The following is a 56919-nucleotide window of genomic DNA, read 5'->3' as shown; positions in this document are numbered from 1 at the left end:
TTAAGCCTTTTTGTAGGAGCGAGCTTGCTCGCGAAGAACTTGAGAGCGCCGCGTTTACCTAGCAAACACGCGTTATCGTTGACGTCCTTCGCGAGCAAGCTCGCTCCTACAGAAAGCAGAATCCGCTTAACTGACTGGCATTAGGGCAATCCCGCTCCCACAATTTGACTTGTGAATACATTCAAATGTGGGAGCGGGCTTGCCCGCGATGGCGTCCGAAAGACCATCCCATTAATGTGTCGTTAACCCGCCCCTGTCTAAGATCCCGCTGCCTACTGCTAAATTTTCACCTCCTGCGTGTAAACTTGCGGCCATTGGCACAACCATCATTAGGCAAAGGGAAACGGGGATGATTGACGAAATGCGGTTGGGGCGCGAGCGGCGCTTCCTGGTGTTGCTGGGGATCATCTGCCTGGCGCTGATCGGTGGCGCGCTCTATATGCAGATAGTGTTGGGCGAAGCGCCATGCCCACTGTGCATCCTGCAGCGCTATGCCTTGTTGCTGATTGCGCTCTTTGCCTTTATCGGCGCGGCCATGCGCACCCAGCGCAGTGTCACGGTCTTTGAAGTGCTGGTGGTGCTCAGCGCCCTCGGGGGCGTCGCGGCCGCCGGGCATCATGTGTATACCCAGTTCTATCCGGCCATCAGCTGTGGCATCGACGTGCTGCAGCCGATTGTCGATGACCTGCCCCTGGCCAAGATCTTCCCCCTGGGCTTTCAGGTCGATGGTTTCTGCAGCACGCCCTACCCGCCGGTGCTGGGCTTGTCCCTGGCCCAGTGGGCGCTGGTGGCGTTCGTCTTGACGGTGATCCTGGTGCCGCTGGGCATTTACCGCAATCGCAAGCACAACGCTTAAATCGTTCGACAAGACGCCCCGGCCCTGCGGATGCAGGCCGGGGCGTTTTTGTGTGTGGGCATTTTATAAAGCGGCCGTGACGCTGGACAAGAATGGTTGCGCGCAACGTGCGACACGTTGTCACACTGAAGGTGCCGCAGGACATTTCCCACCTCGCGCCACGACGCTTAATCGACCAGTGGCCAGGCACTTTTAGCTGTCACTTTCCACCCTGGCCGACCCCGCAGACGGCGTGCCCTACAGAACATCCAGTGATCTGTGAATGCCTTGTTTTCAGTGGGCTTGCCTGGGGTTTGGCGACCCTGGCGAGGGCCCCCGGGTGCGACATAATGGGCAATAACACGGCATTTTTTGTGGTTTTTGTTGAGAATCAAACGCGATACGATCCCGAACCTTTGCAACAATGGCGCAGGATTATTGCTGGAATCGATAAAAATTATTTCTTTATAAGTCATGGTTTATACATCGCTAGCTAACTACAATCGCCCGCACTGAGTGTCCGGTGCTGCTCAACCCTGAGCAAATAGGGCGGTCGAGAGGCGGAAACATTGCTTCATGCGACCCCAGGTGCCGGCAGCCTTTCAACTATCCGCACCAAATGGAATTGGTCTGTAACAAGGCCTTTGACCAACGAAATCGAATAAGAATTCACCGCCAGACCTGGACGTGTCGATCAGCGCATGAAGCGCCGGGCAGGCCCTTATTCAATCGAAGAGAAATGCCAACCCTTGGCAGGGTGAAGTGTTGGCGATCAAAACCCAACTGCATTGCGCAAGCTGCTTTAGAGGTCGTGAGATGAGTAAAAACAGGTACACCCGATTACTAGGCATAGTGCCGCTTTTCGGCATGTTATTGCTGGGAGGCTGCAACTGGACGCTGCTCGACCCTGTGGGTCAGGTCGGCGTGGAGCAACGTAACCTGATCATCACCGCCACCTTGCTGATGCTGTTGGTCGTGGTGCCGGTGATCGTGATGACCTTCGCGTTCGCCTGGAAATACCGCGCGTCCAACACCAAGGCGACCTACGCGCCGAAGTGGTCGCACTCCACCAAGATCGAGATCGCGGTGTGGCTGGTCCCTGTACTCATCATCATCGCCCTGGGTTACATCACCTATAAGTCGACCCACGAGCTGGACCCTTACCGTCCGCTGGAATCCGACGTGGCGCCTATCACTATCGAAGTGGTCGCGCTGGACTGGAAGTGGCTGTTCATCTATCCCGAGCAAGGGATCGCCACCGTCAACAAGATCGTGTTCCCGGCCAACACCCCGATCAACTTCAAAGTGACCTCGGACGCGGTGATGAACTCGTTCTTCATCCCGGGCCTGGGTGGCCAGATCTACGCGATGGCGGGCATGCAGACCAAGCTGCACCTGATTGCCAACCAGAACGCCGAGCTCGACGGTATCTCCGCCAACTACAGTGGCGCGGGCTTTACCGGCATGAAATTCAAAGCAATCGCCACCACCCAGGAAGACTTCAACGCCTGGGTACAAGAAGCCAAGAGCTCACCAAAACAGCTTGAAAAAGCTGAATACGAAGCCCTTGCCAAGCCAAGCCAGAACAACCCTGTAGAGCTGTACTCCTCGTACACGCCGGACCTGTTTCAGAAAATCATCGATAAGTATGAAGGGATGAAGCCAGGCAAGCCGGTCAAGCACGAGAAGAAAGAAGTGGCTGCTGTGGAAGGGACGGACGCAAATTCGCATTCAGCTGCCGGGGCAGAGGAGTAAACGATGTTTGGTAAATTAAGTTGGGACGCGGTCCCATTCCACGAGCCGATCGTGATGGTGACCATCGCCATGATCGCGCTGGGTGGTCTGGCACTGTTTGCGGCAATCACCTACTTCAAGAAGTGGACCTACTTGTGGACCGAGTGGCTGACGTCGGTCGACCACAAGAAAATCGGCGTGATGTACATCATCGTCGCCATGGTCATGCTGCTGCGTGGTTTTGCCGACGCCATCATGATGCGGACCCAGTTGGCCATGGCCACCGAGGGCTCGCCTGGCTACCTGCCGCCTGAACACTATGACCAGATCTTCACCGCCCACGGTGTGATCATGATCATCTTCATGGCGATGCCTTTCTTCACCGGCCTGATGAACCTGGCAGTGCCGCTGCAGATCGGTGCGCGTGACGTTGCGTTCCCGTTCCTCAACTCCCTGAGCTTCTGGCTGCTGGTTTCCGGCGTGGTGCTGATCAACCTGTCCCTGGGCGTCGGCGAATTCGCCAAGACCGGTTGGGTGGCCTATCCGCCGTTGTCGGGGCTGCAATACAGTCCGGGCGTGGGGATGGATTACTACATCTGGGCGCTACAGCTATCCGGGCTAGGTACGACGCTGACGGGGGTCAACTTCCTGGCCACCGTGCTGAAAATGCGTACCCCAGGCATGAAACTGATGGACATGCCGATCTTCACCTGGACCTGCACCTGGGCCAACGTCCTGATCGTGGCTTCGTTCCCGATCCTGACCGCGACCCTGGCCCTGCTGACGCTTGACCGCTACATGGATTTCCACATTTTCACCAATGAACTTGGTGGCAATCCAATGATGTACGTGAACCTGTTCTGGGCATGGGGTCACCCTGAGGTGTACATCCTGATCCTGCCAGCGTTCGGTATCTTCTCCGAAGTGATCTCGACCTTTACCGGCAAGCGCCTGTTCGGTCACCACTCGATGGTCTACGCCTCGGGCGCGATCTCCGTACTGGGCTTCATGGTCTGGCTGCACCACTTCTTCACCATGGGGTCGGGGGCCAGCGTCAACGCCTTCTTCGGCCTGGCGACGATGCTGATTTCGATCCCGACGGGGGTGAAGCTATTCAACTGGCTGTTCACCATCTACCACGGCCGCCTGCGCTTCACCAGCCAGGTCCTGTGGACCCTGGGCTTTATGGTGACCTTCGCCATCGGCGGCATGACCGGCGTACTGCTGGCCATCCCGGGTGCTGACTTCGTGCTGCACAACAGCCTGTTCGTGATCGCGCACTTCCATAACGTGATCATCGGTGGTGCGGTATTCGGCTACATCGCCGGCTTCAGCTTCTACTTCCCGAAAGCGTTCGGCTTCAAGCTGCACGAAGGCTGGGGCAAGGCGGCATTCTGGTTCTGGATCACCGGCTTCTTCGTCGCGTTCATGCCGCTCTATGCACTGGGCTTCATGGGCATGACCCGTCGTCTGAACGCCACCACCAACCCTGAGTGGGTGCCGTACCTGTACGTCGCCATGTTCGGTGCGGTGATGATCGCGTTCGGTATCGCCTGCCAGTTGATCCAGCTGTACGTGAGTATCCGTGACCGCAAGCAAAACGCCTGCGACTCCGGCGACCCATGGAATGCGCACACCCTGGAATGGTCGACCTCGTCGCCACCACCGTTCTACAACTTCGCCGTGCTGCCGAAGGCCGAGACCATCGACCCGTTCACCGAAGCCAAGGAAAACGGTACGGCGTACCAGCGTCCTGTGCGCTACTCGCCGATCCACATGCCGAACAACACCGCCACTGGCGTGGTGATGGGCGCGCTGTTGACGGTCTTCGGTTTCGCGATGATCTGGCACATCTGGTGGCTGGCCATCGCTAGCCTGGCGGGCACCGTGATCTATTTCGTGATCCACGCGGCGCGGGATGATCAGGGCTACATGGTGCCGGTCGATGTGATCGAGCGCATCGAAGCCGAGCAGCACGCTCGCCTGGTAGCCGAGAAGAAGATTCCGGCCAACCGTGTTGAAACCTCGTTGGAACAGGCTTAAACCATGTCGAACTTAGTGACCAATGCTGGACACGCCCATGTCGATGACCATGGGCACGATGACCACCACGACGCGGGCGAGATGACCGTATACGGTTTCTGGCTCTACCTGATGACCGACTGCATCCTGTTTGCGTCGATCTTCGCGGTGTACGCGGTACTGGTAAACAACGTAGCGGGTGGCCCGTCGGGCCACGACATCTTCGAGCTGAATTATGTGCTGGGCGAAACCGCCTTGCTGCTGTTCAGTTCGATCACCTACGGCTTCGCCATGCTGGCGTTCTTCCGTGGCAACAAGGCGGGCGTGCTCAAGTGGCTGGGCCTGACCTTCCTGCTCGGCCTTGGCTTTATCGCCATGGAGATCAACGAGTTCCACGTGCTGATCTCCGAAGGCTACGGGCCTAGCCGCAGCGGCTTCCTGTCGGCGTTCTTCACCCTGGTCGGCACCCACGGCCTGCACGTTACCGCCGGTCTGATCTGGATGGCGATCATGATGTACCAGGTCAACAAGCATGGCCTGACGTCGACCAACAAGACCCGCCTGAGCTGCCTGAGCCTGTTCTGGCACTTCCTGGACGTGGTCTGGATCTGCGTCTTCACCGTTGTCTACTTGATGGGGACTCTGTAATGGCTAATGCACACTCCCATGACAGCCATGATGCAAGCCATGGCAGCGTAAAGTCTTACGCGATCGGCTTCATCCTGTCGGTGATCCTGACGGTCATCCCGTTCGGCCTGGTGATGTACCCCACCCTGCCGAAGGCCACCACATTGGCCATCGTGCTGTTGTTCGCGGTGATCCAGGTGGTTGTCCACCTGTATTACTTCCTGCACCTGGACCGCTCCCAGGCCCAGCGTAACAACGTGGTGGCGTTTGTGTTCACGGCCATTGTGATCCTGCTGCTGGTCGGCCTGTCGTTGTGGATCATGTTCAGCATCCACACCTACATGATGGCGAAGTGAGGTAAGACCCGATGTCGCTTAAGCACTTTATCCAAATCACCAAACCGGGGATCATTTTCGGTAACGTGCTTTCTGTGGCAGGCGGTTTCTTCCTGGCCTCCAAGGGGCATGTCGATCTGGCCATCTTCCTGGCGGCAATGATCGGCACTTCCCTGGTGGTGGCATCCGGTTGCGTGTTCAACAACTGCATTGACCGTGACATCGATATCAAGATGGAGCGCACCAAGAACCGCGTGCTGGTCCAGGGCCTTATCTCCCTGAAACTGGCGCTGATCTTTGCGACCGTCCTCGGTGTTGCCGGCGTGGCGTTGCTGTACACGGTGGCCAATCCGCTGGCGGCGTTGTTTGCCGTGATCGGCTTTGTCATCTACGTCGGCCTCTACAGCCTGTACCTCAAGCGCAAGTCGGTGCACGGCACGCTGGTGGGCAGCCTGTCGGGGGCGATGCCGCCGGTGATTGGTTATGTGGCGGTGACCAATAGCTTCGACATGGCGGCGCTGGTGCTGCTGGTGATGTTCAGCCTGTGGCAGATGCCGCACTCCTATGCCATCGCGATCTTCCGTTTCAACGACTACCTGGCGGCTTCGATTCCGGTATTGCCGGTCAAGCGCGGCATCCAGGTGGCGAAGAAACACATCCTGCTCTACATCCTGGCCTTCCTCGTGGCGACCTTGATGTTGACCTTCAGTGGCTATGCCGGCATGAGCTACCTTGCCGTCGCCGCCGCCATGGGCATGTACTGGTTGTACATGGCCTGGACCGGCTACAAGGCGGTGGATGACACCGTCTGGGCGCGCAAGTTGTTCGTCTTCTCGATCTTCACCATCACCGCCTTGAGCGTGATGATGTCCCTGGATTTCCAGGTGCCGAAAGAGTTGTTGCTGACTTACGCCCACTGAGTTGGGATGCAATAAAAAGCCCCGCCTTCGAGAGAAGAGCGGGGCTTTTTTGTGCGGCCTCAAAACACCACAGCCCCCCATGTGGGAGCGGGCTTGCCCGCGATAGCAATGAATCAGTCGATACATGTGTTGGCTGACCCACCGCTATCGCGAGCAAGCCCGCTCCCACATTTAGAGTGGGGGTAGGGCTTATTGCTGGGCGATGCTGTAACCGTCAAACGCAGTCTGCTGTTGCAGTGCGGTGACGATGCTCTTACGTGTCAAAGGCTGCTCGGCACCGGAGTTATCCACAAAGCTCTCGCTCTCAAGCTCTGCCTCATCTCCTTCACCTACAAAGTTGAAACCGAGGAACTCCAGCGCCTCGCGGTCAACATTGAGTTTGGAGCGCGGTGTGCGCAATGGCAGGGTGACGCTGATGCCATCCTTGCTGATCACAAACACTTCCGCTTCCTTCTTCGCCCGCGCAGCCTTGCCCTTGCCGGCACTTGGGTTGCTGATGGCCTGGTGGGTCTGGTTCAGCACCTTGAGCGCCAGGCCGTAGACCAGCTCCTGGAACTCTGGGTCGTCCTTGAAGCTGGAAAGGATACGGTTGATCGAGAACTTGCTGCTCAGGTCTTCGAGGGCGGCGTTGTCGGCGGCTTCGGCGTCCTTGAGCTGCTTGAGCTGGCCCATCAGTTCATAGGCCTGGTCATCGTCGAAGGCGTCGTGGGCCTGGCGGATGGCCACGCGCAATTGGCGGATCTGCTCGCTTTCCTTGGAGGTATGGAATGCGTCCAGCACCATTTCACTGATGTTCTTGGCCGCTGGCACATGCTGTGAAAGATTGATGGCGTTTTCGTATTCAGCTTTGGCTTGCAAGGTGACTACGGATTCTTCGGTACGGGAATCGGACATTGAAATTTCACTACTTCTGTAAGCGGGGAGACGGGAAAAGCGTCGGGCATTTTCAAGGGCCAGGGTAGCAAGGTCAAGGCGGCACTCTGCCTTCATCGTCATCCGCGGCTACAGGCCCTGCATCTCCTGCAATTGCGTCTCCAGCCGTTCCCGCAGGCCACTGCCACGTCGGGCGATAAACACCAGTTGCGCGCAATCTTGCGCATGCTCGCCGCCGGCCAAGGTGAACTGGCTGCGGTTGCCCACATGTTGCAGCCAGAAAGGCTGGTCGTTGCCCTGCAAATGCACCAGGCCTTTAAGGCGGAACAAATCCTTGGGCAGTTGCCCCAGCCAGTCGCGCAGGGCCTTGGCCGGCAGGGCCTGGGTGCCTTGCCAGGTCCAGCTTTCAAACAGCTCGTGGTGCGGCGCCGGCACTGGCGTCAGGCCGTTGCGCGCACTGCGTTCGCCCAGCAGCAGGGCGTCGGGAATCTGCGCCTGGACGGTGCTGATCACCCGCGTACGCGCCCCGATCTCGGCGCGCAGGCTGTGCAGTTCGGCGGCGCTGACCAGATCGGCCTTGTTCAGCAGCACCAGGTCGGCACAGGCCACCTGGGCGCGGGACAGGCGTGCGAATTCACCCTCCAGCCCCCGGTAACCGCTGGCGTCCACCAGGGTGATCACCGTATCCAGGTGCAGGTGCGCCTTGAGCTGTGGATAACCCAGGGTCTGCACAATGCGCTGCGGGTCCGACACGCCGCTGCACTCGATGACGATGCGGTCCAGGCGTGGGCGCATCTGGCTCAGGCTCACCAGTTGCGCCAGCAGGTCCTCTTGCACCGTGCAGCAGATGCAGCCGTTCTGCAGGCTGAACACCGCGTCGGTGACTTCGGCGATGATCGCCGCATCGATATTCAGCTCGCCAAAGTCATTGACGATCACCGCCATACGCCCATGTTGCGGCTGCTGGGCGATGCGGTTGAGCAGGGTGGTCTTGCCGGCGCCGAGAAAGCCCGAGACCACCGTGACGGCAATGCTATCGTTATTCATTCGATCACCGGCGGCAGGCCTTGCCACACGGCTTGCAGTGCCGTGCCTTCAAAGGCATTGAGGCGGTCGTACACTGGCCGCCCATCGACCAGGGTCAGCAACACCTGGGTCTGGTGGATGTAGTTGCGCGCCGGCTGGGCGAACAGGTCGCGGTCGATCACGATCAGGTCGGCGCACTTGCCCACTTCCAGGCTGCCGGTGGAATGCTCCAGGCCCATGGCGTGGGCACCGTTGAGGGTGGCCACTTGCAGCGCCTGCTCCAGGGTGATCGGTTCGCCGAAGCAGTCCGGTTCCTGGTTCCATGGGTTTTGCCGGGTGACCATGGTTTCCAGGGCCAACCACGGGTCAATCGAGGCCACCGGCCAGTCGGTGCCCATCACCGCCAGGCCGCCCTCGGCCAGCACGCCTTTGAAGTCGTAGATACGCTTGAGGCGTTCGGCGCCATAACCTGCGCGGGCGCCACTGGCAAACGGCGTCGGGTACCAGGCCGCCGGGGAGAACTCGGCGATCACGTTCAGGGCCTTGAAGCGCTTGAGGTTGCCCGGGTGCAGCAGGGTGCTGTGGGCGCATTGATGACGAATGCCGCTGTCGCCATTGACCCGCCGCGCCTCGGCCACGGCATCGAGGAACACATCGGACGCGCCGTCGCCGGTGCAATGGGCGATCACCCGCAGGCCGCGCCGGTCCATGTCCACCACCATGTCGGTGATATGTTCCGGGGTCAGGTTGAGCTTGCCGCGCCAGGTGGAGTCGGCCGCCCAGGGCGTCATCAGGTACGAAGACTTGGGTTCCACAGTGCCGTCGAAGTGGAACTTCACCGCATTGGCATTGAGCCGCGCACTGCGATAGTAGTGACGCTCGCCGCCGAGCAATTCCCAGCGCCGGCGCACCGGGAAGATATCGTCCTGCCAACTGATCGCCGCTTCCACACGCACGCTCAGCTCGCCCGCGTCGTCCAGCTCCTTGAGGGCGTCCAGGCGCCGCTCGCAGACATGCACGTACTTGGTCGCGGTAACGCCACGCGAGCTCTGGAAATGCACGCCGTCGCGATAGGCCCGGCGCAGCACCGCCACCGGGGGCGGCGGCATGGCCGCGTGGATCAGTGCGTAGGCGCCGTCGATCATCAGGCCGTTGGGCTCGCCGCTGAGTTCGTCGCGCTCCATATAGCCGTTGCGCGGGTCGGCGGTGTGGCGGTCGATGCCGGCCAGTTTCAACGCGCAGGAGTTGACCATCATGGTCCCCCACATGCGGTCCAGCAGCGCCACCGGGCGGTCCGGCATGATGCTGTCGAGCCATTCGCGCCCCGGGGTCAGCCCGGCTTCGCGGAAGGTGTAGCGCACCCAGTACTGGCCGTAGATCCAGCCATCGCCTGGGTGGGCATCGGCGTAGGCGTGGATCGCCGCCGCCAGTTGTTCGGGGGTGGGGTCTTCGATGCCCACGTCCAGGTTATCGCTGTAGCGTGGCGCCAGGGCGAGGTCGGGGTGGGTGTGCATATCGTGCAGGCCGGGCATGCAGAAGGCGCCCAGCAGGTCATGTTGGCGGGTTTGCGGGCCGATCAGGTGCTGCAGGTCGGCGAATGTACCGACTGCGATAAAACGTCCCCCGCGAATCGCCACCGCATCGGCCCACGGCTGGGCCGGGTCGAGGGTGTAGAAACGGCCGTGGTGCAGCACCAGGTCAGCGTGCTCGCCGACAACGGAGTGGGTGGAAGTGAATTGGTCGGAAGCGGTCACGGGGGAAACCTCAATATTCAAGACGAGCAAAGATCAAATGTGGGAGCTGGCTTGCCTGCTCCCACATCAATCCCAGTGTTCACATAATCAGCGGTTGGCGCGCAGGCCCTCGACAAACCCGGCAATCCGCTGGCAGGCGTCTTTGAGGGTGTCGTCGGCGACAGTAAAGGAGATGCGCACAAAGCCTTCGGCACTGGCGCCAAACGCCTGGGCATCGAGCACCGACACGCCGGTGGCGCGGAACAGCTGCCAGGCAAAGTCCATGCTCGACAGCCCGGTGCGGCGCACGTCCACCAGCATAAACATGCCGGCCTGGGGCACGCGGCAATCGAGGTCGGCGATGCCACCCAGGCCGGCCACCACCAGGTCGCGCCGGCGGCGATACACCGTGCGTGCATCGCTGACCACCTCGTCATCCAGTGCCAGGGCCTTGATCGCCGCTTCCTGGATAAACCCCGGCAAGCCATAGAGCATGCACAGCAGCAGGTTATCCAGGTGGCCCACCAATGCGGTCGGCGCCACCACCCAGCCCACGCGCCAGCCGGTCATGGCGTGGGTTTTCGACAGGCTGTTGAGCACCACGGTGCGCTCGGCCATGCCCGGCAGCGAGGCGATGCTCAAGTGTGGCTGGTCATACGTGATTTGCCCGTAGACCTCATCGGAAATTACCCACAGGTCGTGCTCACGGGCGACTTCGGCCACCAGCTCCAGCTCTTCCCGGCTGTAGACATTGCCGGTGGGGTTGCACGGCGTGGCCAGGGCAATGCCCCGGGTCTTGGCGCTAATGGCTTTTTCCAGGGCTGCGCGGGTCAGGCGAAAGCCGTTGGCCGCCGGTTGCTCGATGGTCGCGATGCGCGCACCGGAGGCGTGGATGCAGGCCTCGTAGGTCAGGTACATCGGCTCCGGCACCAGCACTTCGTCGCCCTGGCTGAACAGGCACAGTGAGGTGGCGAACAGGCCGTTTTGCGCACCGGCCACCAGGGCCACGTTATCAGCGTGTACAGCAATGCCTTGCAGGCGGCTTTGCTTGGCGGCAATCGCCTCGCGCAGGGCCGGCCGGCCGAGAACGTGGGTGTAGTGAGTGTCGCCGGCGCGCAGTGCATCGACGGCGGTTTCGCAGATGGCACTGGCGGTGGCGAAGTCGGGGTCGCCCACGCTCAACACAATCACATCTTCGCCACGGCCACGGGCTTCGACGGCGGCGTAGTGAATATCCCAGGCGCTGACGGACTCGCCACTAATGCGCTCGACAAACGGTGAATAACGCATCCTTGTTCTCCTAAAATTGATTCAAGCCTGGCGCTGCGGGACTTTGCCCCAGCGCGAGAAAGCGTGTTCGATCACGAACGCCAGGACAATGTAGATCACCGCCACCGCCAACAGGGGTTCGTACACCCGCAGCGTCTGCGCCCGCACCAGGTTGGCGGCGCCGAGCAGGTCGGTGACGGCCACGGTGGAGGCCAGCGCAGTCGCCTTGAGCAGCAGCACGGTTTCGCCCACCAGCGTCGGCTTGACCAACTCCAGGGCCCGTGGCAACCAGACCCGGCGCAGCACCATCAGGCGCTTCATGCCAAACGCCCGCGCCGCTTCCAGTTCGCCCCGTGGCACGGCGCGCAGGGCACCGCGCAACACTTCGCCGACATAGGCGCCGACACACAAAACCAGCGCCAGGGCCACGTACCAGAAACCTTCACGCAAGTACGGCCAGAGGAAGCTGCCGCGAATCAGCGGGTAGCTGGCAAACACGCTGCCCACGCCGTAATACAGGATGTAGATCTGCACCAGCAGCGGCGTGCCCCGGAATACTGCGGTATAGGCGCGCAACGGCCCGCTGATCAGTGGGTTGGACGACAGGCGCCCCAACGCCACCAGCACCGCCAGCAAGAAGCCAAACACCCCGGACAAGGCCAGCAACTTCAGGGTGATACCCAGGCCGTGCAGCAGTTCGTTGGCAAAACTGTTGATCCATGAAAAGTCCATCGGCTGCGCTCCTTAGTGCTGCGGCATCCAGCGGTTGATCCGTCGCTCGAACACCCGGAAGGCGCCGTTGGAAATCAGGGTGATGATGAAATACACCGCCGCCACCGCCAGGTAGAACACCAGGTAATGCTTGGTGGAGCCGGCCGCCTGTTTGCCCACCGAGAGCAACTCGCTGTAGCCGACGATGCTGATCAGCGCGCTGTCCTTGACCAGCACCAGCCACAGGTTCGACAGGCCGGCCATGGCAAACGGCAGCATGCTGGGCAGCAACACCCGGCGTACCAGCAGCCAGCGCTCGATGCCAAAGGCCCGCGCCGCTTCCAGTTGGCCCACGGGAATGGCCTGGATCGCGCCGCGAATGATCTCTGCCGAATACGCGCCCTGGACGATACCCAGCACCAGCACGGCGGCGATAAAACCGTTGACCGTCACGCTGTCGCGGCCCATGGCGGCCATCGCCATGTTCAGCAGGTCGGTGCCGGCGTAATACAGCAGCAAAATCAGCAGCAGCTCCGGCACCGCGCGGTACAGCGTGGTGTAGAGGTTGGCCAGGCGCACCATCCAGCGGGGGCCCTTGAGCTTGATCATGGCCACCAGCAGGCCGATGCCCAGGCCCAGCACAAAGGCCCCGGCAGAAATCTGCAAGGTCACCACCGCGCCCTGGAGCAGGGCGTTGAGCCAGCCGTCGGCGACGAACAACTGGGTGAGTTCGGACAAAGAAATCATGGCGCGTTCCGTTGGACGTTATTGCGCGGAAATATCGACGCTGAAATAGCGGCTGCGAATGGTGTCGTAGGTGCCATCGGCCTTGATCGCCGCCAGCGCGGTGTTGAGCCGCTCGCGTAGCGGGGTGTCACCCTTGCGCACGGCGGCACCGATGCCGGAGCCGAACAGCGGGTCTTTGGGCGCCAGGCCCTTGTCGGCCAGGCCACTGCCGGCAGCGGACTTGAGCATCGGCTCGATGGTCAGCGCGTCGGCGAGCATCACGTCGATGCGCCCGCTTTGCAGGTCGGCGGTCATGTCGTCCTGGGTGTTGTAGTAGCGCAGGGTCGAGCCCTTGGCGTAGTAGGCCTTGAGGTAGGTGGCGTTGGAGGTCGAGCCCTGCACGCCGATCAGCTTGCCCTTGAGGCCTTCGGGGGTGGTGACCAGCTCCAGGCTTTTGTCGGCGACCCACATGGCTGGGGTTTGGTAGTAGGGCGCGGTGAAGTCGATGACCTTTTCCCGTTCTTCGGTGATGCTCAGGGAATTGAGGATCACGTCGATCTGGCTCGATTGCAGCGCCGGGATCAAGCCGTCCCAGGACACTTCCTTGAGTGGGCATTGGGCTTGCAGGCGCTCGCACAGGGCCTTGATCAGGTCCGGCTCGAACCCGCTCCAGGCGCCATTGCCGGCTTTTTCGGAGAACGGCGGGTAGGGTTCCAGGGCGATGCCGAACACGATTTTGTCGGCGGCAACCGCACTGTGGGACAGCACGGCGAGCACGCAGCCGGCGGCGAGGGATTTCAGAGAGTTGTGCATGGCTTGACCCTTTCGAAGTTATTGTTTTGAAGGATGGAAGCGGCAGTTCAGACGCGATTGTCCTGGGCCATGACGAACTGGCGGCAACGCTCGCTGGTGGGGTTGTGGAAGACTTGTTGGGGCGTGCCTTCTTCTTCAACCAACCCTTGGTGCAAAAACATGACCTTGCTCGATACATCGCGGGCAAACGCCATTTCGTGGGTGACGAGGATCATGGTGCGGCCTTCTTCGGCGATACCCTGGATCACCTTCAGCACTTCGCCGACCAGCTCCGGGTCCAGGGCCGAGGTGGGTTCATCCATCAGCAAGACGCGCGGGCGCATGGCCAGGGCGCGGGCGATGGCCACGCGCTGTTGCTGGCCACCGGACAGGAAGGCCGGGAAGGTATCGCGCTTGCTGGCCAGGCCGACTTTTTCCAGCAGGTGCTCGGCGTGGGCGATGGCGTCCTTGCGGTCTTCACCCAGCACATACACCGGTGCTTCGATGACATTTTCCAGCACGGTGCGGTGGGGCCACAGGTTGAAGCTCTGGAACACCATGCCCAGTTGCGTGCGCAGGCGTGCCATCTGGTCAGGATCGGCGATCAGCGGGTTGCCGGCGCGGTCCTTTTTCAGGCGCACTTCCTCGCCGTTGATGCGCAGGCTGCCGCTGCATGGGATTTCCAACAGGTTGATGCAACGCAGCAGGGTGCTTTTGCCCGAGCCGCTGGAGCCGATCAGCGACACCACATCGCCTTCGTTGGCGCGCAGGGAAATGCCTTTGAGAACATGGTGCGCGGCATAGCTCTTGTGCAGAGCATCGATGGCGACCACCGGGGTGACTGGGTTCAAGGGTTATCCCTCTTTATTTTTGTAGATTAGGCAGTTTTCTGCAGGAGCCGGCTCCTGCGCAAAGCTGCACAGGCATGCAGTGATGAGGATCGAGAATAGCCACTGGCCACTTGAGGTCAATCGAGCATTTTTCGCTCGATATTGAAATTTAATTCAACTGTCCCGTTCGCCAGCGGCTATGTCTGCGGCGCGATTGCGGCTATGGTGCGGGTATCTTTGAGCAGGTGAACCTCCATGCGTTACCCCTCCATGACCGCCTTGCGGGCGCTGGACGCGGTGGCCCGGCTGGGCAGCGTGTCCGAGGCGGCCACCGAGCTGAACCTCACCCCCAGCGCCATCAGCCACCAGATCAAGAGCCTGGAACAGACCCTGGGCTTTGCCCTGACCGAGCGCACCGGGCGCAATATCCGCATCACCTGGCAAGGCGAGCGCTATGCCCGCGATATCCATGGGCTGCTGGCCAATATCCTTGAGGCCGGGCAGCGCTTCGATGGCCAGCAGGTCAGCGGGCGCCTGTGCATCAGCAGCCCGGCGGGGTTTGCCACCTATTGGCTGTGCACCCATATCGCCGACTTCCAGGCCCTTTATCCACAGGTCGAATTGCACCTGATTTCGCCGCGCACCCCGGATGACACCAGCGACCATGGCGCCGACCTGTTTATCGCCTACGGTATGGGCGACTGGCCCAACCAGCATGTGCAGAAGATCGTTTCGCTGCGCTACTTCCCGGTGTGCAGCCCGCGCCTGGTCAACACCATGGGCGGCCTGAAGACCCCGGAACACCTGGCCGGTGTGCCGTTGCTGCATATGATCGACTACTCCGACTGGCGCGTGTGGCTGGCCGCCGCCGGGGCGCCGAATGTGGATGTGCAGCGCGGCATCGTGTTTGCCGATGCGCACTTTGTGCAGTCGGCGTGCATCGCCAGCCAGGGCATCGCCATGGGCGACAACCTGATCAGCGGCGAGGCCCTGGCCAGGGGCTTGCTGGTGCGGCCGTTCGAGACCGAGATCGAATCCAACCGTGGCTATTACCTGGTGGCCGATCACCAGAAAGTCGAGCGCCCGGTGGTGCAGGCGTTTGGCGAGTGGGTGAAGTCGCAGTTGGGCGGCGGGCTTTGACGCGCGGCAATCCGTGAATTTTTTTTGCCAATGGCCGGCAAATTTTTTGCTTGTCCGCCCTCCGAGCGCGCCCTAAGGTCTGGCCAATCGACACAGAACAATAAGAAGGAAATGAGCAATGACCACCTGTGCCCAGTCCCTGGTTCGCCTGCTGGAAGGTTATGGGGTCGACACCGTGTTCGGCATCCCTGGCGTGCACACCGTCGAGCTCTACCGCGGCCTGCATGGCAGCCGCCTGCGCCATGTCAGCCCGCGCCATGAGCAGGGCGCCGGCTTTATGGCCGACGGCTACGCCCGCGCCAGCGGCAAGCCGGGGGTGTGTTTCATCATCACCGGCCCCGGCATGACCAATATCCTCACCGCCATGGGCCAGGCCTATGCCGATTCGGTGCCGATGCTGGTGATTTCCACCACCAACCGCCGCGAACACCTGCGCCTGGGCCACGGGCACCTGCACGAGCTGCCGGACCAACGGGCGATGGTCGCCGGTGTATGTGCCTTCAGCCATACCCTGCAAGCGCCGGAGCAATTGCCGGAGCTGCTGGCCCGCGCCTTCGCCGTGTTCAAGTGCGTGCGCCCGCGCCCAGTGCATCTGGAAATCCCCCTGGATGTGCTGGACATGCCCGCCGTGGACCTCAACCTGATGCCCCGCAGCCTGCCAGGCGCCCCGGCCCCGGCGCCGGCCTCGCTGCGAGCGGCGTTGAGCCTGCTCAATGAGGCGCGGCGGCCGCTGATCCTCGCCGGCGGCGGTGCCCGTGACTGCGCCGAAGTGTTGCAGCAACTGGCCGAACGCCTGCAAGCGCCGGTGGCCCTGACCACCAATGCCCGTGGCCTGCTGCCCATGGGCCACCCGTTGTTGCTGGACGGCGTGCAGTCCTCCAAACATGGCCGTTCGTTGTTTGACGAGGCCGATGTGATCCTCGCCGTGGGCACGGAGCTGGGGGAAACCGACTACGATTTCTTCGGCCTTGGCCCACTGAAATTCAAGGCACCGCTGATCCGCCTGGATATCGACCCGATGCAAGTCATGGGCGTGCAACGCGCCCATGTCGGGCTGGTGGGCGATGCCCGCGAAGGCTTGCAGGCGCTGCTGGCGGCGGTCCGCCCGCCAGCCCCGAGCGGGCGTTGGGCGCAGGACAGCGTGCAGCGCGTCAACCGCCAGGAGCGCGCGAGCTGGAACGCCAAGCAACAGGGGCTGCAAGGCTTGCTGGACCTGCTGCGCGACAGCCTGGTCGACCCGTTGATCGTCGGCGATTCGACCCAGCCGGTGTACCAGGGCGCGGTGGGCTACCAGGCGCCGGCGGCCAACAGTTGGTTCAACGCCGGCACCGGCTACGGCACCCTCGGCTATGGCTTGCCGGCGGCGATCGGCGCCAAGCTGGCCAAGCCCGAGCGACCGGTGGTGGCGCTGGTCGGCGATGGTGGCTTGCAGTTTGCCAGCAACGAACTGATCGCGGCCCGTGAGGCCGGCATCGGCGTGATCCTGGTGGTGTGGAACAACCAGTGCTACGGTGAGATCCGAGACTATATGCAGGCCCGGGAAATCACGCCGCTGGGGGTGGATATCCTGACCCCGGACTTTGCCGCGATGGCCCGCAGCTGCCACATTGCCCACCATACGGCCGACACGCCGCAGGCCTTGCACGGGTTGTTGCAACGCCTGGTCGACACCCGTCAACCGGTGATGATCGAACTCGACGCCACGCACTACCTGCAAAACGCCTGAACCGCCCTCGGCCCTGATCCATATCAACGGGCCATTATCGAAAATCCGCTACAACACAACCGGGGCTTACAAAGCCCCGGTTGTCCGCCTGATGACCTCATAAAAACGCAGACAAACCTGTACCTAGGGGCCAACCCCCAGGCCAGGTTATTAAAGGAATAATGCGATGGCCCTTTCTCTGTCACGTTTGGCCTGGATGGGGGCGACGCTGTGTCTTGCGCTTCCTCTGCACGCCAACGAACCCGCCAAACCCGATACCGAACTGATCGCCCAGGGCAAATACGTGGCCCAACTGGGGGACTGCATCGCCTGCCACACCGCCAAGCAAGGTCCCGAGATGGCGGGTGGCCTGGAGCTGAACACGCCCATGGGCATCATCTACTCCAGCAATATCACCCCGGACCGTGAGACGGGCATCGGTCACTACAGCTTTGAACAGTTCGACCGGGTGATGCGCGAAGGTGTCACGCCGGCCGGTATGAACCTGTACCCGGCCATGCCGTATCCGTCCTACGCGAAGATGAGCGAAGAGGACATGCGCGCCTTGTTCGCCTACCTGATGCACGAGGTCAAGCCGGTGAACCAGGCCAACCTCGAAGCTGACATGGGCTTCCCGTTCAACCAGCGCTGGGGCCTGGCGTTGTGGAATTTCATGTTCCTCGACAAACAACCGTTCCAGCCCGACCCGGCCCGGGATGCCGTGCTCAACCGGGGCGCCTACCTAGTCCAGGGCCTGGGCCACTGCGGCTCGTGCCATACCCCGCGGGGGATCGCCTTCCAGGAAAAAGCCATGAGCGACGCCGGCAGTAGCGGCGAGCACTACCTGGGCGGGGAGACCGTCGAACATTGGCGCGCCTTGAGCCTGCGCAACCTGTGGACGGTGCAAGACACCGTGCAACTGCTCAAGACCGGGCAGAACCGCTTTGCCACGGTATCCGGCAACATGGTGGACGTGATCCGGCACAGCACCCAGCACTTCACGGATGCCGACCTGACGGCCATTGCCACCTATCTGAAATCCCTGCCACCGGGCAAGGACGACCTGCCGATGCCGGCCGTGGCCAAAGGCCCCGTCGAACTGCCCAAGGACTTGTTCACCAGCCGGGGCGGCCTGGGCTACATGCAGTTCTGCAGCGATTGCCACCGCAGCGACGGCGCGGGTGTGAAGGGCCTGTTCCCGGCACTGGCCGGTAACGCCAGCGTGGTGGCCAGCAACCCCACCTCGCTGCTGCACATTACCCTCACCGGTTGGGAAACCGCCGAGACCGCCGCCCATCCACGGGTCTACACCATGCCGGGCTTTGCGCGCCTGGGGAATAACGAAGTGGCGGAAATCCTCACCTTTGTGCGCACGCGCTGGGGCAACGAAGGCACGCCGATCAGCACTGCCCAGGTGAAGAAAATGCGTGACCAGCTCAACCCGGTCAGCACCGACTCCTCGGCGTTCGAGACGCCGCGCCTGGCCAACCTGTTGGCGGCGACGAATGCCGACCAGGTGGTACGCGGCATGCGCCTGCACCTGCAAACCAAGGAACTGCTGCCCGAGAATGTCGGCAACTCGCTGAACTGCACCAGTTGCCATCTCAACGCCGGCACCGTGGCTGACGGTTCGCCGTTCGTGGGCGTGTCAGCGTTCTTCCCCAGCTACGCCCCGCGTGCTGGCAAGGTGGTGAGCCTGGAAGAGCGCATCAACGGCTGCTTCCGCCGCTCGATGAACGGCAAGCCAATACCGCCCCAATCGGCGGATATGCAGGCGATGGTGGCGTACTTCGACTGGATGAAAAACAACACCAAGCCCGAGGATAAAGTCCCCGGCCGTGGTGTCGGCAAGATCGACCCGGCCATCAAGCCCGACCTGGCCCATGGCGAGCAGGTCTACGCCAAGCAATGCGCGGTGTGCCACGGCAACGACGGCGAAGGCCTGGCCCGGGCCGACGGCAGCCTGGTGTACCCGCCGTTGTGGGGCGAACAGTCCTTCAACATCGGTGCCGGCATGGCTCGCACCTACACCGCCGCCGCGTTCGTCAAACGCAATATGCCGATCGGCTTCCACGAGAAATTCCCGTTGGGCCAGGGCGGTTTGTCGGACCAGGAAGCGGTGGACGTTGCCGCCTACTTCTCGCAAAAACCACGCCCGGACTTCCCGGACAAAGTGAAGGACTGGCCGAACGGCGGTAAGCCGGTGGACGCGCGTTACTGACTTCAACCCTGTGGGGGCCGGCTTGTCGGCTCCTACAGCGCCAGCCTGAATGCCCGACTCATCCGATCCTGTTCTTGACGAGATATACCCATGGCGTTGGCCAATATCGGCCATTGGCGAACCACTCCCTTGAACGCCTCGATAAGTCTGTCGGCCTCATTGCGAGGCACCCTGAAATAGTCTGCCACCGAACGCGCCAGCTCCAGATCCTGGGCGTTGTCATATTCACTGATGTTGAGTTTCAAGCCTTGCCCGTAGTGATCCGGGTTCATGTCATAGGCTGGGGAAAGATGCCAGCCGCGGCCGGGTTCCAGTAGGAAACCATGGTTGCGCAGGTGATCGTCAGTGTTGGAAACCAACAGGTTGAATACGATTCTGCACCACAACTCTCGCAGGTCAGCTTGGGTATTGGCGCCCTGGTTGATCAGTACCCGTGCCAATTCCAAGTAGCTGACGCCGGTCGAGCCGTCCTCACCATCGGTATGGCCAGTCAAGGTCATGGCGCTCGCAAAGTGGATACGTTGCCCATGGGCCGTTCGATCAAAACGTTTGATCCTGAAGCAGTGATGTTCGCTGGCGTAGCGTTCAGCTTCCATGGCGGCGACACGCAGCCCGCACCCTTCTGCGAGCGATCCGATGATGTACTCCCAGGCACCGACATTGTGTTCGTCGCGCAGACTGGGGAACTTGGCGATCCACAAATGGCCGTTGGGGTCGACTACGCTGGCTTTTGGACGTGCGCCGCCCAACGAGCCGCCTGGGGCAATCAGCATACGTAGCCAATCGACGCCTTCGGCGGCGGTATTGTCGTGATCGTTTTCCAGTGCGCGGCTTGCGGCTTCCAACTGCCGCAGTTGTACCAATGGGGGAGCTGCCAGGCCTTCGCGTTCATCAAGGAATGGGCCTTGGTCATCTCGTTTGAAGCGCAAGGCGCCTACGCGAAAGGCATCATGGACGCCCAGCAGGTAGTCCGATTCCAGGAGGCGGGTATGAGGTGGTACCCGTGTTGCTCGCTTGTCGCGATCCAGCCGGCGGTTCATCAACATTCGCCCCCATCGGTCCGGGCTGGAGTCGCTGAAAACACCGAAGGTGTCCCGGCCTTGCGCGGGGTATTGAGGACCTTCAAACAGACCGATGCGAGGATCGATCGGAGCCAGGGCCAGTAGTGGATCGGCCAGCGCCATCCGATCATATTCAAACTCGAAAAGCTCGCCGGCTCCTCCTCGGCGCGCATGCAAAAAGCCCAGGCGGCGTGCTGTGCCAAGTTGCGCCCAGTCGGCGTACACGGCAATCCGGGTCATGGTTTGGAGGTCTTGTTGACAGGGTTCACGATTAACCCGGAAAGTTTGGAGGCCGCTGAGGCTGGCTCGTGAGGTTGGATGTAGGGAGGCGAGTCTGGCGCGGCGACGATGCCGTAGGATGATTTAGGTGTCCTGCGTGTTTTGTTCAGCAGCAGGGAGTCTTGTAGATGCCGGCCCAATTCGTCGGTTTCGGCGATACGGGCCAGGTCCTGCTCCAAGCCCAGTACCTGCAGAACGGACAGGTAGGCGCCGATGGTGACACCCGCAGCACCTCGCTCCAGAGCCCGCAGGGTCATTTGCGACATACCGGCACGCTCCGCCACTTGCTTGGCGGTAAGCTTGCGTCGCAAGCGAGCCAGACGCAGGCGCTCGCCCAGGTCCACCAGTAATTGCTGGGTCATTGGAAGGAGCGGAGCAGTTTTATTGGCCATGGATGCAATTATTCCAGCGCTTCAAGCATAAAGATGAAGGAATACTAGTATCCGCATATAAGTGCAATTATTTTAGTGTTTTAAAGTTTAATATCGCCATAATAATTGCATATTTATGTTTTTGAGCTGACCTAGGCGCATTTCGTAGAAAATACAGCACAAAGTTCACTGGCCCTATCGCCGGCAAGCCGGCTCCAAGCGGGTGCATTGCGCAATTTTTGCGCCAGTGCGCGTTATTGCGAAACCCGGTCCTTGCCCGCGGCCTTGGACCGGTACAGCGCCTGGTCTGCCCGGGCCATCAGGTTGGCGGGCGATTCGCCATCGAGGCGCTGTACCACGCCCAGGCTCAAGGTCACCTTGAAGTCGCCCACGCTGGGCACGTCGAGGATGGCCAGGCGGATGCGCTCGGCCAGCATCCTGGCCACGTCCACAGTGCTTTTGGGCAGGATCACCATAAACTCATCGCCGCCCCAACGCGCCAGCAGGTCACCCTGGCGGACACAGTGTTCCAGGCGCTCGACCACCTGCAACAGGGTGGTATCGCCCACGGCGTGCCCGTGCTGGTCGTTGATCGACTTGAAGTCATCGACATCCATGGCAATCACGGACAACGGCAGGCGAAACCGCTGGGCGCGCTCGCACTCTTCCAGCAGGGCTTTTTCCAGGCGATAGCGGTTGGCGATCCGGGTCAGGGTATCGCGCTCGGCCAGGGAGCGGTTTTCGTCCAGTTGCAACTGCAGTTGCTGGTTGACCCGCGACAGTTCGCGGGTCCGTTCGGCCACCAGCGCCTCAAGGGATTGGTTGCGCCGCTCAAGTTGTTCCAGGGAGCGTTTGCGTTCATGGATGCTGCGGTGGGCACCGACCATGCGCCACACCGAGCCATCGGTATTGCGGGCGATGATGTAGCCGCGGTCTTCGATCCACAGCCAGGTGCCGTCTTTTTTGCGACAGCGGTATTGGGCTTGGTAGTGGGGCGTGCGGCTGTTGACGTAGTCGTCGAAGACTTTCATCACATGGGAGTAATCGTCGGGGTGGATCACGTTTTCCCAGGTGAAGACCGTGTTTTCCAGGGAGTGATGATCGTAGCCCAGCATTTCGTACCAGCCGGGGTTGCGATAGACAAACCCGGTATCGGCATTCCAGTACCAAATCCCATCGCTGACCAACTCCATGATGGCATGGACCAGGTCGGTATTACTGTCGAAAAGCTCACTTTTCAACGGATCCATATCGGATATATCGCCCATCTGCGCGCTCCCTGCGAGGATGCTGGCCCACTCTGGCCAGTCAGGTGTTAACGCCGATACTCCGTGGCTGGGCGTACTGTACAACGAGGTTTGACCGCAGAGAAAGAGGGCGAAAATTTGTGGCTAAACGCCATTATTCGCGGCGTCCAGGCGAGTGCGGTTCCACCATGCGCGTGGGGGGCGTGCCATTGGCGTTGTGCTGGTAAATCGCCTCGGGTTGCCCCTGTTCGTTGAAAAATACCTGGCCGATTCCCGCACTGTTCCACAGCCGTTCGCCGGCTTCGGCCTGTGCCGGGATATACGGCACCACCTGCATGCGGCGGCGCCGGGTCAGCCAGTTCAGGGGTGAGCGTGGCGAGTAGAGCCAGCGGTTGATGCGGTCGAACCATTCCAGCAGGCGGGGCGGGAATTGGTTCTTGATACCGCTGCTGGTGATCTGCCAGATATGCGGCCCGGCATTGCGATGACGGATCAGCACTTCGTAGACGAACGAGTAATGCACATCCCCCGACAGAATCACGTAGTTACCCGGGGTGCGCGAATGGCGGAAGATATTCAGGATCACCTGGGCGGCGCCACGGTGGGCCATCCAGTTTTCCGCATCGACCAGCAGCGGATAACCGCACCAACTGAAGACTTTCTGCACCGTCTCGATCAGCTTGACGCCAAAGATCGGTGCGGGTGAAACGATGATCGCCGATGGGTGGTCGAGCAGCGCCTGTTGCAGCTCGCTCAAGGCTTCCCAGTCCAACAGGCCGGACGGTTGCTTGAGGGTGAACTCACTGCGCCAGCGCCGCGTACGGGTGTCGATCACCACCAGCGCCGGGGTGGTGGGCAGCACGTAGTGCCACTGCTGGAAGGTCAGCAGTTCTTCGAGCAACTGGTCCTGGGCGGGGGCGGGCAGATGATTGCCGTGGTGCTGGGCCGTTGCGCTCAGGGCCAGGGTTTTGTCCACGAGCTGGGCGAAGGCATCGGGGTTGTTGCCCCAGCCCTGGCAGAGCATATAGGCGAGCAAGGCATTGCCGATGATGCGCTTGGAGAACGGGTGGCCATAGGCGGTCTGTTCCCATTGGGCGCTGAGGTTCCAGTCATCGGTGATGTCGTGATCATCGAAGATCATCAGGCACGGTATATGGGCGAACACCCGGGCCACCCCGGCCAGGCCATCGCGAAACTTATCCACAGGGACCTGTTCGCGGGCGTAGCGTGCCTGGTCTTCAGGCGTTAACCGGGCGGGAGGTTGCGGGGCGATCAGGGTCCAGGGGGTTGGCGACCAGACCAGCAGGTACATCGCCATCACTTCGGCGAAGGTCACCAGGTGGTTGTCGGCGCTGCTGCTGGTAAAGATCGGTTTTTTCACCCCGCCAAAAAAGCGTTCGCGCAGGGTCTCGTTGCTCTCCAGGGCCGGCAACAGGTCGGCGCGATGGTAGTAGCTGGCGGGGTGGCCGTAGAGCCTGGTGCTGTCGTCCACCACGGCGCCATCGAGGTGTTCATCGAACAGGCCCAGGCGCGCAATCAGCCCATGAATGGCACGCAGCATCGGCCCGGCCACATCGTCGGCATACACCTGGTCGCCACTCATCATCAACAGGGCCGGGCGCTGGGCCAGGCTGCGGTCCTCGGCCAGCAGGCGATCGGCGCACAGCAGGCCTTCATCGGCGTAATGGTGGGGTTTGCGGCAAGAGCCGTGCAGCAACTGGTGGATACGGCTGTGCAGGATAAAATCCGGGGCCTGGGCATTGGCGTACAGCAGGTGCGGTGCCCATTGGGCGATACCGGTTCCATCCTTGAGCAGCAGGTCATAGTGGATGGGCACGTCCTGGGGCAGCGGCGTGGCCAGCGACACATCGATCAGGTGGATAAACGCTGCGCGGCCGACGGCAATGACCTGGCACTGTGTGGCGTCGAGGGCGATGTCCAGGGACTGTTGCTGCCCGTCCTGGCTGAACTGCAACCGCAAGGTCAATGCCAGCGCGCGACTGCCCACCAGCCACAACACCAGACGGCCCGGCTCCAGGCGGCGCAACAAGGGGCCGGCGAGGACGGCGGGCAAAGTGTCGGGTTGCAGCATGGAAACACGGCTCTGTTCGGGGGTGGACTGGATAGCTTAACGCAGTGGATGTCGGTGTTTTGTCAACGTAACAAACGGCTCGCCGCCCCATCTGTAGGCGTCGGCTTGCCGACGGAAATCGTCAATGATAATGCGGGGGGCCTGCTGCCCCGGCGTACACCGCCAGGTCAGCGTGGAGGCTGCACCACCTTGGGCACGGTAAAGCGAAATTCACTGCCACGCCCCAGCTCGCTTTCGGCCTCGATCCGCCCGCCGTGGGCCTTGACGATGCCCTGGGTGATGTACAGCCCAAGGCCGCTGCCCGTGGGGTTGTTTTCGGTCAGGGTCCAATAGCGATCAAACACATGGGGCAGTTGGTCAGGGGCAATGCCTTCGCCGGAGTCGCGCACCGCAAACACAATTTCTTCGCCATTGCTCATCGCCGAAATCCCGATCTTGCCCAGGCGCGGGGTGAACTTGATGGCGTTGCCGATCAGGTTCGACAGCACCTGGAACAAACGCTCCGGGTCGGCATTGATTTGCAGGCCGGGCTCGGCGTTGAACGACAGGTCCACCCCCTTTTCCAGGGCCAGGGGCGCCAGCAGCGAATAGGCCTCTTCAAAGATCTGGCTGACATCCAGCGGCACCGGCCTGACGGTGTAGCGGCCGGCTTCGATCTTGGAGGTGTCGAGCAAATCCTCCAGCAACACATTCATGCGCCCGGCGGCTTGCTGCATGGTGTCGATGGCCGAGGAAATCCGCCGCGAAGTGTGGGTGCCGTCAGAGCTGAACGCCTTTTGCATCATGCCGCACAGCATCGAGATCACGGTCATCGGGTTGCGCAGGTCGTGGGACACCACCGCCACCAGTTCATCCCGGGCGCGCACGGCCTGTTGTTCGCGCAGGACCTGGCGGGCCAGGTCGTTTTCCAGGGCCGAGCGGCGCAGGTCGTTGGCGGCAAAACGGTCGCCGGGGCTCCACTTGCTGGCGATGCCGGCCATTTCCACCTTCCAGATTTCAAACGAGGTGCGTGGGCGAAGGCGCAGGCCAGCGTCGGAGTTTTCCAGGGCCAGCGGTTTCTTCGGGTCGCCGCTCCACTGGATGCTCTCTTTGACTTCCGGGCGGAACCACAGCACACCGTTGTCCACCGGCTTGGGCAAGCTTATGGCCAGGACGCCGCTGGCCACTGCCGGGTAGTGTGCGGCGGGCGGGTAGACCGCCGCCAGGTGGTGGCTGGCAAATACCGGCTGCGCGGTTTCCTGCAGCCATTTATGCAAGGCGCGGATCTGCGAAGGCTCCGGGCAGTTGCCGTAGCGTTGCAGTTGCTGGCCTTCAATGATCGCCACGCCACTGGCCTGCACCAAGTCCATCAGTACTTGCGGGCATTGGGCCAGGCCGTCGAATACTGTGTTCGATGATGCGTCCATCGCCTGGTTGAGCACGCCCAGGGCCTCGACTTTTTCCTCGCGCTGGCGGCTGATATCCAGGGCTTCCATGGCACTGATCTGCAATGACAGCACCTGGCCGATGGTCTGGCAGGTGGTGCGCAGTTCGTTGGGCACGTGCAGCGGCTCGCGGTTGCCGCAACTGATCAGGCCCCACAAGGTGTCGCCCTTCATCAGCGAGATGCTCATGGACGACAGCACCCCCATGTTTTTCATGTACTGGCAGTGGATCGGCGACACGCTGCGCAGGGTGGCGAAGCTCAGATCCAGCGGCTGCCCGGTGTCCGGGCGCAGTTTGGGCAGCAGGGGCACCGGCTCGTAGTCGGCATTGGGGATGATCCGCAGCCAATTGGTGCGGTACAACTCGCGGGCTTGTTCCGGGATGTCGGACGCGGGGAAGAACAGGCCGTTGAACAGCTCCATGGATGGCGCGGACGCTTCGGCGATGACCTGGCCGTGGCCTTCCTCTTCAAAGCGGTAAATCAACACCCGGTCATAGCCGGTCATGGCCTGGATTTCGTTCACGCTGATTTCGTACAGCGCTTGCAGGGTTTTCGCCGACTGCAAGCGTTGCAACATCTTGCCCAGATTACTGGTGCGACCCTGCACGGGTTTGGGCTGGAAATGCTTGGCGCGTGGCTCGAACTCCAGCACCAGCACACCTTGATGGCGATGCAACAGGCCTTCAAACTCGCCACCGTTGAGGGTGACGTGCAGCGGCGGAGTGTCGATAGCGCTGGGTTGGCTGGCCATCTGCCGCACAGCGTGGGTGTTTTCTGCGCCCAGCAGCGTATCCAGTGGCTGGCCGAGCAAGGTCTCGGGCTGGTGATTGAACAGGCTGGCGACGTTGGCGCTGACTTGCATGATCAGCAGGTCCGGTTCGCGCAGGGTCAGCAGCACGCCGTGGGGCTGGATCGCACCGGGAAAACGGATGGGCTCGTCGGCACAGTTGGCCAGCAGTTCTTCAAAATCCTCGGGTTTCATAGCAGTACCTCCCGGCTGTCGAGCCATTGCTCAAAACAGCTGAATGTCGAGCAGGCCGCGTCCACCGCCTGGCGACGGCTTATGTCGTCCAGCGGGATGCGGCCCAGGTAGTCGAGAAAGTCTTTCCAGCGCCGACCGGTCTCGGCGCCGTATACATTGAGAAAGGCGCCGCCATTGCTGGCATCCAGCGCCAGGCGCCGGGCCATCTCCCGGCGCAATACCTGGCCGCCGAGGGTGGCGCCTTCCAGCACATACAACGCACCCAGGCAGGCGGCTGGGGTGTCGAGGCGTGGCAGGCAAGGGCTGAGGGGCAAGGCGCCAAGCGCCTGGCTGGACAGGCCCAGGGCCGTCAGGTCGGTGCACAAGGTTGGCGTTTTCACACGTAGAGCCTGATCGAATCCGACTGGAATCAAGGCGCTGTCGTAGAGCCGGGTTTCCATTGGCCGGTAGAAACCATAGTAAGCCTCAAGCAAGCGGCGATACCTGTCGGCATCCAGCTGCGCAGAAAAAAACGGCAAGCGTTTTTCCAGGGCCACATGGAGCAGGGCTGTGCCCGAGCGCAAGGCTTCAAGCAGAGAGGGCACCTCGACGTCATGGGCCTGATGCATGCAATAACTCGGACTGGTCGACCAGGGCGGGCCATGGCTGACACGTGGGTGAAGGGTGGGTAACGATTCTATACACCCTGCCGTCTGTATCTGAGAAGTTATGATGAAAAATCTGATGTTGTTGTCAGAAAAATAACCATCTACTCAAAAACAGACCTCCCACGCTGTCGCGAAGTTCGATTGCTGCGATGTTGCGACGCGATCAGTGTAGGGCGGGGCCCTGCACCAACGCGGCCTGCACACAGTCAAGCAGGCGCTCGGTGCTCCAGGGCTTGGGCAAGAATTTCACGGTGCAGCCCAATTGTGCGGCCATGACCGTATTGCCCGAGGTCAGTACCACCGGCAAGGATGGCCAGCGGTGGGCCACGACCCTGCTCAGGTCATACCCGTTGAGCAGGCCGGGCATCTGGATATCGCTGACGATCAGGTCCACCGGATCACTGGTTCTCTCCAGAAAAATCATCCCTTCATCGGCCGAGGGGAATGAGGTCACCCGCGCGCCGAACTCCTCCAGTACATCCACCATCAGCGAGCGAATGATCTCGTCGTCTTCCAATACCAATATCGATGGCTGAGCCATGATCCTTACTCCACCATCTGGGTTGAGTAAGGTGGAGTGGCCCGCCGGGGGATAGGTTCGACTGGATGTTTTTTATTCGATGGGTGGTCATTTGATTACATGACGGCGTGGGTAAACCGCCGTGGCTTGCAGACTGCGCGGGGGATCAGCCAGGATGTGCACCGCGCACATTCACAGCAAGGGATGCCAGTGTGAAAGAAATGATCGGGGCGTTGATCGTCGTTGCCACCGTGGTGTTTGGCTGCACCGGGGTGTTGGCCGCCGTCGCGCTGGCCACCAAGAAAAGCCGCCTGGAAATACTCCAGACCTTGAGCGGCATGAGTCTGGGTCGCGACCGGTTTATCGGGATCGCCCGGTTGTGGGCCAACCTCTTCCTGCGCGTGTTCGGGCAAACGTACCTGGCCAGGCGCCAGTTGATCAGCATCCCGCTGTACACCTTGCTGGTGTCGCTGGTGTTTTTTGCGGTGTGGCTGCTGGACCTCTACTTGTTTAAAAATCCCGAGCACGTGTTCAATGTGCTGCCGCCGCCCAACGTGCTGCAGGCCATCAAGGACTTCTATGGCAAGGGCCTGCTGGTGGCGATTGTGATCGACTGCGTGACCATCCAGTTGACCAAATGGAGCATCAACGTGGGGACGCGCCGCGGGTTTGGTTCGTGGCGGTTCCAGGGGTGCTTTTCGGCGACGATTGCCTTGGCCTACCTGCTGTTCAGCGTGGCGGTCTACTGGTTTCGCTGGTCGGATGCGAACGAGCTGTATGCCTTGTTGCCCGCCGACGAAGTGCGACCGACGATTGCGTTCAACCCGCTGCGCAATGTGCTGTATTCCATAGCGCTGTTTCAGCCCGTGACGTTTATCTACGCCACGTCCGAAGGCCTTATCTCCAGTTACTTCATGCCCGAGCCGATCCTGTTCTACTGCGCGGTTACCGGAACCCTCTCACTGTTGACCATCAGCGTGGCCTATCAATTTGCTCGAGGTGCTGACCTGCTGCGACGGTTGTGCATGGGCTTTGTCAGCCACGTCGGCACGCCCCGGACCAACGCCATGAGTGTGGTGGTGTTGATGCTGCTGGGGCTGGTGTTGGTGCCGTTGTGCCTGATGGCGCTCTATCTGGCAGTCTGAAGATTCGGCCTGAGCAGGTACTGGCACCGACCACCATGGTTTTCATCGAGCTGTCGGACAGTGCGCATGCAAATAGAGGGCGGGGATGATGGCAATTAAATGGCTGTGCCCCAGTGTTGTACGGGGGCAGGGCGAGATTTTTCTTCGGTTGATTTAGAATGATGGCTCTTTGCTATTTACCTGGTCGACATTTAAGGAAGAAAAATGAAACGGATCGAGCGCGACTTCATCACCCTGTTCAATTGCCTGTGGTATCAGGATTTTCCGGTGGAGGTCGATGCCGTCACCAACCGTGCCGGCTGGACCATTCATGTGGGGCTGGTAATGCGCCAATGCGCCAAGTTGCTCGGTGCACGTGCTTATTTTGAACAGGGCGGGCGCACGGATGCGGTCCTGAAATACCCAGACAAGAGCATTCTGTCCAACGTCGAATGGGAATGGGTCCAGTCCCACAACGACAAAGTGGATGAAATCAGCAAACTGTTTAAAAGCCATGAAAAGGCGGCGTTCTCCACGTTCGTGTCCTACAGCACCAAAGGCCATTTGCCCGAAGCTATCGAAAAGGCTTCCAAACTCTGGGCCAAGGCCAGCACGCCGTTGATTTTCTTTGTCGTGACCTTTGAGTCGGTCGGGCGCGACCGGCACTTCCTGGAACTGCAAACGCACTTTTTCAGCCGTGGCAAACATAAAAAAATCCGCTCGCAGCCCGCCCTGCCTTGGCAGATCAACCGCGCACGTTTCAACAACGTGGACGAGGATCAGTAAACAACAGGCATAATCGCGCTTTTGCTGCCTGGAGCCCGCGATGAAGCTCGCTGCCTTGCTGACCCTTTTATTCACTGCCATGTGCTTCAACACTTCGGCGGCGGCGGCAGGCGATGCCGAGGCCGGCGCCAGGCTGTTCACCAAGACCTGTGGCGGTTGCCACAGTGTCGGGCTCAACGCGCGCGGCGGTTTCGGGCCACAGCTCAACGGGGTGATCGGGCGGCTGGCGGGGAGCACGGCGGACTATCAGTATTCCGACGCGATGAAAAATTCGGGCGTGGTGTGGACGCGGGAAACCCTCGCGGCCTATATCGAGAACCCGAAGAAAGTGGTGAGCGGCACCCGCATGATTTTCTGGGGGATCAGCGATCAGGAGAAGATCGAGAATCTGCTGGCATACCTTCAGACGTTCTCGGCGCAATAACCCCCCATCCCACGTCCCCCAAAAACATCCAACCCGGCCTATCCGTCACCGGCAAGGTCACTTGGTTCATATGTCTTGTTGAATCCTCAGGTGGCGCTGAAAAGTCCAGCGGTAACCGTCGATTGCCTGGGTGCTTGCGAAGGTCGTATACCTCAGCTAGCTTGCTCATCGTCGGTTCGCAATGATCAGGCTATATCAGGAGCTGTGAGTGTGCATGGATGCCAAGTGTTTCGTAGAAGTACATATATCACAAGGTACTTATCTGCATTGCCTATGGCAGGGCTGATCCATCGGTGCTATTGGCCATAAGTTAAAGTCGTATTTATAGCCATCATTATTAGGAATCCACCAGTAATTGGTCGGGTAATTACTACAATACCTAAGGTGATCATCAAATGGACTTTATTGATGAGCTTGCGCGATTGAATAAATTGGAAACCCAGGAGCAGTGGTTTTCAGCTATTGAAAAAATGAACGACAAGTACGGATTTTCCCGGGTCCTGATCGGGTTGTTGCCAAAATATGATGCCGAGTTGAGTACGGCGATGATTGTCAGCAACTATCCCATGGCCTGGCGAAATCAATATGATCAATTGCGCTATGCCACGATTGATCCTGTGGTGATTTATTCGTTTCAAAACGTCCGGCCCGTTGTCTGGGATGAGTCGTTGTATTGCACCCCGCGCCAACGTGAGTTTCGGGAAGAGGCCAGCGCTTATGGACTTTCCCGGGGGGTTACATTTCCCCTGCATGGGCCGCAGGGGCAGTTCGGTACTTTCAGCCTGGCGGTTGATGCCCAGGATATTGCGGGCACAACTCGGCATATCAATGCCATGATTCCGAAGCTGTCTATTCTTAAAGACGTGATTTTGCAAAGTGCTTTGGACAATGCGGGCAAGTTGAATGGTGCCAAGGTGATTTCCCTGACAAGTCGTGAGAAAGAGATTCTCAAGTGGTGTGCCGTCGGGAAAAGCTCGTGGGATATTTCCAGGATCTGTGGTTGTTCGGAGGCCAATATCAATTATCACTTTGCGAGCATCAACACCAAGTTTGGCGTTGCGTCCCGCCGGGCGGCTGCGGTCAAGGCGGTTTCGCTCGGGCTGATCAGCCTCTAGCGCCCCCAGAGCCCTCCAGGCGGTGGGTTCACGGGGCGGGGTAACCTGCCATCATGCATTGGATCCAAAATCAGTGCAACTGGTTACCCTGCTAGTGTGACAGTCCGGTGAAGGTGGATAGATTGAGGTTTAAGTAATCGCAGGGAGGGAATCCAGTGCATTTCACAATCGGCCGGCGGCATGAAATAGACAGTGAGCAACTGTGCGCCATGCATAGGTTGCGCGCAGATGTTTTTAAAAAGCGTAAGGGCTGGGATGTCGCGATCATTGCCGATATGGAAATTGATGGCTATGACGCACTGGAGCCTCTCTACATGCTGATCCAGGAGGGTGGAGGCAGTGAGATCAAAGGGTGCTGGCGTATCTTGCCAACGACAGGCCCGTATATGCTCAGGGACACTTTCTCCGAACTGCTGGAAGGACGGCCTGCGCCGGTTTCGTCCCAGGTATGGGAGCTCAGTCGATTTGCCGTGACACCTCGATACCCTGGCAACAAGGGGTTTTCCGATTTTACCCTGGAGGCTGTAAAGGCCATCGTTGCCTATGGCATCGAGCAACATATCCAGCGTTATGTGACGGTGACAACCGTTGCGGTAGAGCGGATGTTGATCCGGGCAGGCCTGGTCATCACCCGGCTGGGTCCGGTGCGGGCCATTGGCAAGGAAAAAGCGATTGCCCTTGAAATTGACTTGGGCGCGGTGACTCAACGTGCGCTGTTTGGCGTACCCAAGAATTGTTGTGGCGCTACGCTGCAGTAGTTAAGGGGCCGCAGCGTGGCGGCCATAACAATCTGTCGGCATCGGTATCCAGAGTACGAAACTTCAAGTCATTAGAAGTGCTGTGCCCGGCTTGGTTTGTCTGCGTGTATGTACTCTTCCTATAAAAAGCTGCAGGGCGAATCGCCTTGCCGAATAACTGTCGTCCAGGGAAACAATAAAATGGCTACGATTATTAAGGAAGTCGATATACCACTCATGTTGGACAGTGAAGTGGTTGCCACTTTCATTTCATTCGATGAATTGAAAGATCCTGTTGAACATATTGCTATTCGGTTGGGTGGGTTCAAGGCGGGCGGTCATAAATTACCGTTGGTTCGGTTGCATTCCGAGTGTTTGACCGGCGATATCTTTCACTCCATGAAGTGCGACTGTGGCGATCAACTTTCCGAGTCGCTGCGCCTGATTAACGAAGTGGGCGGGTATTTGATTTACCTGCGCCAGGAAGGGCGAGGCATCGGTTTATATAAAAAGCTCGAAGCCTATGCATTGCAGCAGCATTCAGGTGTGGACACCTACGAAGCCAATAATATGCTCGGCTTCGCCGATGACTTGCGCGATTACTTTGATGCGGCACAGATGCTCAAGGCATTGGGCTGCCCGAAGATAATCCTGTTGACGAATAACCCGGAAAAAGAACTGCAGTTGAGAAACCTGGGTATTGAAATTACCGAGGTCAAATCTACGTCCATGCATATTGGCAAACATAATGCGGGATATATAAAAGCAAAAATAGAAGTCACCCATCACCAGTTCACTGCACAGGCGGAGGTTTCTCAATGATTCAGCATCAGGCACCTATCAGCGGTCTCTCATTGTTTGGGCAGCAGTACATTGCAACGGCAGGCTACGATAACCAGATTATTTTGTGGAATGCCCAAACACGCCAACCCTTGCAGCGCGGCTGGCATGATCACTTGGCCAACTATTGCGATTTTTCCCCGGACGGCAGCCTGTTGGTGACGGCCAGCAGTGATGGGTCGACCCGTCTATGGAGCGTGCCTGAGTTCAAGTTGCAATGTGTCATGACCAGCCACAGCGATGACGTCATGCAGGCCAAGTTCTCGCCGGATGGTGAAAAAATAGCCAGTTGCTCTTACGACAGCAGTTTGTCGGTGCACCATAAAAACGGCAACTTCATCTGCAAGATGCAGGGGCATAGCGGCCTGGTAGAGAGTTTCGACTGGACAGCCGACAGCCAGCAGCTATTGTCCTGCGGCACCGATGGAACCATTCGTGCCTGGGATGCGGCCACAGGGGAGTGCCTGGCGATCAAGGAGACCGAAGGCCACGACATGGACGCCCTGGTGACCCTCTCGGCCGGGGTTTTTATCGTTGGCAATAACGACGGCGAACTCCAGGTCATCAGTGGCAATACGGTGTTAAGTACCTACAAGGGGCACCGTTCCAGCGTCAAGAAACTGGTGAAGTCAAAGTTCGACAATAGCCTGCTGAGCCTGGGGTATGACGGGGTCGCGGTGTTGTGGTCGATCGAAGGCCACACCTTGGTGGAGTGGAAGCGTTCGGAGTATCCGAAGGAAATCTGGGCGCGCTCGGCGGAGTTTCAGAGCCGCGACAAAATCTATTTCGCAACGTTTGGCTCGACGTTCGCCATTTGGGATATCGCCCGCAACCATTGGGACCTCGAGGGTTTTGTGCCCTCGGCCAGCTTGAACTCGGTGTATGCGGCAGACGGGGTTGTCTACAGTATTGGCGATGCCGGTCTGTTGAAGGCCGATGGCAAAGACATGGGCGGGCCGCAATCGCTGTGCAACTTTGTGCTGAAAAGCGGACCGGTCCTGGTGTGCGGCGGGCAGACCGGACAAGTGTTCGATGTCCTGAAAAACCGAGTTGCCTATGCCCACCACGCGCCCCTCAACTGTGGGGTGAACTTTGAGCTCGACGGTGAACAACGCCTGGCTGTGGGCAGTTATTCCGGCGATATCATCATCTTCAAGATCAATGACCGACACCTGGAGTTTGTGTCCTGCCACAAGATTCATGAAAACGCGATCAAGGGTATTTCGCTGCATGGCAACTGCCTGTACACCGGGTGTGCCGATGGTGAGATCGGGGTCACGGATATCCGCACTTACGAGGTGGTCAACAAGATTACCCATGCCCATGAAGGCATCTTGAATGACCTCTGCTCTTATGCGCACGGGGTTGCCACGGTGTCCCGGGACCTGACCCTGAAGTTATGGGGGGAGCCGAGGGCGACGATTCCCAGCCGGCATACCCACTCTATCAAGTGCATTGCGTCCAACAGCGACGGCAACTTTATCGCCACCGGCAGTTATGGCGGCACCGTCGATATTTATGACTGCACGGCCCGGCAATGGCTGGGCAATGTGCGCAAAGTCAGTGCGGCGGGAATTTCTTCCCTGACCTGGGATGACGCCAAACAGCGCTTCCTGGCGTCGTCCTATGACGGTCGTATTTATGCCGTCGAGCTTGGCTGACCTTCAACTTTCAGCGTGGACTTACAACCATGAATGCACGAGAAAAAGTAGTTGTCGCAGAAAAGTGTACGGTGACCTCGCCACTCGATCCCTGTGAGCAACCTGCGGCTTATCAACCTCAAACCGGGTTGCTCGAAACGTTGGCGCGGATGAGCCGTTTTTGCGAAACGCCAGAGGCGGCGGCGTTACTGCGCAGCTTTGAGGCAGCGACAGACTTGTCCCGGCGCTTGCAATTGGGCATGGAGCTGGCGATCAAGGGCGACCCGAGGATCGTCGGTGGTGCGCTGAATCATTTGGTGGCGATTCCCGCAGGCGAGGCACGTATTGGTATCGACGAATCGCAAATCGATGCCGTGGTGCGTGAATATGCCGATGTGGGGGTTATTCGCGACTGGATTCTCAAGGAAGTACCCCGGCATACGGTGTCCCTGGCGGGCTTCAATATTTCAAAGTATCCGGTGACCAACCTGGAATACCTGGCGTTTTTACAGGATTGCCCCCATGCCGAAGTGCCTACGTCCTGGCCTTTGCGGGCATTTCCTCTGCACTACGCCAACCATCCGGTGTATTCGGTCAGCGCGAGCGCGGCGGATGCGTTCTGCACCTGGCTGTCGGCCAGGACTGGCCGGACCGTGCGCCTGCCTGACGAGGCGCAATGGGAATACGCCGCCGGTGCCGGGAGGTTTGAATACCCGTGGGGCAATGAGGCCCGGACCGAAAACGCCAATACCGCCGAGCTTGGGTTGTTGGCCACCACGCCGGTCGGCGTTTTCCCACAGGGTGCATCGCCGTTCGGCCTGATGGACATGGGGGGGAACGTCGAGGAGTACACGTCGAATGATTATGACGCGTACCCCAATGGTCCTTTTGTCATGGACGATTTGATCTCTGAGAACCGGCCGACCTATCGAATCACCCGGGGCGGTTGCTTTGGGCGTTTTGCCGATCTTTGCCGGGTGTCCAGGCGGCACGGGCTGAGCATTACCCCCTATGCCTCGCTGTATGCCGTGGGCTTCCGGGTGGTTGCCGAGTGAGACAGCCAGCGTCCGGGCCCCAGGACTGGTGGCGGTTGAGCAAAGAGATCAACAGCCAGGCCATGCACACCATGTTGTCGTTCAGTGCCCTGATGGTCGCGAACGCAATCGACATGGTGTTCATTGCCCACCTCGGTCATGAACCACTGACGGCAGCGAGTCTGGCCAGCCCTTTTATGTGGCTGATGAACACGATCGCCATGGGCATTGCCCTGGCGATCAGTGTGCATGTGTCCAAAGGGCAGGAAAGGGGCGGGGGCAACACGGTCATCGATGTGTTGCTGCCGGGCCTGCTGATGGGCGCCGCGGTCTATGGCGTGGTGCTGGTGGGCGTCGGCCTGAACCTTGAGGCCGTACTGGGTGCAATGGGGGCGGCACCACCGGTTTATGAGCAAAGTGAAGGTTATTTAAGGACATGGCTGTACGGCTTCATCATTACCCTCACGTTTGCCATTTCCACGGCGTATCTGCGGGGGCTGTCGTTATTCAAGACCCAGGCCGTGGTGGTCGCGGTGGTATGCCTGATGAACATCGTGCTCGATCCCCTGCTGATGTTTGGCGTGGGCGGTTTTGCCGGCTTCGGCCTGGTGGGTTCGGTGTATGCCGCCTGGCTGGCACAGGCCGGTGGGGCGCTGGTGTGCATCTACTTTGGCGTCAGGCATACCCGGGTCAGCGGCCCCGGCAAGCTGCGGGTGGGCCAGATGCTCAAGGCGGCGGGGAACATTTCCCGACTGGCCTGGGTGACCAGTTCCACGGCGACCTTCTGGCCGATCTCTGGAATCGTGGCCACTTATCTGATCTCGAAACTGGGGGATGCAGAAGTGGCAACCATGGGGGTTATTTCCAAGTTGCAGCCGCTGATCATGATTCCTGTCTGGGGGGTATCTGCGGTTACCACCGTGTTGTTGAGCAAGGCATTTGTTCAACAGCGCCATGACCAGGTGGGGATGATTTTCAAGTCCGGCTATGCCCTGGTGTTGATGTGGCAAACCGTCGTGGCCCTGCCGTTCATTGTCTTTGCCCAGCCGGTGGCGCGCTTTATGTTGGGTGGCTATGACGACGCGCTGCCCTTTGTGGTGACGTACTTGATGATCATCCCGATCACGGTATTCGGCCGGGGCATGCTGTACCTGGCTGTCCATGGGTTGCCAGCGATTGAAAGAGCCCGGACTGCCATGGCGGTTGACGCGCTGTACGTCCTGGTGCTCCACACCGGCTGCTATTGGCTGGGCTATCTGTTTAACGATTTCAATCTGGCGCTGCTGATGTTGCTGGCCTTGAACCTGCTGGGAGGCGTACTGGCTGTGTGGGTGTCCCAGCGCGCCCGGCGCACGCAACAGTGGCCACTGGAAACTATTTGATATTTACCGATGGGGGCAACTATGGAAGTGCTGATTATTGCGGGCAGCCCAAGAACGGATTCGCAAAGTTTAAGGGTCAGTAGAATCCTGGAAAACTATCTGCGGGACTATTCGGTATTGACACCGACCGTCCTGAACCTGGCAGCACAGCCCACCAGCCCGCAGTGTGATGAACTTGCCGGCCGGGCCGAGGCTTTCATTGTTGTAGTACCGGAACATTCGGGTATGGCCCCACCGGTATTGAAGGAGTTCTTTGTTTCCAGCGAGTACCCGGTATTGGCACACAAGCCGGCCTTGATTGTTTCAATCTCCAGCGGCATGGGGGGGAGTTACCCGGTACTGGATCTACGGGCGACGACTTATAAAAACACCAAGATCTGCTACATGCCGGATCACCTCATTATTCGCGAGGTTGAGGACTTTGGCCCGGATATGAGCAGCCGTGCCTATGCCGGCCTGGGCAAGCGTATTAGTGCCTGTGTCCACATGCTGGAGTTATACGCACGCCAACTGTCGGCTGTTCGTGCCGACCTGTTGGGGGTGGGGGCGGCGATCACTTACGGCATGTAATCCTTATTGGGCGGGGCGACGATGAAACCACAAGAACTTCACCAGTTAGTGTTTAACTTCAGGGCGGCACGTGCCGTCATGTTTGCGGTACAGGCTGGCCTGTTCGAGGAACTGTGCCAGGAGGATCTGACGCTGGATGAACTGGTTGGCCGGCTGGAACTGCATCGTGTCTCTACAACGATCCTTGTGGAAACACTGGTGCAACTCAATGTCCTGAACAAACAAGGCCTGCGCTATCGCGTCGCGCAGGACCTTCGGGCCACGCTGCGTCGGGATACCGAGGGGTCGATCGCCAATTTGCTGTTGCTGGACGCCAATCATTGGTCGAACTGGTCGGTGGCAGAGGATTTCTTCCGTCCAGGGCAGGACACGGCGTTTGCCTATGACCGCCAGAGCAACTTTGCGGCGGCCATGCAACAGGGGGTCGGCGATATGAATGTGCGCTTGGCCCAAGTACTGCTCGCCCACCAACCGCGGCATATCGTGGATGTGGGCAGCGGCCCGGGGTTGTTGATTGAGCAGTTGCTGGCAACTGCGACAGATCTCAAATACACGCTGGTGGATTTTGCGAACACCCTGGAAATCGCCAAGGGCAACCTGAGTGACTACAAACACTTCGATGTGAACTTCCTGGCCCATGACATTGTGCTCGGCAAGTTGGAGGTGGAGGCTGACTGTATTGTCACTTCGCGCCTGTTAATGGGGTTTGACGAGCCAGAGGCGAAACAGATTCTGGCGAATATGTGCCATGGCCTGGCACGTGATGGCGTGCTGGTGATCAATGAGTTCGATACCCAGACGAAAGTGGGAGCATTGATGTCGCTGGACATGCTGGTTAATTGCGGCGCGAGAGTTTATGGCCGGGAACAACTTGCACAATGCCTGGATGAATTGGGTTTTGAAATAGTTTCAGAGCAAGCCACTACGGTCTTCACCCGCGCATTGTCTGCCAAAAGGAAAGGGATATGAGTCAAGCGAAACTTGGAAAGACCCCCCAGGCGTTTGTCGATCAAATCTATGAGGGGCTTGAAGTCATCGACGAAGTGTTCAGCGCCAATGGGCTCGAATATTGCCTGGCGGCGGGTACTTTGTTGGGGGCCGTGCGGCATACCGGCTTGATCCCTTGGGACGATGACGCGGATCTCTATATTCTTGAGGCCGACACCGAAAAGTTCTTTGCTCTGGCGCCGCAATTTGCAGAGCGGGGTTATCGCCTCAGTCAACAACCCTGGGAACTGTGGGGCGGGTACAAGGTGTTTTCGACGGCGGGTATCTCCATGCCGCAAGAGAATAATCGCGATTACTTATATCCCTCGGTGGATATCTTTCCATTGTCCGAACTGGATGGGCAACTTCGTTATACCAGCCCCCTGGCCTTGGCAAATTGGCCCCGTGAGTACCTGAGCGTGGAAGATTGGCACTCCCGAGGCGCTACACGGTTTGGACACCTCGACTTGCCAGCCCCTGAAGCGCTGGCCTCCAGGCGTTACTTGGAGCGGGCGTATGGAAGTGAATGGAATAGCCATGCGGCCAAAGGGTTTGATCATCGGTATGAAGTGGACCTGGATGCCGAGAAAGTGACCCTGAGTGACTTCCGGTGTGCGGTAAAAACCCGGGCCTGAATCCAGGCTATCTTTGTTGATAGTCCTGACCGTAGTTTGCTTGCAGGATGTCAACAGTTCAGTACTTCGCTTTTGCTCTGCAATAGGTGAACTATCATGAAAAAAGCTATTGTCCTTGCCGCAGGCATGGGGTCTCGTCTTGGACGGGCCTCTGACTCTATTCCCAAGCCACTGACCGAAGTCAATGGTCTTAGTATCCTGGCTAATGCGCTCAATATTCTTGTTGAAGCGGGTTATCAGGAAGTTGTTGTAGTGATCGGTTATAAAGGTATAAAGATACAAGCCAGTGTCGCAGCGCTGGAACTACCGGTGACGGTGCGATTTATCGAAAACACGCAATGGGCCACGACCAATAACCTGTATTCGTTGTTTCTGGCCTCCCATGAACTGGCAGGCGAAGAGGGGGTCACGTTGCTGGAGGGTGATATCTTCTTTCGGCCTTCGGTGATCACGGCATTGAACGCACACAGCGCTCGCGAATGCCTGGCGGTGGTGTCACCGCTCACGCCCCTGATGGAAGGCACCTTTGCCGAAGTGGATGCCCATGGGGTGATCCGCCAGTTTGGCAGCAGCAAAAGCGATGATCATCTGACCGCCGACAGGCCACTTAAGACGGCCAATCTCTATTATTTATCGGCCGACTTTTGCAAAAACTATTTGATCGGCGAACTTGCCCGAAATGTAAAAAATGGTCGAGTGAATGATTACTACGAAGTGACCTTTAAAACCGCATGTGCGCAAGGCGTGGGGTTCAGGGCCATTGAAGTAGATCCAGGCACCTGGATTGAAATAGATAACTTGTATGACCTGCGTATCGCGTCCTATCAGTTTTCCGAGCACAAGCATGCGCTGCTTTCCAGCCAGCATGGGGGCTATTGGCGTTTTCCGGTGACCGACCACGCCCTGATCTATAACTTGCACTTTCCGCCTGCGGGCCTGAAGAAGCTGATGGTTGATCGCTTTGCTGATATTGCTCTCAACTATCCGGCCTCGTCAGGTGCAAGTCTGCCGCTCTTGTCGGACTTCCTCGGGGTGCCTGTCGACAACCTGGTGATTGCCAATGGCGTCTCGGAAATCATTCGCCTGTTGCCCAGGATTTTTTCCGGCAATGTGCTGGTGTTCGAGCCGTCGTTCAACGAGTTCGCCAATGCCTTCCCCGTGGAGCGTGTCACGACGATCAGGCTGACTGCACACAATCAGTTTGCGCTGGATATCGAGCAGACGCTGCGCGTTATCGAACAGCGGCAGCCGGAGGCGATTGTGCTGGTGACGCCGAATAATCCCACAGGCGGGCTGATTTCCAGGGACACGATCCTGGAACTCTACAGACGTACCCAGGATCAGGCGCCTTATCTGATTGTGGACGAGTCATTTCTCGATTTTGCCGGCGATGCACGGGATCAATCGTTGCTCCATGACCTTCTGGCTTGGCCAAGAGTCATCGTGCTGCGAAGCATGAGCAAAACCTTCGGTATTGGCGGCCTACGGCTGGGTTACGCGGCGAGTGCGGACCAGGACTGGCTGAACGCGCTACGCAAGGAGCTGCCGATCTGGAACATCAATGGTTTTGCCGAGGAGTTCATGCTCAACCTGCCGCAATATCGTAAAGAGTATGCCGCCAGTTGCGCTCAGGTGCGGCGCGAGACGGATGGGTTGGTTGCGCAGTTGCGTGAAATCGAGGCCCTCGAGGTGTTCGCTACCGCCAGCAATTTTGTGTTGTGCCGGTTGAAGCCGGGTTACCCATCGGCCCCGGAACTGGCGGCATTACTGGTTGATGACTTCAGTATTTTCATCAAGGAATGCAGCGGCAAAGTGATGGATGACGCCGATCGATACCTGCGCATCTCCTCCAGGAATCGCGAGCAGAACGACAGGCTGGTGGACGCGTTGAAACACGTATTGCTTTTGGACGACTACACGCCGTCCCTTGGCCCCTGTGTCGGCCTGTCCCGCCTGCCCCTCAGCCAAGATGCAGCGCTCAGCGAGTGAGGAACCCATGAACCCGATTGACTGTATGCAAAGGGCAATTGAACTGGCGCAACTGGGCCTGTATTCCACCAGCCCCAATCCTCGGGTCGGCTGCGTGATTGTCAATCAGGGGCGCATTGTCGGCGAGGGCTGGCATGTCAGGGCCGGGCACGCCCATGCTGAAGTGCATGCGCTGCGCCAGGCGGGCGCCGCTGCTGCCGGGGCGACGGCCTATGTGACGCTGGAGCCTTGCTGCCACTTCGGCTCCACGCCGCCCTGTGTCGATGCCCTGATCAACGCCGGGGTGAAACAGGTGGTGATCGCCATGGTCGACCCTAACCCGCAGGTCGCAGGCCAGGGTGTCAGGCGCCTGCGTGCTGCTGGCATCAGCGTCGCATTCGGCCTGCTGGAGCAACAGGCCCGGCAGCTCAATCGAGGGTTTATCAAACGCATGGTCACCGGCCTGCCGCTGGTGCGGGTGAAAATGGGCATCAGCCTGGATGGCCGAACCGCCATGCACAGCGGTGAAAGCCAGTGGATCACAGGGCCGGTGGCGCGGGCAGAAACCCAGCGCCTACGGGCGCAGTCGAGTGCCGTTATCACCGGCGCCGACACGGCCCTGCGGGACCAGGCGCGACTGACGGTGCGCAAGGCCGAGTTGCAACTGGAAGAGTCCCAGGCCTGCCTGGCCATGGAACGCCCACCCCTGCGCGTGCTGATCGACAGCCAAAGGCGAGTGCCCCAGGACGCCGCCTTTTTTAGCGCCGGCCCGGCGTTGGTGGCAACCACCTCGATCTCACTGACTGATCCGGGCGAGGGCCAGGAGTTACTGATGTTTGATGCGGTCGACGGGCAGGTGCCGCTTGAAGCATTGCTCAAGACCTTGGCAAGCCGTGGCGCAAATGAGGTGCTGATCGAAGCCGGTTCGCGGCTGGTGGCGGCGTTTGCGCGCTTGAACCTGGTGGATGAATACATATTCCATATCGCGGCCAAGTTTCTGGGCTCCACGGCCAAGCCGGCGCTGGACTGGCCGATCGACCACCTGGGGGACGCGGTGAAGCTTGAGTTCACCAGCGTCAAACCTTTGGGGGATGATCTGTGTGTGATTGCGCGGCCAGTGGGGGTTGCATGAAAGGTCTTGGGTCGTTACCGCCATGGTCTGTAGTCCAGATTTGATGCAGGAAGTACTGCTTGCTGGTGGAGCGTCGTTTTTCTGCTCCTGAAATTTGCGTACGAGTAGGAGCTTTCCTGTTTTCATGTAGCCCCATCTTTGATAGCACGGCGTTTGCTACTTTTGCGTAAAAAATATGCGGAGATAGGTTGCGCCCGAAGGCTTCGAGGATACGTTGGGCGGGCAGCGAGGCATCATTTTCTTCAAAGACTTTTGGCGTCGAGGCAACGAGACGTTTGGCAATCGCAGTGGTGACCACATTGATCTGTGGAATGGGCGGCGGTTGACGGATTGGCTGAGCTACCCGCGTATTCAACTGGGTTTTTCGATTGAGGGAACGTTCTCGGATTATCACGAGTCCAGGGAGATTTGGTTTTGGAAGGTTTTATGAGGGTGGTTAAGGGCGTGGTATTTGTAGTTTTGGTGGTCGCCGTGGCAGTTGCGGTGTTTAACGGGGTGGTTGTGGCGGCTTCGGCTTACTTTGGGCCGTTTTACGAGAGTGATGCGGATCAGAGTCGGAATTTTGGGATTTGGTTGGTGGGGAATGGGGTGGTGGTGGTAGTTTCAGTGTTAGCTGGAGTTGTTTGGTACCGTCGGCGTTTGCTTAGGGGGTAGAGGGGCACCATACCTGTTGAGTCTTAACGGAGGAGCAATCATGAACTACGACGAAAAACTGATTGAAGACGCCGTGCTCGCCCTGTTGGCGGCCTTCAGTTCAGACAAAGGCAATACCTGGAAAGGTTTCGATTTCGAGATCATGAACCGATTGCATGAACAGGGCTTCATCAGTGACCCGGTGAACCGGAACAAATCGGTATGGTTGACGGAAGAGGGACTGGAGCGAGGTCGGCAGCTGGCCGGCCGGTTGTTTGGGGAGAGCGGATCCAACCCGGAGAGCTGACTTCATATGACGGGCGCGCTGGGTGGGGAGGCAGGTGTAGGCGGGCAGCTCAAGGGGCCCGGGGAAATTCTGCCACCTTCACCCCATCTGCTCGAACCGCCGCCGCTTGAGGAACAACCCCACCCCCAGTGCAACGGCAAAGATCGACAGCAGCCCCAGGTCAAACCCAAATAAACGGATGTGGCTCGCAGCCACGCAGCCGACCGCCCCAATCGCTACCAGCAGCATCCCTAGCCATTTGCGAAGCGGGTACGGCTTAAGAAACCGATCGAGCAGAAAGAACAGCACCAGGGCAATGACCAGTTGGGTAATGTCAGACATGTGTTTCTCCCGTCAGGTCTTGATGATCAGGGTCGAGGCGGTACGTTGCGGGCCGATGCCGCCATTCACCTGCGCCTCGATGCTGACCAGTACGTCGCCTGCATGATAGGTGGGCAGGGTTTCATTCACATACATGCGCACACCGGCGCCGATAGGGGCACCCACGTAAGGGGAGGCGACATAAGAGGTGGCGCCAGCGAAGGCCGAGGCCGCGAGGTTAGCGATCTTGGTGCGTTGGGCATTGAGAACATCGCCCTGTTGCCGGGTCAGCGGCTTGGAGATACCGATCATCATCAGGCACGGCAGGTTCTTGGCCAGCATCTTGTCGTACACCTCGACGACCTTGCGGTTGATCTCATAGTGGGCGCTTTTCGCTTCACCAAAATGCAGCTCGCCCAGGCGTCCGCGTTCGCTGTCGGTGAGGGTGATCTGCGAGACGTTGAACACGATCCCGTGATTGCCCATGTATTGGAAAGTCCCTTCAAACTTCATTGCACGCATCCTTTCGAGCCAAAGGTGGGGATTGTCTAGAAGGCGCGCGCTGGATTCAAATCATTTCACCTGCCTGGCAAATCGCAGGCAAGCCAGCTCCCACATTTGATGGCGTACACCCGTTGAGTCAGCACCGCCTGCGGTAAAACGACCTTGGTTTTTACCGGCCGATCAACCCAGCAGGTGCTTGGAAATCAGCCTGGAGATTTCCACCATCGAGGTCTTGCCCGTGAACTCGAACTTCACTTTGCCCAGCGACGAAAAGTAGATCTCCAGCTCCGAATCCAGGTCGAACGTGCCGGAAGTTTCCACCGAGTACGCAACGATGTTTTTGTAGGGCAGGGAGGTGAAGTCTTTCTTACTGCCGGTGATGCCTTGCACGTTCACGGCGATGATGCGCTTGTTGGTGAATACCACCCCGTCGCGCATGGCTTTGTAGGCATCGACCACGTGTTCGTCATCGAGCAGCAGGGAGGCAACGCGTTCGGCGTATTCATTGTTTTGCTTGAGCTTGAAGAAGCCTTTGTTGTTGAAGTCGATCATTGGGTGGTCCTTGTGGTGTGTCGGGGAGGGTGCGTTACAAGATGGCCTTGAGGTAGTCCTTGAGTGCGTCGAGCGGGATCTTCAGTTCCTCCAGCGTCGAGGCTTGCTGGGCTTGTGTCGCAAGCTTTTGCAGTTCACGGCCCAACACCGTATTGGCGCCACCCAAGGCCTCCAAGGCCTGCGTCATGCATTCATCCAGCTTACGTTGGACAGTTGCCAGGTCGCCACCGCGCACCAACAACCCAAATACCTCTCGCTCATACCCATCCATGACCAGATCGTCGCGCAGAATCGGGCTGCCTTCTTCGGTCTCATGCACCAGCTTGAGGGCGAACAGAGCAACGGCTTCGAGTGTCAATTCCATGGTCCTGGTTCCTCGACTGTCGTGTGCGGTGGGCGATGATCACTTTTCTGCCGGCGAAAAAAAAGACCTTGAGTTTCAAGGTCTTTTTTAAAAGGGTGCCCGAGGCCGAAAATGATGATCTTTTCGCTGAATCGGCTATCGTGGTTAATGTGCTGTCAATAGCGCGACTTTGGTAAAAAAGTGCTGGTGTTTACCATCACGCCAAGATGGTCTTCAGGGACATTACCTTTAAAAACAGGCTCGCATACCTATGACGCAAGCTACGCCAGCCATCAAACTCAGCACACTTAGGCAAATCGCCCCCTATCTGAGTATGCGGGGGGTGTCGCCGCTGGAGTTCTTTCGGCGTTTTGGTATTTCCCCCCATGTTTTTCAAACCCCTGAAACTTGGGTGCCACGAGCAGCCTGCTTTCATATCGCCAATGAAATGGCCGCTATCGCACAGGACCCCTTTGGCGGGGCAGTTATCGGGCACTTGACCGATGTCCGTTCAACCGGCATGTGGGGCGAATTGATATTGGGCTCGACCAACCTCGCTCAGGCATGTGCGGCGGCGGCGGTCCATACGGATTTGCTGCATCAGGGAAGCGAAGTAAAAATCGTCACCGAAGGCCGCACGACGAAACTGATCCAACACTTTACAGGGCACCACGGGGCTGATCCGAAGCAGGTCATTTTCGGCACCCTTGCAGTGCTTAGAAAAGTGCCGCTCATGTCCGGCGCGCCTGGCGCTATACGGGTACATCTAAAGACCCCTAGAGCGCGAGGCGACGAGGCGCTCGAAGAGTACCTGGGCCCGAATCTCGTAATGAATGCTGAGCACAACATGATCGAGTTTGATCGTGAGTTGCTCGAGATTGCCCTGCAGCCTGTTAGAGATGTTGCCTGGAAAACCACCCAAGCCTTGAAGTCGACCGCTGACGTCGCTGACGTGCTCGTCCAGCAGATAGCCGATCAGGAACTTTCCAAACTTGCCAGCATTTCAAGAAAAATTGGACTGTCTGCTCGAACACTACAGCGGCGTCTTGAACATTGCGGCATCGACTTCGACGCTTTACGTGACGAGACACGTCGCAGTGAAGCCGTTCAGTTGATTGCCAGTGGCAGATACAGCGCGACCGAAATTGCATATATGGTCGGTTATAGCGATCCAGCTCACTTTACCCGTGCCTTCAAGCGTTGGATGGGGAGTCCGCCGTCGCACTATCGCATCCTCTTGAAACAAGTCCGTTAACATCGTCGTCTAATCCATTCTCCCCAAACATTTTGCCTCTTTCTGGGGTGGCCTTCGCATGCGTCCTCGCTTTGCTTTTGGCACCAAATGGCAAGTTTTCGCAGAGGCGTTCTTATACAGTCAAAAAAATAACGCCAACTTATAAGGCCTTGAGGTTTAAATGTCTCACTCATCCAGCACCTGCGTCCTCGCTATCATACTGGCAACGTTTGGAAGTGCGAACGCCCAGTCATCCCCGGAGGCGGTAATACCGGTGGGTGTGGATAACTTTGTTCGTGCCGAGTCCGATCTCTACCTGGGAAAAATGGTCGCGAGTGGCAGCTTGGGCCGGTTTGTTCATACCCGTGAAGCGGTGCCCATCGACGCCCAGAATGTGGTGCGGATGAATCGGGACACGCTCTATTCATCAGCGGTATTCGACCTCGATGCAGGCCCCGTCACAATCACTTTGCCCGAGACCGGCGGGCGGTTCATGTCGACGGCGGTGATCAATGAAGATCACTACGTCCCCCTCGTCACGTACGGTGCCGGCCGCCGGACACTGACAAAAGAGGCCGTTGGGACACGCTACGTATTTGTGGCGGTGCGCACGTTCTTCGACCCCGCAGACCCCAAAGACCTTGAAAAGGTACATGCACTGCAGGATGCAATCACCGTCAGCCAGGCCAAGGTCGGGGAGTTTTTAGTTCCCAAGTGGGACCCGGCGAGCCAGGCAAAGGTGCGTGAGGCCTTGGAGGTCCTGGGGTCGACAATTCCTGACTACAACCAGTCCTTTGGCCCCAAGGGCACTGTCAATCCAATCCATCACTTGATCGGCACTGCGACAGGCTGGGGCGGGAACCCGGCCAAAGACGCGATCTACCTCGGCGGCGTGATGTCGCACAACGATGGGAAAACCATTTACCGACTTAAAGTTGGAGAGGTCCCGGTCAATAGTTTCTGGTCTGTCAGTGTTTATAACGCTGACGGTTACTTCCAGAAGAACCCCTATGACGCCTATTCGTTGAACAACCTCACCGCCAAGAAAAGTGAGGACGGCTCGATTGTTATCCAGTTCGGCGGTTGCGACGGGAAGATCGCCAATTGCCTGCCCACTCCCCCTGGCTGGAACTACACCGTCAGGTTGTATCAGCCGAGCGAACAAATACTGAATGGCAAATGGAGCTTTCCAAAGCCACAGCCCGTTGCACTCTGATTATCCACTCCTGACTTCTATTAACGTCGCAAAAACGCCAATCAGTGTGGTTTTACACCAAAGGAAGTAAGCGGTGACAATCCTCTATGGTTTGAACTTTCTCAAGTACCCGGTGAGGCTCATGGCAGGCGCGACTCTCGTCTTTGCGATGGTGTTGCCTGCACACGCCGACAATTCAAGTGAGCCCTCCGTGACCGTCGGTGGCGGATTTGCCGTTGGCCCGCTGTACGAAGGTTCATCACACTACGCCGCGTTCCCTTCACTGAAACTCAAAGCGGTTTTGCCTACCGAAAACTGGGGCAAATTTACCGCATCCTTCCCGGACGGGCTGCGCTGGGACCTACCGGGGTTGTCCCCTTTCGGGATCGCCCTGTTGCTGGGTTACGACCAGGGTCGCAAGGAAAGAATCCACACCCTGGGCGGTCGTGATGACTACCTCAAGGGCATGGGCAACCTGGACAGCACCGCGCTTGTCGGGGCGGAGGCGTATTGGATGCTACCGGCCGGACGCCTGTTTGTGCGCGGCCTGCAAGCCAGCCAGAGTCGCGATTACGGTGGCGAAAGTCTGGGGCGTACGGCGTTCCTGGAAGCCGGCTTTGCCACTGCCTACGCGCTGTCTTCCACACTGACCCTGGACTCGACCCTATACGGCACCTGGAGCAATGAGAAAGACATGATGGCGCGCTTCGGCGTCACCGCCCAACAAGCGGCGCGCACCGGTTTCGACGAATACCACCCGGGCGGCGGCATGCGCGACGTGACCTTGAAACTGGGCCTCACCTGGCAATGGCAACCACAGCTGGCGCTGGAAGGCGGCATCAAGACCTACGCCCTGGTCTCCGACGCCCGCAACAGCCCGCTGACGGGTGAAAACGTGGGCGCAGGCGCCTATCTGAATGCCCTTTATCGGTTTTGATCAGGGAACACTCGATGAAAACAGTACATAAGCAGCTGGGATTGGCCGGCCTGTTCTGGTCGGGACTGGTACTTGCCGGCGATGCCGCCACCACGGTCACGGACCCTCACTTCAAACTGGCCCCCGGATATCTGAACTCGGCGGACTTGCCACTGCGTCTGGCATTGCTGGGCGCCCCGCCAAAGTCTGACTCTGCGGCGCTTGCACGGGATGAAGAAGCACGGCGAGCAGCGCTGTCGCTACGCGGTACGGCTCGGGAGAAACTCGCCGCAGCGGATGCGGAGCTGTCATTCCCGGGCCCGGCCAACGCATTCTCCTGTGCGATGGGCGTGCCGATCAGCGAGAAAAATACACCGCATCTCTACACCCTGATGCAGCGCACCCTGACTGATGCAGGCGGCTCCACCTATACCGGGAAAAATGCCTACAACCGCACCCGCCCTTTCGTGGCCCATAACGAAGGAACCTGCCGCAAAGACATGGAACCGTTGCTGCGTACCGATGGTTCCTGGCCGTCCGGCCACTCCGCTGCGGGCTGGGCCTGGGGGCTGATACTTGCGGAAATCAACCCCGTACGTGCCACCGAACTGATGACCCGCGGGTTGTCCTTCGGCCAAAGCCGGGTCATCTGCGATGCGCACTGGCAGAGCGACGTGGATGCAGGCCGCATCATGGGGGCCGCCACGGTGGCAAGCCTGCATGGCAATCCGGCATTCCTGGCGGACCTGGCGGCAGCGAAGGAAGAGGTCAAGGCCGCTCAAAAGGCTGGCCTGAAACCTACAGAAGACTGCGCGACCGAGAGCGTAGCGCTCTCGCTGACCCAGCACTGATCGGGGAAACACCATCATGCACAGTGACAACCCCCGCTCGACATTGCGGCGCAAGCACGCCCGCATGGTACTCCTGGCTGGCGCCTTTGTTGCCGCCGGGCCCGCCATGGCGGCAGACGACGATGGCTGGACGTTCAATGGCGGGCCTTACGTATGGGGCGCCGGCATTCGTGGACACGTGGGCCATAGCAGTACAGGGACACAGTTCATAAAGTCCGGCTTCTCCGACATCGCCAAGACGGTCGATATGTCGGTGATGCTGATGGGGGAGGCGCGACGTGGGCCCTACAGCGTGCTCGCCGACCTGATGTACATCGACACCGACACCCGCAACCGCCTGCCCGGCGGCGCCAAACTTGAGGTAGAAAGCAAGACAGCCTCCGGGTTCCTGGGGGGCGGCTACACCGTCCTGGGAGATGAAAACCGTCGTCTGGATGTCGCCGGTGGCGTGCGCGTTTGGTACAGCGGCACCACCCTCACCTTTCATGGTGGACCTCTTGGTGGTTCATCGGGCTCTGATAACGCGTCCTGGGCGGATGCCATGGCGGGACTGCGCGGGCACTATGCTGTGAATGACCGGTTCTGGTTGTCATCCTGGGGAATGGCGGGCGCCGGGCAATCCCGGGAAGACTGGGACCTGGCCGCGCTGGCGGGTTGGGAGTTCTGGCCGGGATTTTCAGCAGTGGCCGGGTATCGGGCCATGGGGGTTAATTATCGTCATGAGGGGTTTGTGTATGACATTGTCCAGAAGGGGCCACTGCTGGGTATTAGTGGGCGATTCTGAGGCTTTCATATATAGCTCCTGCAAGGAGATATGCGGATACACGCCCAGTGACATGCGTGCCGCCCGGCCTGATAGGTGTACCGGAAGTGCCAATACTTGCTGCCGTAGCAGGGCAAGACCCGAACTATCACTCAACGTGAAGGGGCTGCCGGCAGGCTTGGACGTTTTGCTTTGCAGGGCGGTCCATGGCATCGCTGTACACCTGCGGTTCTCGCACTGGAATATGTACAGGAAATGTACCCAAAAGAGGCTGGCCTGCAAGGGACGGGGGTGGAACCCCAGAGACAAAAAAGCCCGCAATTAGCGGGCTCTAGGGGTGTTGCGTAGACGCTGGTAGTCGTCTATGTACTGCAAATGGTGCCCCGAGGGAGACTCGAACTCCCACTCCTTTCGAAAACGGATTTTGAATCCGCCGCGTCTACCAATTCCGCCATCAGGGCTCAATGGCGGCGAAGTATAGAGAGGTGATTACCGTTGGTCAATCACGTTTCATGGTCTATTTTTACTATTTCCGCTAGACTTCCCGGCCCTGCTAGACGAACCCCATCATGCGCGTTGCTGACTTTACTTTTGAACTCCCGGATTCGCTGATCGCCCGCCACCCTTTGGCCGAGCGTCGCGCCAGCCGACTGTTGACCCTGGACGGGGTCAGCGGTGCCCTTGCACACCGTCAATTCACTGATTTGCTTGAGCATTTACGCCCGGGCGACTTGATGGTCTTCAACAATACCCGGGTGATTCCGGCGCGGCTGTTTGGCCAGAAAGCGTCCGGCGGCAAGCTGGAAATCCTCGTGGAGCGGGTGCTGGACACCCATCGCGTGCTGGCCCATGTGCGCTCCAGCAAGTCGCCCAAGCCGGGTTCGCAGATCCTGATCGATGGCGGTGGCGAAGCCGAGATGGTGGCGCGCCATGATGCGTTGTTCGAGCTCAAGTTTGCCGAAGACGTGTTGCCGCTGCTGGAGCGTGTCGGCCATATGCCGTTGCCTCCTTATATAGACCGCCCCGACGAAGACTCGGACCGCGAGCGCTACCAGACGGTGTACTCCGAGCGCCTCGGCGCCGTAGCCGCGCCGACGGCCGGGCTGCATTTCGACCAGCCGCTGCTGGACTCGATTGCCGCCAAGGGGGTCGAAACCGCCTATGTGACCCTGCACGTGGGGGCCGGGACGTTTCAGCCGGTGCGTGTGGATAACATCGAAGATCACCATATGCACAGCGAGTGGCTGGAAGTCAGCCAGGCCGTGGTGGATGCAGTCAACGCGTGCAAGGCGCGCGGTGGGCGGGTGGTCGCGGTGGGCACCACCAGCGTGCGTTCCCTGGAGAGTGCCGCGCGTGATGGCGTACTCAAGCCGTTCAGTGGCGACACCGATATCTTTATCTACCCGGGCCGGCCGTTTCATGTGGTCGATGCCCTGGTGACCAATTTCCATTTGCCGGAGTCCACGCTGTTGATGCTGGTGTCGGCCTTTGCAGGGTATCCCGAAGCCATGGCCGCCTATAAAGCCGCCATCGAGCAGGAATACCGTTTTTTCAGCTACGGTGATGCGATGTTTATCACCCGTAATCCGGCGCCGCGCGGCCCAGAGGAACAACTATGAGTCGTATGTCGTTTGAATTATTGGCCACTGACGGCAAAGCCCGGCGCGGGCGCCTGACCTTCCCCCGTGGCACCGTGGAGACCCCGGCGTTCATGCCGGTCGGCACCTACGGCACGGTCAAGGGCATGCTGCCGCGCGACATCGTGGCCACCGGCGCCGAGATCATCCTCGGCAACACCTTCCACCTGTGGCTGCGCCCGGGCACCGAAGTGATCAAGAAGCATGGCGACCTGCATGACTTCATGAAGTGGCAAGGCCCGATCCTCACCGACTCTGGTGGTTTCCAGGTGTTCAGCCTGGGTGCCATGCGCAAGATCAAGGAGGAGGGCGTGACCTTCGCCTCGCCGGTGGACGGTTCCAAGGTGTTCATGGGCCCGGAAGAGTCAATGCAGGTCCAGCGTGACCTGGGCTCCGATATCGTGATGATTTTTGACGAGTGCACGCCGTACCCGGCCGATGAAGACGTGGCGCGGATCTCCATGGAGCTGTCGTTGCGCTGGGCCCAGCGCTCGAAGAATGCCCATGGCGACAACACCGCCGCACTGTTCGGTATTGTCCAGGGCGGTATGCATGAAAGCCTGCGCAAGCGCTCGCTGGAAGGCCTGGACAAGATCGGCTTCGATGGCCTGGCCATTGGCGGGTTGTCGGTGGGCGAGCCCAAGCACGAGATGATCAAGGTGCTGGACTACTTGCCGGGGTTGATGCCTTCTGACAAACCTCGTTACCTTATGGGCGTTGGCAAACCAGAAGATCTCGTAGAGGGTGTGCGCCGCGGTGTGGACATGTTCGATTGCGTGATGCCAACCCGTAATGCCCGCAATGGGCATCTGTTCATTGATACAGGCGTGCTGAAGATCCGTAACGCGTTCCATCGCCATGATGATTCGCCGCTGGATCCCACCTGTGATTGCTACACCTGCCAGAACTTCTCCCGTGCTTATCTGCACCATCTGGACAAATGCGGGGAAATGCTGGGTAGCATGTTGAATACCATCCACAATTTGCGTCACTACCAAGTCCTGATGGCTGGTTTGCGCGAGGCTATTCAACAGGGTACATTGGCCGCCTTTGTCGATGCCTTCTATGCCAAGCGCGGGCTGCCCGTGCCGCCCTTGGACTGAGTTTCCCGACCCTAAGATTCACTATTTGCAACTGGAGTGCTAAATGACCTTTTTTATCTCTAACGCTATGGCTGACGCCGCTGCACCGGCCGCTGCCGGTCCTATGGGCGGTGGTTTCGAGTGGATTTTCCTGGTCGGCTTCCTGGTCATCTTCTACCTGATGATCTGGCGCCCACAGGCCAAGCGCGCCAAAGAGCAGAAAAACCTGCTGAGCAGCCTGCAAAAAGGCGACGAAGTGGTCACCACCGGCGGTATCGCTGGCAAGATCACCAAGGTTTCCGATGCTTTCGTGGTACTGGAAGTCTCCGACACCGTTGAAATGAAGTTCCAGAAGGGCGCCATCGCCGCCACGCTGCCAAAAGGCACGCTCAAAGCGATCTGAGTAACAACTTTTACCAATCGACGGGGCGCGCAAGGCGCCCCGCGTCATAAGCGGGCGGCGTGATGCTGAACAAATACCCTCTGTGGAAATACGTACTGATCCTGGCGGTGCTGGCGATCGGTTTTATTTATTCCGCTCCCAATCTTTATCCAGATGACCCGGCGATCCAGATCAGCGGCGCTAGCACGTCGTTGCAAGTGACCGATGCCGATCTGGAGCGTGCGAGTAAGGCGCTCACCGAAGCCGGTTTGACGGTCAAGGCTTCCAGCCTGACGGCCAACGGCAAGGGCGGCCTGTTGCGTCTGGCCAAGCAAGAAGACCAGTTGCCAGCCAAGGATGTTGTGCGCAAGGTGTTGGGTGATGACTATGTAGTCGCACTGAACCTGGCACAAACCACCCCGCAATGGCTGCGCAGCCTCGGCGCGCACCCGATGAAGCTGGGCCTGGACTTGTCCGGTGGTGTGCACTTCCTGCTGGAAGTGGACATGGACAAAGCCCTCGACGCACGTATGAAAGTCTACGAAGGCGATGTGAAGAGCCTGTTGCGCAAAGAGCGCCTGCGTTATCGCAGCCTGCCGCAGCTCAACGGTGCCATCCAGCTGGGCTTTGCTGACGAAGCCACCCGTGAACAGGCCCGCGCCCTGGTTCGCAAGAGCTTTACCGATTTCGACATTGTGCCCGCCGACCTCAATGGTCAGCCGGTGCTGCGTCTGGCGATGACCCCGGCCAAGCTGGCGGAAATCCGTGAATACTCCATCAAGCAGAACTTGACCACGGTACGTAACCGCGTCAACGAGCTGGGTGTGGCCGAGCCGCTGGTCCAGCGCCAGGGTGCCAACCGCATCGTGGTTGAGCTGCCAGGCGTGCAGGACACCGCTGAAGCCAAGCGCATCCTGGGCAAGACCGCCAACCTTGAGTTCCGCCTGGCCGCCGAGCCGGGGGCTTCCCGTGCGACGACCGAGGAGTTTGAGTTCCGTGAAGGCAACCGTCCTCCAGCGTTGATCGAGCGTGGCTTGATCATCACGGGCGATCAGGTAACTGATGCCAAGGCGGGTTTTGACTCGCAACAGGGTTCTCCCGAAGTGAACATCCGTCTGGATGGTCACGGCGGCGAACTGATGAACCGCGCCACCCGCAGCAACGTCGGTCGCAGCATGGCGGTGATCTTCATCGAGCAACGTCCGGTGACCACCTACGTCAAGCAGATGGTCAACGGCGTCGAGAAAGACGTGCCGGTGCAGACCTTCAAGGAAGAGAAGAAGATCATCAGCCTGGCGACCATCCAGTCGCCGCTGGGGGCCCAGTTCCGTATCACCGGCCTGAACGGCCAGGGTGAGTCTTCCGAGCTTGCGCTGCTGCTGCGTGCCGGTGGCCTGGCGGCGCCGATGTACTTCGCCGAGGAGCGCACTATCGGTCCGAGCCTGGGTGCAGACAACATCACCAAGGGTATCGATGCTTCCCTGTGGGGCATGCTGTTCGTATCGCTGTTTATCATCGCCATCTACCGCTTCTTCGGCGTGATCGCCACGGTTGCGCTGGCGGTGAACATGGTGCTGTTGCTGGCCCTGATGTCGCTGCTGGGGGCTACACTGACCCTGCCGGGTATCGCCGGTATCGTACTTACCATGGGGATGGCGGTGGACGCCAACGTGCTGATCTTCTCGCGGATTCGTGAAGAGATCGCGGCGGGCATGAGCGTACAGCGGGCAATCAACGAAGGTTTCGGCCGGGCATTTACTGCGATTCTCGACTCCAACCTGACCACTTTGCTGGTCGGCGGGATTCTCTTTGCCATGGGCACCGGCCCGGTCAAGGGTTTTGCGGTGACCATGTCCCTCGGTATCTTTACCTCGATGTTCACGGCCATCATGGTGACCCGCGCAATGGTCAACCTGATCTTTGGCGGGCGTGACTTCAAGAAGTTGTGGATTTAAGGGGCTGCCATGTTACGTACAATCAACTTCATGGGCGTTCGCAACATTGCGTTCGGCGTCACTGTGCTCCTTACCGTCCTGGCGTTGTTCAGCTGGTTCCATAAGGGCCTGAACTACGGTCTGGATTTCACCGGTGGTACGCTCATCGAGCTGACCTACGAGAAGCCGGCTGACGTCACCAAGGTGCGTGCCCAACTGAACGCAGCCGGTTATAACGAGGCGGTCGTGCAGAGCTTTGGTGCGACCACCGACCTGCTGGTGCGTATGCCCGGCGAAGACCCGCAACTGGGTCATCAGGTAGCCGAGGCCTTGCTCAAGGTCGGTGGCGATAACCCGGCGGCGGTCAAGCGCGTCGAGTTCGTTGGCCCGCAAGTCGGCGAAGAACTGCGCGACCAGGGCGGCCTCGGCATGCTGATGGCGCTGGCCGGCATCATGATCTACCTGGCATTCCGCTTTCAGTGGAAGTTCGGCGTCGGTGCGATTGTCTCGCTGATCCACGACGTGATCGTGACGGTAGGTATCCTGTCGTACTTCCAGATTACCTTCGACCTGACGGTATTGGCGGCAGTGCTGGCGATCATTGGTTACTCCCTCAACGACACCATCGTGGTATTCGACCGGGTTCGCGAGAACTTCCGGGTGCTGCGCAAGGCGACGTTGATCGAGAACATCAACATCTCCACTACCCAGACCCTGTTGCGCACCATGGCGACCTCGATCTCCACCTTGCTGGCGATTGCCGCGCTGATGATCTTCGGTGGCGACAACCTGTGGGGCTTCTCCCTGGCGCTGTTTATCGGCGTTCTGGCGGGGACCTACTCGTCGATCTACATCGCCAACGTGGTGCTGATCTGGCTGAACCTCAACAGCGAGGATCTGATCCCGCCTGTGGCGACAGACAAGGAGGTCGACGACCGCCCTTGATGGGTGTTTGTTGATCGGCTGTTACAAAGAAGGCGCGAGTATTGAACTCGCGCCTTTTTTATTGCTCCAAGGCTGGGTATAGCGCGGACGTTTCAGTCCGCTTGTGATGGTCAGGAGGTTCACGTGAACAAGTCGTTACTGGTTGGTGCGGTATTGGGTGCTGTCGGTGTGACTGCCGGGGGCGCTGTCGCCACCTACAGCCTGGTAAAAAGCGGCCCTGAGTATGCGCAAGTGCTGGCAGTGCAGCCGGTCAAGACCCAGATCAAAACCCCCCGTGAGGTCTGCAAGGACGTCACCGTGACCCGGCAGCGTCCGGTGCAGGATCAGCATCAAATCGCCGGCACGGTAGTCGGCGCCCTGGCAGGCGGCCTGCTCGGCAACCAGATCGGCGGCGGTACAGGCAAGAAGATTGCCACCGTAGCCGGCGCAGTCGGTGGTGGTTATGCCGGTAACAAGGTTCAGGAAGGCATGCAGAACCGTGATACCTACACCACCACCCAGACGCGCTGTAATACCGTCAACGACATCAGCGACAAGGTTGTTGGTTATGACGTGCGTTACAACCTGGATGGCAAGGAAGGATCGGTGCGCATGGAGCGTGATCCGGGTAGCCAGATCCCGGTGGATAAAGAAGGGCGTTTGATCTTGGGCCAAAATCAACAGTAATCCCAAGCCTGGCGCAGCTCAAAATGTGGGAGCGGGCTTGCCCGCGATGGCGGTGGATCAGTCAGATGTGTCTAACCTGGCCCTCCGCTATCGCGGGCAAGCCCTAATGCCAGTCAGTTAAGCCCTCCCGCTTTCTTTTTGGGGTATTTGACCGGCCTGGGCTTGACCACCCTGGGG

56 protein-coding genes, 1 tRNA gene and 1 pseudogene are annotated in these 56919 nt (G+C 59.3%); 37 read left to right on the top strand and 21 right to left on the bottom strand.

Annotation, left to right across the window (positions count from 1 at the left end; translation table 11 throughout):
- Positions 1-349 precede the first annotated feature (349 nt).
- Positions 350-856, top strand: a complete 507-nt coding sequence (locus AC07W7_RS19100) for a disulfide bond formation protein B (protein ID WP_076962784.1) — start codon at positions 350-352, stop codon at positions 854-856.
- A 553-nt stretch (positions 857-1409) separates the two neighbouring features.
- Here the strand turns inward: AC07W7_RS19100 and AC07W7_RS19095 are convergent.
- Positions 1410-1624 (bottom strand): annotated as a pseudogene (locus tag AC07W7_RS19095) (hypothetical protein).
- Positions 1625-1651: 27 nt separating this feature from the next.
- Here AC07W7_RS19095 and cyoA point away from each other — a divergent pair.
- The 5 genes from cyoA to cyoE are packed head-to-tail and all read left to right on the top strand — an operon-like array spanning position 1652 to position 6473.
- Positions 1652-2590 carry a ubiquinol oxidase subunit II gene (gene cyoA, locus AC07W7_RS19090; RefSeq protein WP_076962783.1) on the top strand — a complete coding sequence of 313 codons (939 nt, stop codon included), beginning with the start codon at positions 1652-1654 and terminating at the stop codon, positions 2588-2590.
- Positions 2591-2593: 3 nt separating this feature from the next.
- Positions 2594-4612, top strand: a complete 2019-nt coding sequence (gene cyoB, locus AC07W7_RS19085) for a cytochrome o ubiquinol oxidase subunit I (protein WP_076962782.1) — start codon at positions 2594-2596, stop codon at positions 4610-4612.
- Between the two features lie 3 nt (positions 4613-4615).
- Entirely contained in the window at positions 4616-5239 is a 624-nt protein-coding gene (gene cyoC / locus AC07W7_RS19080) for a cytochrome o ubiquinol oxidase subunit III (protein WP_076962781.1), read from the top strand.
- Positions 5239-5574, top strand: coding sequence for a cytochrome o ubiquinol oxidase subunit IV (gene cyoD / locus AC07W7_RS19075; RefSeq protein ID WP_076962780.1), 336 nt, complete (start codon positions 5239-5241; stop codon positions 5572-5574). Before cyoC ends, cyoD begins: the two co-directional genes overlap by 1 nt.
- An 11-nt stretch (positions 5575-5585) precedes the next feature.
- Entirely contained in the window at positions 5586-6473 is an 888-nt protein-coding gene (cyoE, locus tag AC07W7_RS19070) for a heme o synthase (RefSeq protein WP_029300217.1), read from the top strand.
- A gap of 189 nt (positions 6474-6662) precedes the next feature.
- On the opposite strand, the gene AC07W7_RS19065 is transcribed toward cyoE, so the two are convergent.
- The 8 genes from AC07W7_RS19065 to AC07W7_RS19030 form a co-directional block, all read right to left on the bottom strand.
- Positions 6663-7367: a hypothetical protein gene (locus tag AC07W7_RS19065; protein ID WP_169902075.1), complete on the bottom strand. Its 705-nt coding sequence runs from the start codon at positions 7365-7367 to the stop codon at positions 6663-6665.
- A 108-nt stretch (positions 7368-7475) separates the two neighbouring features.
- Positions 7476-8393 carry a CobW family GTP-binding protein gene (locus AC07W7_RS19060; protein WP_076962778.1) on the bottom strand — a complete coding sequence of 306 codons (918 nt, stop codon included), beginning with the start codon at positions 8391-8393 and terminating at the stop codon, positions 7476-7478.
- Entirely contained in the window at positions 8390-10126 is a 1737-nt protein-coding gene (locus AC07W7_RS19055; protein ID WP_495039905.1) for an amidohydrolase, read from the bottom strand. Before AC07W7_RS19055 ends, AC07W7_RS19060 begins: the two co-directional genes overlap by 4 nt.
- Positions 10127-10213: 87 nt before the next feature.
- Positions 10214-11395, bottom strand: a complete 1182-nt coding sequence (locus tag AC07W7_RS19050; protein ID WP_495039904.1) for a pyridoxal phosphate-dependent aminotransferase — start codon at positions 11393-11395, stop codon at positions 10214-10216.
- Positions 11396-11416: 21 nt separating this feature from the next.
- A complete protein-coding gene (locus tag AC07W7_RS19045) occupies positions 11417-12106 on the bottom strand; it encodes an ABC transporter permease (RefSeq protein ID WP_076962775.1) in 690 nt (229 codons plus the stop codon).
- Between the two features lie 12 nt (positions 12107-12118).
- A complete protein-coding gene (locus AC07W7_RS19040; protein WP_057437878.1) occupies positions 12119-12832 on the bottom strand; it encodes an ABC transporter permease in 714 nt (237 codons plus the stop codon).
- A gap of 18 nt (positions 12833-12850) precedes the next feature.
- Positions 12851-13624, bottom strand: coding sequence for a transporter substrate-binding domain-containing protein (locus tag AC07W7_RS19035; protein ID WP_169897807.1), 774 nt, complete (start codon positions 13622-13624; stop codon positions 12851-12853).
- Positions 13625-13671: 47 nt separating this feature from the next.
- Complete coding sequence (locus tag AC07W7_RS19030; protein WP_495039903.1) at positions 13672-14454, bottom strand: ABC transporter ATP-binding protein; 783 nt, start codon at positions 14452-14454, stop codon at positions 13672-13674.
- 234 nt (positions 14455-14688) lie between these two features.
- On the opposite strand from AC07W7_RS19030, the gene AC07W7_RS19025 reads away from it, so the two are divergent.
- The 3 genes from AC07W7_RS19025 to AC07W7_RS19015 all read left to right on the top strand — a co-directional run bounded on the left by AC07W7_RS19025 (position 14689) and on the right by AC07W7_RS19015 (position 19499).
- Positions 14689-15573: a LysR substrate-binding domain-containing protein gene (locus AC07W7_RS19025; protein ID WP_495039902.1), complete on the top strand. Its 885-nt coding sequence runs from the start codon at positions 14689-14691 to the stop codon at positions 15571-15573.
- A 118-nt stretch (positions 15574-15691) separates the two neighbouring features.
- The gene (locus AC07W7_RS19020; protein WP_495039901.1) at positions 15692-17299 is read left to right on the top strand and encodes a 5-guanidino-2-oxopentanoate decarboxylase; all 1608 of its coding nucleotides are present in this window, start codon (positions 15692-15694) and stop codon (positions 17297-17299) included.
- A 166-nt stretch (positions 17300-17465) separates the two neighbouring features.
- On the top strand, positions 17466-19499 hold the full coding sequence (locus AC07W7_RS19015; protein WP_169897805.1) for a c-type cytochrome: 2034 nt from the start codon (positions 17466-17468) through the stop codon (positions 19497-19499).
- Positions 19500-19531: 32 nt separating this feature from the next.
- Here the strand turns inward: AC07W7_RS19015 and AC07W7_RS19010 are convergent, their stop codons facing one another.
- The 7 genes from AC07W7_RS19010 to AC07W7_RS18980 form a co-directional block, all read right to left on the bottom strand.
- Entirely contained in the window at positions 19532-20800 is a 1269-nt protein-coding gene (locus AC07W7_RS19010) for a type II toxin-antitoxin system HipA family toxin (protein WP_495039900.1), read from the bottom strand.
- Complete coding sequence (locus AC07W7_RS19005) at positions 20797-21231, bottom strand: helix-turn-helix domain-containing protein (RefSeq protein ID WP_083743060.1); 435 nt, start codon at positions 21229-21231, stop codon at positions 20797-20799. Before AC07W7_RS19005 ends, AC07W7_RS19010 begins: the two co-directional genes overlap by 4 nt.
- Positions 21232-21464: 233 nt before the next feature.
- The gene (locus AC07W7_RS19000) at positions 21465-22478 is read right to left on the bottom strand and encodes a sensor domain-containing diguanylate cyclase (RefSeq protein ID WP_076962770.1); all 1014 of its coding nucleotides are present in this window, start codon (positions 22476-22478) and stop codon (positions 21465-21467) included.
- Between the two features lie 133 nt (positions 22479-22611).
- Positions 22612-24549 carry an alkaline phosphatase D family protein gene (locus tag AC07W7_RS18995; protein WP_495039899.1) on the bottom strand — a complete coding sequence of 646 codons (1938 nt, stop codon included), beginning with the start codon at positions 24547-24549 and terminating at the stop codon, positions 22612-22614.
- A 167-nt stretch (positions 24550-24716) separates the two neighbouring features.
- Positions 24717-26957, bottom strand: coding sequence for an ATP-binding protein (locus tag AC07W7_RS18990; protein ID WP_495039898.1), 2241 nt, complete (start codon positions 26955-26957; stop codon positions 24717-24719).
- Positions 26954-27565 (bottom strand): biliverdin-producing heme oxygenase, encoded by a 612-nt coding sequence (locus tag AC07W7_RS18985; protein ID WP_495039897.1) that lies wholly within the window; start codon positions 27563-27565, stop codon positions 26954-26956. Before AC07W7_RS18985 ends, AC07W7_RS18990 begins: the two co-directional genes overlap by 4 nt.
- Positions 27566-27767: 202 nt before the next feature.
- Entirely contained in the window at positions 27768-28145 is a 378-nt protein-coding gene (locus AC07W7_RS18980; RefSeq protein ID WP_076962766.1) for a response regulator, read from the bottom strand.
- A gap of 191 nt (positions 28146-28336) precedes the next feature.
- Here AC07W7_RS18980 and AC07W7_RS18975 point away from each other — a divergent pair, with 191 nt between their 5' ends.
- From AC07W7_RS18975 to AC07W7_RS18895, 17 genes are all read left to right on the top strand, one after another.
- Positions 28337-29269: a hypothetical protein gene (locus AC07W7_RS18975; RefSeq protein WP_495039896.1), complete on the top strand. Its 933-nt coding sequence runs from the start codon at positions 28337-28339 to the stop codon at positions 29267-29269.
- A 204-nt stretch (positions 29270-29473) separates the two neighbouring features.
- Positions 29474-30034 (top strand): hypothetical protein, encoded by a 561-nt coding sequence (locus AC07W7_RS18970; protein ID WP_169897799.1) that lies wholly within the window; start codon positions 29474-29476, stop codon positions 30032-30034.
- Positions 30035-30074: 40 nt separating this feature from the next.
- A complete protein-coding gene (locus AC07W7_RS18965; RefSeq protein WP_076962764.1) occupies positions 30075-30458 on the top strand; it encodes a c-type cytochrome in 384 nt (127 codons plus the stop codon).
- Between the two features lie 395 nt (positions 30459-30853).
- The gene (locus tag AC07W7_RS18960; RefSeq protein WP_169897798.1) at positions 30854-31573 is read left to right on the top strand and encodes a helix-turn-helix transcriptional regulator; all 720 of its coding nucleotides are present in this window, start codon (positions 30854-30856) and stop codon (positions 31571-31573) included.
- A 155-nt stretch (positions 31574-31728) separates the two neighbouring features.
- Positions 31729-32331, top strand: a complete 603-nt coding sequence (locus AC07W7_RS18955; protein WP_169897797.1) for an acyl-homoserine-lactone synthase — start codon at positions 31729-31731, stop codon at positions 32329-32331.
- A gap of 180 nt (positions 32332-32511) precedes the next feature.
- Positions 32512-33132, top strand: a complete 621-nt coding sequence (gene ribA / locus AC07W7_RS18950) for a GTP cyclohydrolase II RibA (protein ID WP_076962761.1) — start codon at positions 32512-32514, stop codon at positions 33130-33132.
- Entirely contained in the window at positions 33129-34811 is a 1683-nt protein-coding gene (locus AC07W7_RS18945) for a WD40 repeat domain-containing protein (protein ID WP_083743058.1), read from the top strand. The genes ribA and AC07W7_RS18945 overlap by 4 nt, the downstream gene beginning before the upstream one ends.
- A gap of 149 nt (positions 34812-34960) precedes the next feature.
- Positions 34961-35845 (top strand): formylglycine-generating enzyme family protein, encoded by an 885-nt coding sequence (locus AC07W7_RS18940; RefSeq protein WP_169867333.1) that lies wholly within the window; start codon positions 34961-34963, stop codon positions 35843-35845.
- Entirely contained in the window at positions 35842-37206 is a 1365-nt protein-coding gene (locus AC07W7_RS18935) for an MATE family efflux transporter (RefSeq protein WP_495039895.1), read from the top strand. Before AC07W7_RS18940 ends, AC07W7_RS18935 begins: the two co-directional genes overlap by 4 nt.
- 21 nt (positions 37207-37227) lie before the next feature.
- The gene (locus tag AC07W7_RS18930) at positions 37228-37776 is read left to right on the top strand and encodes an NAD(P)H-dependent oxidoreductase (protein WP_495039894.1); all 549 of its coding nucleotides are present in this window, start codon (positions 37228-37230) and stop codon (positions 37774-37776) included.
- 21 nt (positions 37777-37797) lie between these two features.
- A complete protein-coding gene (locus AC07W7_RS18925) occupies positions 37798-38745 on the top strand; it encodes a class I SAM-dependent methyltransferase (protein ID WP_495039893.1) in 948 nt (315 codons plus the stop codon).
- Positions 38742-39398, top strand: a complete 657-nt coding sequence (locus AC07W7_RS18920) for a LicD family protein (RefSeq protein ID WP_099169867.1) — start codon at positions 38742-38744, stop codon at positions 39396-39398. Before AC07W7_RS18925 ends, AC07W7_RS18920 begins: the two co-directional genes overlap by 4 nt.
- Positions 39399-39494: 96 nt before the next feature.
- Entirely contained in the window at positions 39495-41387 is a 1893-nt protein-coding gene (locus tag AC07W7_RS18915; RefSeq protein ID WP_495039892.1) for an aminotransferase class I/II-fold pyridoxal phosphate-dependent enzyme, read from the top strand.
- 7 nt (positions 41388-41394) lie between these two features.
- Positions 41395-42498: a bifunctional diaminohydroxyphosphoribosylaminopyrimidine deaminase/5-amino-6-(5-phosphoribosylamino)uracil reductase RibD gene (ribD, locus tag AC07W7_RS18910; RefSeq protein ID WP_495039891.1), complete on the top strand. Its 1104-nt coding sequence runs from the start codon at positions 41395-41397 to the stop codon at positions 42496-42498.
- Between the two features lie 214 nt (positions 42499-42712).
- Complete coding sequence (locus AC07W7_RS18905) at positions 42713-42928, top strand: T6SS effector amidase Tae4 family protein (RefSeq protein WP_154220649.1); 216 nt, start codon at positions 42713-42715, stop codon at positions 42926-42928.
- The gene (locus AC07W7_RS18900) at positions 42925-43152 is read left to right on the top strand and encodes a hypothetical protein (protein ID WP_076964522.1); all 228 of its coding nucleotides are present in this window, start codon (positions 42925-42927) and stop codon (positions 43150-43152) included. The genes AC07W7_RS18905 and AC07W7_RS18900 overlap by 4 nt, the downstream gene beginning before the upstream one ends.
- 40 nt (positions 43153-43192) lie before the next feature.
- Positions 43193-43438 (top strand): DUF6429 family protein, encoded by a 246-nt coding sequence (locus tag AC07W7_RS18895; protein WP_495039890.1) that lies wholly within the window; start codon positions 43193-43195, stop codon positions 43436-43438.
- A 78-nt stretch (positions 43439-43516) separates the two neighbouring features.
- Here AC07W7_RS18895 and AC07W7_RS18890 read toward each other — a convergent pair whose 3' ends face one another.
- The 4 genes from AC07W7_RS18890 to AC07W7_RS18875 form a co-directional block, all read right to left on the bottom strand.
- A complete protein-coding gene (locus AC07W7_RS18890) occupies positions 43517-43759 on the bottom strand; it encodes a hypothetical protein (RefSeq protein WP_169898532.1) in 243 nt (80 codons plus the stop codon).
- A 12-nt stretch (positions 43760-43771) separates the two neighbouring features.
- Positions 43772-44251, bottom strand: a complete 480-nt coding sequence (locus tag AC07W7_RS18885) for a hypothetical protein (protein WP_495039889.1) — start codon at positions 44249-44251, stop codon at positions 43772-43774.
- Positions 44252-44422: 171 nt separating this feature from the next.
- A complete protein-coding gene (locus AC07W7_RS18880) occupies positions 44423-44794 on the bottom strand; it encodes a PH domain-containing protein (protein WP_076964518.1) in 372 nt (123 codons plus the stop codon).
- Positions 44795-44828: 34 nt separating this feature from the next.
- Positions 44829-45158, bottom strand: coding sequence for a hypothetical protein (locus AC07W7_RS18875; protein WP_099169870.1), 330 nt, complete (start codon positions 45156-45158; stop codon positions 44829-44831).
- A 250-nt stretch (positions 45159-45408) separates the two neighbouring features.
- Here AC07W7_RS18875 and AC07W7_RS18870 point away from each other — a divergent pair, with 250 nt between their 5' ends.
- From AC07W7_RS18870 to AC07W7_RS18850, 5 genes are all read left to right on the top strand, one after another.
- Positions 45409-46392 (top strand): helix-turn-helix domain-containing protein, encoded by a 984-nt coding sequence (locus AC07W7_RS18870; RefSeq protein ID WP_099169871.1) that lies wholly within the window; start codon positions 45409-45411, stop codon positions 46390-46392.
- Between the two features lie 160 nt (positions 46393-46552).
- On the top strand, positions 46553-47587 hold the full coding sequence (locus AC07W7_RS18865; RefSeq protein ID WP_495039888.1) for a DUF1254 domain-containing protein: 1035 nt from the start codon (positions 46553-46555) through the stop codon (positions 47585-47587).
- A gap of 73 nt (positions 47588-47660) precedes the next feature.
- Positions 47661-48503 (top strand): MipA/OmpV family protein, encoded by an 843-nt coding sequence (locus tag AC07W7_RS18860; RefSeq protein ID WP_373562150.1) that lies wholly within the window; start codon positions 47661-47663, stop codon positions 48501-48503.
- 14 nt (positions 48504-48517) lie between these two features.
- The gene (locus AC07W7_RS18855; RefSeq protein ID WP_495039887.1) at positions 48518-49333 is read left to right on the top strand and encodes an acid phosphatase; all 816 of its coding nucleotides are present in this window, start codon (positions 48518-48520) and stop codon (positions 49331-49333) included.
- 13 nt (positions 49334-49346) lie between these two features.
- Entirely contained in the window at positions 49347-50117 is a 771-nt protein-coding gene (locus tag AC07W7_RS18850) for a hypothetical protein (protein WP_495039918.1), read from the top strand.
- 355 nt (positions 50118-50472) lie between these two features.
- On the opposite strand, the gene AC07W7_RS18845 is transcribed toward AC07W7_RS18850, so the two are convergent.
- A tRNA-Leu gene (locus AC07W7_RS18845) sits at positions 50473-50557 on the bottom strand.
- Positions 50558-50665: 108 nt separating this feature from the next.
- Between AC07W7_RS18845 and queA the strand changes: the two genes are divergently transcribed.
- From queA to AC07W7_RS18815, 6 genes are all read left to right on the top strand, one after another.
- Positions 50666-51715, top strand: coding sequence for a tRNA preQ1(34) S-adenosylmethionine ribosyltransferase-isomerase QueA (gene queA, locus AC07W7_RS18840; protein ID WP_495039886.1), 1050 nt, complete (start codon positions 50666-50668; stop codon positions 51713-51715).
- 5 nt (positions 51716-51720) lie between these two features.
- On the top strand, positions 51721-52836 hold the full coding sequence (gene tgt, locus AC07W7_RS18835) for a tRNA guanosine(34) transglycosylase Tgt (protein ID WP_032858353.1): 1116 nt from the start codon (positions 51721-51723) through the stop codon (positions 52834-52836).
- A 43-nt stretch (positions 52837-52879) separates the two neighbouring features.
- Positions 52880-53218, top strand: a complete 339-nt coding sequence (yajC, locus tag AC07W7_RS18830; RefSeq protein ID WP_495039885.1) for a preprotein translocase subunit YajC — start codon at positions 52880-52882, stop codon at positions 53216-53218.
- 62 nt (positions 53219-53280) lie between these two features.
- The gene (secD, locus tag AC07W7_RS18825) at positions 53281-55152 is read left to right on the top strand and encodes a protein translocase subunit SecD (protein ID WP_076964512.1); all 1872 of its coding nucleotides are present in this window, start codon (positions 53281-53283) and stop codon (positions 55150-55152) included.
- A 9-nt stretch (positions 55153-55161) separates the two neighbouring features.
- Entirely contained in the window at positions 55162-56076 is a 915-nt protein-coding gene (gene secF, locus AC07W7_RS18820; RefSeq protein ID WP_076964511.1) for a protein translocase subunit SecF, read from the top strand.
- Between the two features lie 123 nt (positions 56077-56199).
- Positions 56200-56742 (top strand): glycine zipper 2TM domain-containing protein, encoded by a 543-nt coding sequence (locus AC07W7_RS18815; RefSeq protein WP_029298576.1) that lies wholly within the window; start codon positions 56200-56202, stop codon positions 56740-56742.
- Positions 56743-56919 lie beyond the last annotated feature (177 nt).

It is taken from the genome of Pseudomonas sp. GW821-FHT01D09, from assembly GCF_059422465.1.
This window is presented reverse-complemented; position numbering and strand designations above follow the sequence as displayed.

Coding starts and splice junctions, on each gene's coding strand:
- AC07W7_RS18915 (WP_495039892.1), top strand. CDS start 39,495: ATGAAAAAAGCTATTGTCCTTGCCGCAGGCATGGGGTCTCGTCTTGGA.
- AC07W7_RS18985 (WP_495039897.1), bottom strand. CDS start 27,565: ATGCATCAGGCCCATGACGTCGAGGTGCCCTCTCTGCTTGAAGCCTTG.
- cyoB (WP_076962782.1), top strand. CDS start 2,594: ATGTTTGGTAAATTAAGTTGGGACGCGGTCCCATTCCACGAGCCGATC.
- cyoD (WP_076962780.1), top strand. CDS start 5,239: ATGGCTAATGCACACTCCCATGACAGCCATGATGCAAGCCATGGCAGC.
- AC07W7_RS18870 (WP_099169871.1), top strand. CDS start 45,409: ATGACGCAAGCTACGCCAGCCATCAAACTCAGCACACTTAGGCAAATC.
- AC07W7_RS19060 (WP_076962778.1), bottom strand. CDS start 8,393: ATGAATAACGATAGCATTGCCGTCACGGTGGTCTCGGGCTTTCTCGGC.
- cyoC (WP_076962781.1), top strand. CDS start 4,616: ATGTCGAACTTAGTGACCAATGCTGGACACGCCCATGTCGATGACCAT.
- AC07W7_RS18885 (WP_495039889.1), bottom strand. CDS start 44,251: ATGAAGTTTGAAGGGACTTTCCAATACATGGGCAATCACGGGATCGTG.
- secD (WP_076964512.1), top strand. CDS start 53,281: ATGCTGAACAAATACCCTCTGTGGAAATACGTACTGATCCTGGCGGTG.
- AC07W7_RS18960 (WP_169897798.1), top strand. CDS start 30,854: ATGGACTTTATTGATGAGCTTGCGCGATTGAATAAATTGGAAACCCAG.
- AC07W7_RS19065 (WP_169902075.1), bottom strand. CDS start 7,367: ATGTCCGATTCCCGTACCGAAGAATCCGTAGTCACCTTGCAAGCCAAA.
- AC07W7_RS19035 (WP_169897807.1), bottom strand. CDS start 13,624: ATGCACAACTCTCTGAAATCCCTCGCCGCCGGCTGCGTGCTCGCCGTG.
- queA (WP_495039886.1), top strand. CDS start 50,666: ATGCGCGTTGCTGACTTTACTTTTGAACTCCCGGATTCGCTGATCGCC.
- cyoA (WP_076962783.1), top strand. CDS start 1,652: ATGAGTAAAAACAGGTACACCCGATTACTAGGCATAGTGCCGCTTTTC.
- AC07W7_RS18940 (WP_169867333.1), top strand. CDS start 34,961: ATGAGCCGTTTTTGCGAAACGCCAGAGGCGGCGGCGTTACTGCGCAGC.
- AC07W7_RS19100 (WP_076962784.1), top strand. CDS start 350: ATGATTGACGAAATGCGGTTGGGGCGCGAGCGGCGCTTCCTGGTGTTG.
- AC07W7_RS19025 (WP_495039902.1), top strand. CDS start 14,689: ATGCGTTACCCCTCCATGACCGCCTTGCGGGCGCTGGACGCGGTGGCC.
- AC07W7_RS19045 (WP_076962775.1), bottom strand. CDS start 12,106: ATGGACTTTTCATGGATCAACAGTTTTGCCAACGAACTGCTGCACGGC.
- AC07W7_RS19000 (WP_076962770.1), bottom strand. CDS start 22,478: ATGGGCGATATATCCGATATGGATCCGTTGAAAAGTGAGCTTTTCGAC.
- AC07W7_RS18965 (WP_076962764.1), top strand. CDS start 30,075: ATGAAGCTCGCTGCCTTGCTGACCCTTTTATTCACTGCCATGTGCTTC.
- AC07W7_RS18855 (WP_495039887.1), top strand. CDS start 48,518: ATGAAAACAGTACATAAGCAGCTGGGATTGGCCGGCCTGTTCTGGTCG.
- secF (WP_076964511.1), top strand. CDS start 55,162: ATGTTACGTACAATCAACTTCATGGGCGTTCGCAACATTGCGTTCGGC.
- AC07W7_RS18925 (WP_495039893.1), top strand. CDS start 37,798: ATGAAACCACAAGAACTTCACCAGTTAGTGTTTAACTTCAGGGCGGCA.
- AC07W7_RS19015 (WP_169897805.1), top strand. CDS start 17,466: ATGGCCCTTTCTCTGTCACGTTTGGCCTGGATGGGGGCGACGCTGTGT.
- cyoE (WP_029300217.1), top strand. CDS start 5,586: ATGTCGCTTAAGCACTTTATCCAAATCACCAAACCGGGGATCATTTTC.
- AC07W7_RS18900 (WP_076964522.1), top strand. CDS start 42,925: ATGAGGGTGGTTAAGGGCGTGGTATTTGTAGTTTTGGTGGTCGCCGTG.
- AC07W7_RS18875 (WP_099169870.1), bottom strand. CDS start 45,158: ATGGAATTGACACTCGAAGCCGTTGCTCTGTTCGCCCTCAAGCTGGTG.
- tgt (WP_032858353.1), top strand. CDS start 51,721: ATGTCGTTTGAATTATTGGCCACTGACGGCAAAGCCCGGCGCGGGCGC.
- AC07W7_RS18920 (WP_099169867.1), top strand. CDS start 38,742: ATGAGTCAAGCGAAACTTGGAAAGACCCCCCAGGCGTTTGTCGATCAA.
- AC07W7_RS18980 (WP_076962766.1), bottom strand. CDS start 28,145: ATGGCTCAGCCATCGATATTGGTATTGGAAGACGACGAGATCATTCGC.
- AC07W7_RS18990 (WP_495039898.1), bottom strand. CDS start 26,957: ATGAAACCCGAGGATTTTGAAGAACTGCTGGCCAACTGTGCCGACGAG.
- AC07W7_RS18890 (WP_169898532.1), bottom strand. CDS start 43,759: ATGTCTGACATTACCCAACTGGTCATTGCCCTGGTGCTGTTCTTTCTG.
- AC07W7_RS19050 (WP_495039904.1), bottom strand. CDS start 11,395: ATGCGTTATTCACCGTTTGTCGAGCGCATTAGTGGCGAGTCCGTCAGC.
- ribD (WP_495039891.1), top strand. CDS start 41,395: ATGAACCCGATTGACTGTATGCAAAGGGCAATTGAACTGGCGCAACTG.
- ribA (WP_076962761.1), top strand. CDS start 32,512: ATGGCTACGATTATTAAGGAAGTCGATATACCACTCATGTTGGACAGT.
- AC07W7_RS18895 (WP_495039890.1), top strand. CDS start 43,193: ATGAACTACGACGAAAAACTGATTGAAGACGCCGTGCTCGCCCTGTTG.
- AC07W7_RS19010 (WP_495039900.1), bottom strand. CDS start 20,800: ATGACCCGGATTGCCGTGTACGCCGACTGGGCGCAACTTGGCACAGCA.
- AC07W7_RS18970 (WP_169897799.1), top strand. CDS start 29,474: ATGAAACGGATCGAGCGCGACTTCATCACCCTGTTCAATTGCCTGTGG.
- AC07W7_RS18865 (WP_495039888.1), top strand. CDS start 46,553: ATGTCTCACTCATCCAGCACCTGCGTCCTCGCTATCATACTGGCAACG.
- AC07W7_RS19020 (WP_495039901.1), top strand. CDS start 15,692: ATGACCACCTGTGCCCAGTCCCTGGTTCGCCTGCTGGAAGGTTATGGG.
- AC07W7_RS19005 (WP_083743060.1), bottom strand. CDS start 21,231: ATGGCCAATAAAACTGCTCCGCTCCTTCCAATGACCCAGCAATTACTG.
- AC07W7_RS18880 (WP_076964518.1), bottom strand. CDS start 44,794: ATGATCGACTTCAACAACAAAGGCTTCTTCAAGCTCAAGCAAAACAAT.
- AC07W7_RS18945 (WP_083743058.1), top strand. CDS start 33,129: ATGATTCAGCATCAGGCACCTATCAGCGGTCTCTCATTGTTTGGGCAG.
- AC07W7_RS18995 (WP_495039899.1), bottom strand. CDS start 24,549: ATGCTGCAACCCGACACTTTGCCCGCCGTCCTCGCCGGCCCCTTGTTG.
- AC07W7_RS18930 (WP_495039894.1), top strand. CDS start 37,228: ATGGAAGTGCTGATTATTGCGGGCAGCCCAAGAACGGATTCGCAAAGT.
- yajC (WP_495039885.1), top strand. CDS start 52,880: ATGACCTTTTTTATCTCTAACGCTATGGCTGACGCCGCTGCACCGGCC.
- AC07W7_RS19040 (WP_057437878.1), bottom strand. CDS start 12,832: ATGATTTCTTTGTCCGAACTCACCCAGTTGTTCGTCGCCGACGGCTGG.